The organism is Paenibacillus sp. 7516 (assembly GCF_002272715.1).
GTDB classification, from domain to species: Bacteria; Bacillota; Bacilli; order Paenibacillales; family Paenibacillaceae; genus Paenibacillus; species Paenibacillus illinoisensis_A.
In genome coordinates this window covers 346,030-403,700 of record NZ_NPBI01000006.1, presented here as the reverse complement: position 1 = coordinate 403,700, position 57,671 = coordinate 346,030, and the positions used below count along the sequence as shown (strand labels likewise).

Annotated in this window: 52 protein-coding genes; 38 read left to right on the top strand and 14 right to left on the bottom strand. The window is 45.2% G+C overall.

What is annotated here, in order from left to right; translation table 11 throughout:
• Positions 1-54 precede the first annotated feature (54 nt).
• The 8 genes from CHI14_RS05190 to CHI14_RS05155 all read left to right on the top strand — a co-directional run bounded on the left by CHI14_RS05190 (position 55) and on the right by CHI14_RS05155 (position 8,445).
• Positions 55-396, top strand: coding sequence for a DMT family transporter (locus CHI14_RS05190; protein ID WP_095287345.1), 342 nt, complete (start codon positions 55-57; stop codon positions 394-396).
• Positions 393-707 (top strand): DMT family transporter, encoded by a 315-nt coding sequence (locus tag CHI14_RS05185; protein WP_095287344.1) that lies wholly within the window; start codon positions 393-395, stop codon positions 705-707. Before CHI14_RS05190 ends, CHI14_RS05185 begins: the two co-directional genes overlap by 4 nt.
• 109 nt (positions 708-816) lie before the next feature.
• Entirely contained in the window at positions 817-2,154 is a 1,338-nt protein-coding gene (locus CHI14_RS05180; RefSeq protein ID WP_095287343.1) for a DEAD/DEAH box helicase, read from the top strand.
• A gap of 239 nt (positions 2,155-2,393) precedes the next feature.
• Complete coding sequence (locus tag CHI14_RS05175) at positions 2,394-3,335, top strand: ArsR/SmtB family transcription factor (protein ID WP_095287342.1); 942 nt, start codon at positions 2,394-2,396, stop codon at positions 3,333-3,335.
• A 188-nt stretch (positions 3,336-3,523) separates the two neighbouring features.
• Complete coding sequence (locus CHI14_RS05170) at positions 3,524-4,816, top strand: ABC transporter substrate-binding protein (protein WP_095287341.1); 1,293 nt, start codon at positions 3,524-3,526, stop codon at positions 4,814-4,816.
• A 77-nt stretch (positions 4,817-4,893) separates the two neighbouring features.
• Positions 4,894-5,784 (top strand): carbohydrate ABC transporter permease, encoded by an 891-nt coding sequence (locus CHI14_RS05165; RefSeq protein WP_095287340.1) that lies wholly within the window; start codon positions 4,894-4,896, stop codon positions 5,782-5,784.
• Positions 5,784-6,590 (top strand): carbohydrate ABC transporter permease, encoded by an 807-nt coding sequence (locus tag CHI14_RS05160; protein WP_095287339.1) that lies wholly within the window; start codon positions 5,784-5,786, stop codon positions 6,588-6,590. Before CHI14_RS05165 ends, CHI14_RS05160 begins: the two co-directional genes overlap by 1 nt.
• A gap of 88 nt (positions 6,591-6,678) precedes the next feature.
• Positions 6,679-8,445 carry a glycoside hydrolase family 2 protein gene (locus CHI14_RS05155; RefSeq protein ID WP_095287338.1) on the top strand — a complete coding sequence of 589 codons (1,767 nt, stop codon included), beginning with the start codon at positions 6,679-6,681 and terminating at the stop codon, positions 8,443-8,445.
• Between the two features lie 339 nt (positions 8,446-8,784).
• On the opposite strand, the gene CHI14_RS05150 is transcribed toward CHI14_RS05155, so the two are convergent.
• Together CHI14_RS05150 and CHI14_RS05145 are read right to left on the bottom strand one after the other, a co-directional pair.
• On the bottom strand, positions 8,785-9,210 hold the full coding sequence (locus tag CHI14_RS05150) for a MaoC family dehydratase (RefSeq protein WP_095287337.1): 426 nt from the start codon (positions 9,208-9,210) through the stop codon (positions 8,785-8,787).
• Positions 9,211-9,241: 31 nt separating this feature from the next.
• On the bottom strand, positions 9,242-10,111 hold the full coding sequence (locus CHI14_RS05145) for a MurR/RpiR family transcriptional regulator (RefSeq protein WP_095287336.1): 870 nt from the start codon (positions 10,109-10,111) through the stop codon (positions 9,242-9,244).
• Between the two features lie 183 nt (positions 10,112-10,294).
• Here CHI14_RS05145 and CHI14_RS05140 point away from each other — a divergent pair, with 183 nt between their 5' ends.
• The 11 genes from CHI14_RS05140 to CHI14_RS05090 all read left to right on the top strand — a co-directional run bounded on the left by CHI14_RS05140 (position 10,295) and on the right by CHI14_RS05090 (position 22,553).
• Positions 10,295-11,314, top strand: a complete 1,020-nt coding sequence (locus CHI14_RS05140) for a Gfo/Idh/MocA family oxidoreductase (RefSeq protein ID WP_095287335.1) — start codon at positions 10,295-10,297, stop codon at positions 11,312-11,314.
• A 169-nt stretch (positions 11,315-11,483) separates the two neighbouring features.
• Complete coding sequence (locus CHI14_RS05135; protein WP_095287334.1) at positions 11,484-12,479, top strand: LacI family DNA-binding transcriptional regulator; 996 nt, start codon at positions 11,484-11,486, stop codon at positions 12,477-12,479.
• Between the two features lie 171 nt (positions 12,480-12,650).
• A complete protein-coding gene (locus tag CHI14_RS05130) occupies positions 12,651-13,496 on the top strand; it encodes an AraC family transcriptional regulator (RefSeq protein ID WP_170948020.1) in 846 nt (281 codons plus the stop codon).
• A gap of 87 nt (positions 13,497-13,583) precedes the next feature.
• On the top strand, positions 13,584-14,858 hold the full coding sequence (locus CHI14_RS05125; protein WP_227780144.1) for an ABC transporter substrate-binding protein: 1,275 nt from the start codon (positions 13,584-13,586) through the stop codon (positions 14,856-14,858).
• Between the two features lie 49 nt (positions 14,859-14,907).
• On the top strand, positions 14,908-15,798 hold the full coding sequence (locus CHI14_RS05120) for a carbohydrate ABC transporter permease (RefSeq protein ID WP_095287332.1): 891 nt from the start codon (positions 14,908-14,910) through the stop codon (positions 15,796-15,798).
• A gap of 15 nt (positions 15,799-15,813) precedes the next feature.
• A complete protein-coding gene (locus CHI14_RS05115; protein ID WP_095287331.1) occupies positions 15,814-16,695 on the top strand; it encodes a carbohydrate ABC transporter permease in 882 nt (293 codons plus the stop codon).
• 285 nt (positions 16,696-16,980) lie between these two features.
• Positions 16,981-17,904, top strand: a complete 924-nt coding sequence (gene murB / locus CHI14_RS05110; RefSeq protein ID WP_095287330.1) for a UDP-N-acetylmuramate dehydrogenase — start codon at positions 16,981-16,983, stop codon at positions 17,902-17,904.
• A 206-nt stretch (positions 17,905-18,110) separates the two neighbouring features.
• Positions 18,111-19,271 (top strand): type III polyketide synthase, encoded by a 1,161-nt coding sequence (locus tag CHI14_RS05105; RefSeq protein WP_095287329.1) that lies wholly within the window; start codon positions 18,111-18,113, stop codon positions 19,269-19,271.
• Positions 19,258-19,980, top strand: a complete 723-nt coding sequence (locus tag CHI14_RS05100; RefSeq protein WP_095287328.1) for a methyltransferase domain-containing protein — start codon at positions 19,258-19,260, stop codon at positions 19,978-19,980. The genes CHI14_RS05105 and CHI14_RS05100 overlap by 14 nt, the downstream gene beginning before the upstream one ends.
• A gap of 60 nt (positions 19,981-20,040) precedes the next feature.
• The gene (locus tag CHI14_RS05095) at positions 20,041-21,186 is read left to right on the top strand and encodes an NAD(P)/FAD-dependent oxidoreductase (RefSeq protein WP_095287327.1); all 1,146 of its coding nucleotides are present in this window, start codon (positions 20,041-20,043) and stop codon (positions 21,184-21,186) included.
• A gap of 179 nt (positions 21,187-21,365) precedes the next feature.
• The gene (locus tag CHI14_RS05090; RefSeq protein WP_095287326.1) at positions 21,366-22,553 is read left to right on the top strand and encodes an aminotransferase-like domain-containing protein; all 1,188 of its coding nucleotides are present in this window, start codon (positions 21,366-21,368) and stop codon (positions 22,551-22,553) included.
• A 136-nt stretch (positions 22,554-22,689) separates the two neighbouring features.
• On the opposite strand, the gene CHI14_RS05085 is transcribed toward CHI14_RS05090, so the two are convergent.
• Positions 22,690-23,115: a hypothetical protein gene (locus CHI14_RS05085; protein WP_095287325.1), complete on the bottom strand. Its 426-nt coding sequence runs from the start codon at positions 23,113-23,115 to the stop codon at positions 22,690-22,692.
• 121 nt (positions 23,116-23,236) lie between these two features.
• Positions 23,237-24,511 carry a stalk domain-containing protein gene (locus CHI14_RS05080; RefSeq protein WP_095287324.1) on the bottom strand — a complete coding sequence of 425 codons (1,275 nt, stop codon included), beginning with the start codon at positions 24,509-24,511 and terminating at the stop codon, positions 23,237-23,239.
• Positions 24,512-24,736: 225 nt separating this feature from the next.
• Between CHI14_RS05080 and CHI14_RS05075 the strand changes: the two genes are divergently transcribed.
• The 4 genes from CHI14_RS05075 (at position 24,737) to CHI14_RS05060 (ending at position 29,031) form a co-directional block, all read left to right on the top strand.
• Entirely contained in the window at positions 24,737-25,069 is a 333-nt protein-coding gene (locus tag CHI14_RS05075; protein ID WP_095287323.1) for an antibiotic biosynthesis monooxygenase, read from the top strand.
• Positions 25,070-25,262: 193 nt separating this feature from the next.
• Entirely contained in the window at positions 25,263-25,571 is a 309-nt protein-coding gene (locus tag CHI14_RS05070) for a hypothetical protein (protein ID WP_095287322.1), read from the top strand.
• A 251-nt stretch (positions 25,572-25,822) separates the two neighbouring features.
• Complete coding sequence (locus CHI14_RS05065; protein WP_249281003.1) at positions 25,823-27,793, top strand: 5'-nucleotidase C-terminal domain-containing protein; 1,971 nt, start codon at positions 25,823-25,825, stop codon at positions 27,791-27,793.
• A gap of 209 nt (positions 27,794-28,002) precedes the next feature.
• Positions 28,003-29,031, top strand: coding sequence for a helix-turn-helix transcriptional regulator (locus CHI14_RS05060; protein ID WP_095287321.1), 1,029 nt, complete (start codon positions 28,003-28,005; stop codon positions 29,029-29,031).
• 82 nt (positions 29,032-29,113) lie between these two features.
• Here the strand turns inward: CHI14_RS05060 and CHI14_RS05055 are convergent, their stop codons facing one another.
• The gene (locus CHI14_RS05055; RefSeq protein ID WP_095287320.1) at positions 29,114-30,175 is read right to left on the bottom strand and encodes an S-layer homology domain-containing protein; all 1,062 of its coding nucleotides are present in this window, start codon (positions 30,173-30,175) and stop codon (positions 29,114-29,116) included.
• Positions 30,176-30,388: 213 nt separating this feature from the next.
• Here CHI14_RS05055 and CHI14_RS05050 point away from each other — a divergent pair, with 213 nt between their 5' ends.
• The 5 genes from CHI14_RS05050 (at position 30,389) to CHI14_RS05030 (ending at position 35,414) form a co-directional block, all read left to right on the top strand.
• The gene (locus CHI14_RS05050) at positions 30,389-30,967 is read left to right on the top strand and encodes an esterase/lipase family protein (protein ID WP_095287754.1); all 579 of its coding nucleotides are present in this window, start codon (positions 30,389-30,391) and stop codon (positions 30,965-30,967) included.
• 169 nt (positions 30,968-31,136) lie between these two features.
• Positions 31,137-31,724: a sugar O-acetyltransferase gene (locus CHI14_RS05045; protein WP_095287753.1), complete on the top strand. Its 588-nt coding sequence runs from the start codon at positions 31,137-31,139 to the stop codon at positions 31,722-31,724.
• Positions 31,725-31,932: 208 nt separating this feature from the next.
• On the top strand, positions 31,933-32,832 hold the full coding sequence (locus CHI14_RS05040) for a helix-turn-helix domain-containing protein (RefSeq protein WP_095287319.1): 900 nt from the start codon (positions 31,933-31,935) through the stop codon (positions 32,830-32,832).
• 16 nt (positions 32,833-32,848) lie between these two features.
• Positions 32,849-33,838, top strand: coding sequence for an aldo/keto reductase (locus CHI14_RS05035; RefSeq protein ID WP_095287318.1), 990 nt, complete (start codon positions 32,849-32,851; stop codon positions 33,836-33,838).
• 139 nt (positions 33,839-33,977) lie between these two features.
• The gene (locus tag CHI14_RS05030; RefSeq protein ID WP_095287317.1) at positions 33,978-35,414 is read left to right on the top strand and encodes an amino acid permease; all 1,437 of its coding nucleotides are present in this window, start codon (positions 33,978-33,980) and stop codon (positions 35,412-35,414) included.
• Here the strand turns inward: CHI14_RS05030 and CHI14_RS05025 are convergent.
• Positions 35,407-36,033 carry a LysE family transporter gene (locus CHI14_RS05025; protein ID WP_095287316.1) on the bottom strand — a complete coding sequence of 209 codons (627 nt, stop codon included), beginning with the start codon at positions 36,031-36,033 and terminating at the stop codon, positions 35,407-35,409. The genes CHI14_RS05030 and CHI14_RS05025 overlap by 8 nt on opposite strands.
• 131 nt (positions 36,034-36,164) lie before the next feature.
• On the opposite strand from CHI14_RS05025, the gene CHI14_RS05020 reads away from it, so the two are divergent.
• Genes CHI14_RS05020 through CHI14_RS05010 form a run of 3 tightly spaced genes read left to right on the top strand, consistent with a single transcriptional unit; the run spans position 36,165 to position 40,141 of the window.
• Complete coding sequence (locus tag CHI14_RS05020; protein WP_095287315.1) at positions 36,165-37,778, top strand: spore germination protein; 1,614 nt, start codon at positions 36,165-36,167, stop codon at positions 37,776-37,778.
• A 13-nt stretch (positions 37,779-37,791) separates the two neighbouring features.
• Positions 37,792-39,000 carry a Ger(x)C family spore germination protein gene (locus tag CHI14_RS05015; protein ID WP_249281002.1) on the top strand — a complete coding sequence of 403 codons (1,209 nt, stop codon included), beginning with the start codon at positions 37,792-37,794 and terminating at the stop codon, positions 38,998-39,000.
• 37 nt (positions 39,001-39,037) lie between these two features.
• Positions 39,038-40,141, top strand: coding sequence for a GerAB/ArcD/ProY family transporter (locus CHI14_RS05010; protein ID WP_095287314.1), 1,104 nt, complete (start codon positions 39,038-39,040; stop codon positions 40,139-40,141).
• Positions 40,142-40,177: 36 nt separating this feature from the next.
• On the opposite strand, the gene CHI14_RS05005 is transcribed toward CHI14_RS05010, so the two are convergent.
• The 4 genes from CHI14_RS05005 to CHI14_RS04990 all read right to left on the bottom strand — a co-directional run bounded on the left by CHI14_RS05005 (position 40,178) and on the right by CHI14_RS04990 (position 42,318).
• Positions 40,178-40,489 (bottom strand): spore coat protein, encoded by a 312-nt coding sequence (locus CHI14_RS05005; RefSeq protein WP_095287313.1) that lies wholly within the window; start codon positions 40,487-40,489, stop codon positions 40,178-40,180.
• A 14-nt stretch (positions 40,490-40,503) separates the two neighbouring features.
• A complete protein-coding gene (locus CHI14_RS05000) occupies positions 40,504-40,695 on the bottom strand; it encodes a spore coat protein (RefSeq protein ID WP_095287312.1) in 192 nt (63 codons plus the stop codon).
• A 105-nt stretch (positions 40,696-40,800) separates the two neighbouring features.
• Positions 40,801-41,640 (bottom strand): manganese catalase, encoded by an 840-nt coding sequence (locus CHI14_RS04995; RefSeq protein ID WP_095287311.1) that lies wholly within the window; start codon positions 41,638-41,640, stop codon positions 40,801-40,803.
• Positions 41,641-41,799: 159 nt separating this feature from the next.
• Complete coding sequence (locus tag CHI14_RS04990; protein ID WP_095287310.1) at positions 41,800-42,318, bottom strand: DUF3231 family protein; 519 nt, start codon at positions 42,316-42,318, stop codon at positions 41,800-41,802.
• A gap of 165 nt (positions 42,319-42,483) precedes the next feature.
• Here CHI14_RS04990 and CHI14_RS04985 point away from each other — a divergent pair, with 165 nt between their 5' ends.
• Entirely contained in the window at positions 42,484-43,338 is an 855-nt protein-coding gene (locus tag CHI14_RS04985; protein ID WP_095287309.1) for a manganese catalase family protein, read from the top strand.
• 74 nt (positions 43,339-43,412) lie between these two features.
• Here the strand turns inward: CHI14_RS04985 and CHI14_RS04980 are convergent, their stop codons facing one another.
• Positions 43,413-43,760 carry an AMP-dependent synthetase and ligase gene (locus CHI14_RS04980; RefSeq protein ID WP_095287308.1) on the bottom strand — a complete coding sequence of 116 codons (348 nt, stop codon included), beginning with the start codon at positions 43,758-43,760 and terminating at the stop codon, positions 43,413-43,415.
• Between the two features lie 264 nt (positions 43,761-44,024).
• On the opposite strand from CHI14_RS04980, the gene CHI14_RS04975 reads away from it, so the two are divergent.
• From CHI14_RS04975 to CHI14_RS04960, 4 genes are all read left to right on the top strand, one after another.
• On the top strand, positions 44,025-45,431 hold the full coding sequence (locus CHI14_RS04975) for an outer membrane protein assembly factor BamB family protein (RefSeq protein ID WP_095287307.1): 1,407 nt from the start codon (positions 44,025-44,027) through the stop codon (positions 45,429-45,431).
• Between the two features lie 189 nt (positions 45,432-45,620).
• Positions 45,621-46,004, top strand: a complete 384-nt coding sequence (locus CHI14_RS04970) for a GntR family transcriptional regulator (RefSeq protein ID WP_095287751.1) — start codon at positions 45,621-45,623, stop codon at positions 46,002-46,004.
• Positions 46,001-46,867, top strand: a complete 867-nt coding sequence (locus tag CHI14_RS04965) for an ABC transporter ATP-binding protein (protein ID WP_095287306.1) — start codon at positions 46,001-46,003, stop codon at positions 46,865-46,867. Before CHI14_RS04970 ends, CHI14_RS04965 begins: the two co-directional genes overlap by 4 nt.
• The gene (locus tag CHI14_RS04960) at positions 46,860-47,483 is read left to right on the top strand and encodes an ABC-2 transporter permease (protein WP_095287305.1); all 624 of its coding nucleotides are present in this window, start codon (positions 46,860-46,862) and stop codon (positions 47,481-47,483) included. The genes CHI14_RS04965 and CHI14_RS04960 overlap by 8 nt, the downstream gene beginning before the upstream one ends.
• A gap of 64 nt (positions 47,484-47,547) precedes the next feature.
• On the opposite strand, the gene CHI14_RS04955 is transcribed toward CHI14_RS04960, so the two are convergent.
• The 3 genes from CHI14_RS04955 to CHI14_RS30280 all read right to left on the bottom strand — a co-directional run bounded on the left by CHI14_RS04955 (position 47,548) and on the right by CHI14_RS30280 (position 50,351).
• Positions 47,548-49,314, bottom strand: a complete 1,767-nt coding sequence (locus CHI14_RS04955) for a methyl-accepting chemotaxis protein (protein ID WP_095287304.1) — start codon at positions 49,312-49,314, stop codon at positions 47,548-47,550.
• A gap of 265 nt (positions 49,315-49,579) precedes the next feature.
• Complete coding sequence (locus CHI14_RS04950; protein WP_095287303.1) at positions 49,580-50,215, bottom strand: TetR/AcrR family transcriptional regulator; 636 nt, start codon at positions 50,213-50,215, stop codon at positions 49,580-49,582.
• On the bottom strand, positions 50,208-50,351 hold the full coding sequence (locus tag CHI14_RS30280) for a hypothetical protein (protein ID WP_212676976.1): 144 nt from the start codon (positions 50,349-50,351) through the stop codon (positions 50,208-50,210). Before CHI14_RS30280 ends, CHI14_RS04950 begins: the two co-directional genes overlap by 8 nt.
• A gap of 225 nt (positions 50,352-50,576) precedes the next feature.
• Here CHI14_RS30280 and CHI14_RS04945 point away from each other — a divergent pair, with 225 nt between their 5' ends.
• Complete coding sequence (locus CHI14_RS04945; RefSeq protein ID WP_095287302.1) at positions 50,577-54,617, top strand: S-layer homology domain-containing protein; 4,041 nt, start codon at positions 50,577-50,579, stop codon at positions 54,615-54,617.
• A 162-nt stretch (positions 54,618-54,779) separates the two neighbouring features.
• Entirely contained in the window at positions 54,780-57,614 is a 2,835-nt protein-coding gene (locus CHI14_RS04940) for a glycoside hydrolase family 2 TIM barrel-domain containing protein (protein ID WP_095287301.1), read from the top strand.
• Positions 57,615-57,671 lie beyond the last annotated feature (57 nt).

Genomic DNA, 57,671 nt, shown 5'->3' with positions numbered 1-57,671 from the left:
GACAAAACCTAAACGTTGTTGTATGAAATTGGATACCAAAAGGAGTAGGTCAAAATGAACAAAACCTGGTGGTCTGTTGTGATTGCAGCCCTTTTTGAAGTGAGCTGGGTGATTGGTTTAAAGCATGCGAGTGGTCTGTTGGAATGGGGAGCAACGGTGATCGCCATTGGTGTTAGCTTTTCCCTGATGATTGCGGCTTCCCGTACACTAGATGTCGGAACGGTATACGCCGTATTTGTTGGATTGGGAACGGCTGGCGCGGTACTGGCTGAGATTCTGTTATTCGGGGCTGCTGTCCAGGCTGGAAAAATGATACTCATTGGTGTGTTATTGCTCGGAGTAATCGGACTGAAAATGGTAAGCAAGCAGAAAACGAAGGAGGCGCATCATTCATGAACTGGGTATTTCTTATTATGGCAGGCCTATTCGAGATGCTGGGTGTATTGATGATTAATAAATGGAACAAAGAACGTAATGTTCTATCCATCCTGCTCTTAGTTACAGGTTTTGGATTAAGCTTCTGGCTGCTGTCTCTGTCTATGAAAACACTGCCCATGGGGACGGCGTATGCCGTGTGGACAGGAATAGGTGCTTCCGGAGGAGCGATTCTTGGCATGATTTTCTATGGGGAATCCCGAAACGCACTTCGAATATTGTTTATTGCGATGGTGCTTGGATCTGCGGTTGGGTTGAAACTGGTGAGCTGACATTGGGATTAAAAGATAATATACAGATCGTCTTTTTAATGGTATCCTTATTCGTTACGTGTGATAACAAGACACATCAAATAGATATGGACGTCATGAAGGAGACTCAATGAACTTTAAAGACTTGAATATTATACCCCCAATCTTAGAAGGATTGAACAAAGCGAACTATACGAACCCTACACCTATTCAGGAACAAGCAATCCCAGCCGTATTGGCAGGCAGAGACTTGCTTGGGTGCGCGCAAACAGGAACAGGGAAGACGGCAGCATTTTCGGTGCCGATCATTCAATTATTAAGCGAAAAGTCAGGTGGTCCAAGACAAGGACGCCGTATTCGCTCCTTGATTTTAAGTCCAACCCGAGAGCTGGCTATCCAGATTGCGGATAACATTAAGATTTATAGCCGATACACGGATATTCGCTGCGCTGCTATCGTTGGTGGTGTTTCACAGAAGGCGCAGGAGCGAGCGCTGAGCCAGGGTGCAGATATTATTATCGCCACGCCAGGCAGATTGATGGATCTGGTTAACCAAAAACGGATTGATTTGAAATCCATTGAGATTTTGGTATTAGATGAAGCTGACCGGATGCTGGATATGGGCTTTATTCATGATGTGAAGCGAATCATCTCCAAGATGCCGAGCAAGAAACAAACCCTTTTCTTCTCAGCTACGATGCCTCCGGAAATTACAAAAATGGTTAAAACGTTACTCGTTGATCCCGTGAAAGTTGAAATTACACCGGTGTCTTCTACGGTAGACCGAATTGAACAGTCTGTGTATTTATTGGAGAATGGCAAGAAACAACATCTGTTGAATCATATTCTGCAGGATAAATCCATTGTTTCGGCACTGGTGTTCACCCGCACGAAGCGCGGCGCTGACCGTGTTACACGTGAGTTGACCAAAGTAAATGTGACTGCTCAAGCCATTCATGGTGACAAGTCTCAGAATGATCGACAAAAAGCGCTGAACAATTTCAAAAGCGGAGTCACAAGGGTGCTGGTAGCGACAGATATTGCGGCAAGAGGAATTGACGTGGAAGAGCTCTCGCATGTCATCAACTTTAACCTGCCTAATATTCCAGAGACCTATGTACATCGAATCGGCCGCACAGGCAGAGCAGGGCATAGCGGTATGGCAATCTCTTTTTGCGATAAGGAAGAAATGCCGTTCCTCAAGGATATTGAGAAGGTAATCAAGAAGAGCATTCCCGAAGTCAAAGATCATCCTTATCCGATGACGAGTGCTCCTGTGTTTGTAAAAAACAGTAAGGGATCGAAGGCTGCAACCGACAATTCCATGACCAATAAACCGGCCAAGGCTAAGAAGAACCCCGCGCGCAAACCCAAGTCTGAATGGTTTACCAAGCAGGGGAAAGCACAAAACAGTAATTTCAAACCCCAAAAATCCAAAAGCAGTAAAGTCAATAAAAAAACGATCTAACAAACGGGCAGAATTACTTAAGTGAACTGTCCCCGAATCGTTCGGCAAGTCAAACACCTCAAAAAACCTTCCGTATTGTATGAGATGGAGGACCGTTTTTGAGGTGTTTTTGCGTTGCGTGGGTTATCAGAGTGAATCATTTAATACAAAATAAAAGGTTTAATACAGCAAGTTTGACTCTTTGGTAACATACAAGTAAAATTATTGAAATACAATCTTAGAATGAGGTGGATTACGCAATGCTTGAGCTTAGTTTTGATGACCCGGACAAGCTGGTAACGGTTACCCATGCCTTATCTACACGTTCCCGGGTAGATATCCTCCGCCTCCTTAATTCCAAAAACCTAAATATCGTGGAGATTGCTGAAGCTCTTAAACTTCCAGTATCCACCGTAGCCAACAATATCAAGATTTTGGAGGCTGCAAGATTAATTAATACAGAGCTGCTGCCGGCTTCTCGCGGCGCGATGAAAGTATGCAGTCGTAATTATGATGATATACACATTGCACTGAATTTGGAGAAGGCGGGTCCCAGAGGAGGTGTTCAAGTCTATGAGGTGGACATGCCCATAGGTCATTATAGCGATTGCGAGGTATCCCCAACCTGCGGCCTGGCCAATGCGGATGGAATGATTATACGTGAGGATGAACCTGCGAGTTTCTTTCACCCAAAGCATATTGGAGCTCAGATCATGTGGTTTCGAAAAGGATATGTTGAATATTTGATGCCACTGGAATTACCGCCCGGAGCAAGGATTGAATCGCTTGAAGTATCTATGGAAATGTGTTCTGAGGCACCTAACTACGATCACAATTGGCCTTCCGATATTTCGGTATGGATTAATGGCGTGGAGATTGGCATGTGGACATGTCCTGGGGACTTTGGTGACAGAAGGGGAAATCTTAATCCAGCCTGGTGGTATGAGTGGTCAACCCAATATGGTTTGCTAAAGACCTGGCGAGTAGACAAAGAGAAGACTTCGCTTGATATGGAGAAGGTTTCCTCTGTTACATTAAATCAACTAAACCTCCTGGATAGTCACAAATTGCGCTTGCGGGTGGGCATCAAACCAGATGCTGTTCACCAAGGTGGGATGAACCTGTTTGGCAGAGAATTTGGAGATCACGATCAAAACATCAAAATGACCATAAATTACGTAATGAATCCTGATGTGGATTGAAGAGAAAGCTTTAGTTGCGGATAAATTGTAACTAAGGCTTTTTTTGATTGAATAATTACAATAAATATAATTGAAAGCGTTGACATCAAGAGGTTGGGTGGCTATAATCCCACTATAGATACAATAATAATGTAATAAATCAAGTATATCGTTTGTATCTATAATATTAGAATAAAGGGGATGCTCGCATGAAAAGAAGAGTGGGCTTGTTGGCACTAACATTACTTCTCTCTGTGTCTATGATTTTAAGTGCATGCAGTGGAAACAGTGGTGGTGCCGACGGTGATGCCGCAAGTGAAGGGAAAGTGAGCTTGTCCTTCTGGACATTGTTCGATGGTGGCGATGGGGCAAACATGCAAGCATTAGTTGATGAATTCAACAAAACCCATCCGGACATCGAAGTGAAAAATACCAAGCTTGCCTGGGGCGAGTATTATACCAAACTTGTCACCGCGGTTGGTAACGGCAACGGACCGGACATCGGCATATCCCATTCCTCTAGGCTGCCCGATTTGATTGATCAGGGGGTAGTCACTGAACTCGATACACCCGCTGCAGATGCAGGCGTAGATTGGAATTCCTACAATCAAAATCTTTTGAGTGCGGTTACAGTAGACGATCAGCATTATGCAGTACCTATTGATACACATGCTTTTATCATGTTTTACAACAAAAAGCTGCTGAAAGAAGCTGGTCTGCTCGGCGAAGACGGAAAGCCCGTACTGGAACAATCGGCTGATGGTTTTGTAAGTTTCCTTAAAACATTAAAAGAAAAGTTGCCAGCCAAGGTTACTCCATTTGCATTATCCAATAACAATGATGATCCTTTCCGTCTATGGTGGTCATTGTATTCGCAATTGGGTGGAAATGATGTCATATCGGACGATCTGAAATCTGCGGCGATTGATAAAGAAAAGGGGATCCAAGCAGCCGACTATATCCAGAAGTTGTATACCGAAGGCTACATCAAAAAAAATGATCCGGATTTTTATAAAAATTTCCAAAGCGGGACAGCCGCAATGACCATGACGGGTGTCTGGACGACAGGAACATGGGAATCCACCAAAGATTTTGAGTTTGGTGCGATGCCGATACCTAAATTTTATGATCAGGAAGCAACATGGGGAGACTCTCACACGATTATTCTGCCTTTGACTCAGGATGAAGACGAAGCAAAACGTAAAGCGGCGATGATTTTCGCCGATTGGGTTGCAGATAATGGTCAGGTATGGGCCAAAGCCGGCCATATTCCTTCCAAACCGTCCGTATTGGAAAAACAGGAATTTAAGGATATGCCTTACCGCAGCGATTATTCTGAGGTAGCTAGTGTCGTTAAGTTCAGCAAAAAATCAACCAAAACTGCCCAAATCCGTGAAGAGGTCGCCTTTAAATTTTTGAATGAAGTATGGGTCAATAAAATGACTCCGGCTGATGCCATGAACAATATGGAGGCAGGCATTCAGAAAATACTGAGTGAATAGAAGGAAGACGGGTCACGCAAGCTTGCGCATGTGTAAGCATTACGTTGGCTTGCGTGTTAATCAAAGGGGAGACGGGTATGAAGTTCAAAAAAATGAGGACGGAGATGCAGGCGCTTGTCTTTCTGCTTCCCTTCCTAATTGTGTATGTATTGTTTACCATCTGGCCGATGATTAAAGGCATTGAAATGACCTTTTACAAATGGACACTCATTAAGAAAATGGACTTTGTTGGCCTGGATAACTTCCGCAAGGTACTTCAGGACAGGGAAGTCTGGGAAGCGATATGGCACTCGACCTTCTTTGTTTTTCTAAGTACTCCGACCATGATCATACTTGCCATTGTGCTGGCTCTGATTGCGAATCGAAAATCGGTATTGCAGAAGTTTTACCGGATTATCTTTTTTATCCCAAGTGTACTCTCGGTTGCTGTCGCAGCTTATCTGGGGTTATTCGTATTCCAGCCTTATACCGGGTTTGTCAATTCCGTACTGCATCTCATTGGTCTGTTACCCCAAAACGCCGAAATTTTCTGGCTGACCGAAACAAACCTGGCCTGGATCGTCATTACCGTTGTAACGTTGTGGTGGACAGTAGGTTTTAACTTTATTCTGTATTTGTCGGCGCTTCAGGAAATACCGGATGAGATCTATGAAGCTGCACGATTGGATGGAGCGAGTGACTCGCAAATATTTTGGAGAATTACCCTTCCATATCTATCCCCACTCACCAAAACCATTACGATGCTGCAAATTATCGCTTCATACAAGGTCTTCATGCAGATTTATGTTATTACAGGCGGAGGCCCACTGGATCAGACACGTCCGATTATCCAGTTAATCTATCAAACCGGATTTAGAAATAACAACCTCGGTTATGCCGCGACGATGTCCTATATTTTATTTTTCATACTCCTGGTGTTATCCGTGCTGCAATACTGGATGAACAACCGGAAGGGAGTGGATAGCTGATGAAGTGGCTGTTTCGTATAAGTTCTGCATTGATGGCTGTAATGTTTGCGGCTCCGTTGCTTTGGATGCTTGTTGTATCGATCAAGGAAGAAGGCATGAAGATCATTACAGTCCTGGATTGGTTTAAGCCTCCGTATTCTTTGGCTGTGTACGAAGAGATTCTAACGACGACCAAATTGTCTCAATGGATTGCCAACAGTTTGTTCGTGGCCGTGATTGTAACGGTGCTTACGGTCATTTTTGCAGCAATGGCGGGGTTTGCGCTATCCAAGGTCCCATTTCGCTATCGTACCATTGTTTTCTTTTTCATCCTTGGAGGCCTGTTAATTCCGGGGGAGGCTACCATTATTCCACTCTATCAGGTGGCAAAAGATCTTCATTTGCTGAATTCGTACAGCGGACTCATCATTCCGGCTCTTGCCTCGCCCGTAGCTGTTATTGTACTCAAAAGTTTCTTTGACGGAGTTCCCAATGATCTGCTCGAAAGTGTACAGATTGATGGGGGTGGCTTCTGGAGAATATTCACCAGCATCATGTTACCTCTCACTCGTCCGGCAATGGCTTCCATGGCCATTCTGACGTTTATCGGTTCCTGGAACAACTTCCTGTGGCCGTTCCTTTCGATCACCGACGATAATCTATTTACACTGCCAATGGGTATTCCTACGCTGATGGGTCAATATTCTGAGGATTATGTCAAACCAATGGTTATTAATGCGGTGGCTTCGGTACCTATCATTATTTTGTTTATCATTTTCGAGAAGCAGATTGTCAAGGGAATCAGCATGTCCGGAATTAAGGGGTAAGGTGAGCAAGTCTGAATTTCATAAAACAATAAAACGGCTATGTCAGGCCAGCGAGCCCAATGTAGCTCAAGGAGAATGGAGAAAAGATATGACAACCCAATTTTACAATAAGGATTATCCAAGACCGCAGTTTGTACGTAAAGACTGGCTGAATTTGAATGGCGAATGGGATTTTAGTTTTGATGACCATCAGGTAGGTGAAAGTGAACATTGGTATGATCAAGCTGAATTTCCGGAAGGACTCAAGATTAAAGTTCCCTTTACCTATGAAACTCAGGCAAGCGGGATCGGGATCGAGACATTTCATCCACTGGTTTGGTACCGCAAACTGGTAACCATTCCTCAAGAGGTTAAGGGCAAGAGAACTATTCTTCATTTCCAAGGGGTGGATTATCGCGCCAAATGCTGGGTGAATGGAAGGGTTGCGGGTGAGCATGAGGGGGGATATGCAGCATTTTTCTTCGACATTACACCTTATCTCACTTACGGTTCGGAGAACAATATTGTTCTTGAAGTAGCGGATAGTCAAAGTGCAATGCAGCCTCGGGGGAAACAGCGCTGGGTCGATGAAAATTTTGAATGCTTTTATGTGCAAAGCACCGGAATTTGGAAGAGTGTCTGGATGGAGCATGTGAGTGAAGCAAGGGTTGAAACGGTCAAGATGACGCCCGATATCGACCGTCATATGATTCGTTTGGACTTTCAATTGAATGGGATTGAAGGCAGGAACAACTTGCGTCTGGAAACGAAGATTGAGCTGAAGGGTCAGCATGTGCAAACCATCAGCCTGTCTCCGGATAGAGCTTGGATGACCGTGGAGGCCAGTGTCAAACATGAGGCGGGCGGCCCGTGGAAACAGTCGTTGTGGTCTCCGGATTCACCAAACCTGTACGATATTGATTTTGTTTTGTACGAAAATGAGAAGGAAATCGATCGGGTGCATTCCTATTTCGGCATGCGAAAAATATCGATTGAAAATGGGCAGGTTCTGCTGAATAATGCTCCGCTCTATCAACGACTTATTCTGGATCAGGGTTATTGGCCTGAAAGCCATTTGACTCCTCCATCGGTGGAAGCGCTGATCGAAGATATTGATAAAATTGCCGAGATGGGATATAACGGCATTCGCAAACATATGAAACTGGAAGATCCCCGCTTTTTATATTGGTGTGATGTAAAAGGGATGCTGGTCTGGTCGGAAATGGCGGCGACCTTTGAATTCAATGATGAAGCGGTTAGCCGTTTCACCAAGGAGTGGCTCGAGATTGTACCACAACAATACAATCATCCAAGCGTGATCACCTGGGTTCCGTTTAATGAATCATGGGGAATACCGACAATCGCTCACGAGGTGGCACAGCAGCAGTTTACGCAATCCATCTATCATCTGACCAAAGCCATCGATCCTTATCGTCCGGTCATTACCAATGACGGATGGGAGCATACAGTATCGGATATTTTGACCATTCATGATTATGTGGAGTCAGGAGATGCCTTTTTGGAACGTTACCAGGATAAGGACATGATTGTAACCAACAAGATCTCCTCTAACCGATGGAAGTTTGCTTTTGCCGAAGGTTACGAGTATAAAGGACAGCCCATTATCATCAGTGAATTCGGGGGCATTGCCTTTCAATCGGATAAAGGCTGGGGCTATGGCAATCAGGTGGACTCCGTTGAAGCCTTTGTTGAACGTTTTCGTTCAATTACAGGAGCGATCAAGGCCATTCCTTATATTTCGGGCTACTGTTATACACAGGTCACGGATGTGCAGCAGGAGATTAATGGCCTGCTAACTGAAGACCGTCAGCCGAAAGTACCGCTGGAAGTCATCCGCAAAATCAATCTGGCCTAAAGGCTCAAGTATACATTACCGATTCATGGGGATCAGGAGTGTAGATCACAATGTTACGTGAAGATTACCCAAGGCCGCAATTTGTGCGACAGAACTGGATGAGTTTGAATGGGGAATGGGAATTTGAATTTACAAGCTGCTGAAGTTGGATTATTCAGTCTGGAACCAGGAGATAGGTACGGGGCGATGAGCAGGCTTTATGTGCACTAAGCTGTTGCATAAAAATGGTGAAGAAGAACCGACTCGTACGGAGTCGGTTCTTCTTCTGAAACCAAAAGTAGACCATTATAATTTGGATGCCACTCCCCAACATTTTGAATATTCCTTTTGCAAATAAGCTTAATTATCAATCAATGCGCTTAATTCGGCCTGAAATACTTTTTGATGATTTTGATTATAGGTTGTGAGCAGTACGGTAACAATGCCATTGCCTCTTCGTCTGGGGAGCAGTTCAATCACTTCCGCAACTACGCTCAGCACATCATCGGGAAATACAGGCTTGATAAACTGAATGTGATTCATCCCCGTACCTGCGACAACATTCTCTCCGTATACGCCTACTTCAATCCACAGCTTGAAGGAGATGTTCATCGTTTGCATGCCGGAAGCAATCAGGCTGCCGAAACGTCCTTTTTTAGCCTTTTCCTCATCCAAATGCATGTACTGAGGATCATAGATTTTCGCAAACTCCATAATATCGCTCTTGGACAGTTTAATCGATTTGGTTTCGTAGCGCTGACCTACGACATATTCACTAAATTTCAATGCGGGCACCTCGTTCTTTTCGAATGTTTATTTAGATATCATTCATCATGTCGCCGATGGCAAATTTTTGGAGAGACTCTTTGGCCGTTTGTTTATTTTTGGCATAGTCCATATTGTAAATGCAGGAGAACAACACGTTTAAGACATATTCCAGGGCAATCTGCGAAGAGAAGGTACCAATCTTGGCGAACTTTTCCTCGTCGTTGGCAACCTGTAAACATAAAGTACTCCATTTAGCCAACTCACTCTGTGGCGTTGCTGTTATTGTAACAAACGGAATACCTTCACGTTTGAAGTGACGTGCTGCCTTGATGTAGCTTAATGACTTCCCGTGATACGTCAGGAACAGGGCACAGTCTTTTGAAGTGACATTGATGGTATGATGCGCCCACTCGGAAAGTTCCGTTGCAATGATCGCATATTTGTTGAGTTTAAACAATTTATTTTGGAAGCTTTTGGCCCGGATCTGCGAATCACCCAAAGCATAGATGAAGATTCGATCTGCCTGGTTCAGCAGCAGTGCCGTTTGGGAGAGCAGGCCATCGTCCAGAATGGCAGCGTTTTTTGAGATCGTTTCTTTCATCAAATCGGCAATCTCCGCAGCCACCTGAAGAGTGGATTCACCGACACCGAATGGATAATTGGCATCAACAGGGTTGGAACCATTCTGGGTACTTTGCTGGAATTCACGGGCTAGGGTGATGATAAATTCCTTGTAACCCGTCATCCCGAGTTTGCGGGTTAGACGGTTAATGGCAGAATGCGATGTATATGTAACTTGAGCAAGCTCCTGAATATTGCAGTGAAGCATGCGTTCCCGCTGTCTCAAAATATAAGAAGCAATGCTCTGTTCGTTAGGTGTAAAATGCTGCATTTCTGACAATTGCATCAGCAGTTTCAATCGGTTCACCCCGGATTCTATCATTCTTTTGAGTCAAAATGATGTTTAATTGAACATTTTGCCCAATATTAATGTGCCATAGTAACCGAACTTTGGTCAAATGTACCATAATGCATGGATAACCTTTACGCACTGCACTCTTCTTCTATAATTAAAGAAAAAGAGCAGCAGGGGGGAACAACCATGTTAACGATTGGATATATTGGCAATGGCAAAAGTACAAACCGTTATCATCTTCCGTTTTCATTGAATAGGGAACACTTAAACGTAAAAACGATCTATGCCCGGAACCCGGACAAAACGGATTGGGACAAGGTGCCAGGGATCCACTACACGAACGAAATTTCGAGCCTGATGAATGACGAGGAGATTCAGTTAGTTGTAATCTGTACGCATACAGAATCACATTATAGTTATGCCAAGATGGCACTCGACCATGGTAAACATGTGCTTGTTGAGAAACCGTTCATGTTAACCAAAGAGGAAGCGGAATCCATATTTCAATACGCCAAAGAGAAGAACCTGATCATTCAATGTTATCAGAATAGAAGATATGATTCGGATTTTCTGACAACTCAAAAAGTCATTGAATCCGGGAAGCTTGGGGATCTGCTTGAAGTGGAAATGCACTATGATTATTATCGCCCGGAAATTCCGAACGGCACGACGCAGTTCTCTCCTTACAACAGTTACCTATATGGACACGGAGTGCACACGATTGATCAAGTGATATCCTATTTTGGTCAACCGGACACGATTCATGCTGATGTACGTCAATTACTTGGTGCTGGCAGAATGAACGATTACTTTGATCTGGACTTTTATTATTCAACCTTGAAGGTATCCGTTAAATCGAGCTTTTTCCGTTTGAAACAACGCCCGAGCCTGGTTGTATATGGTAAAAACGGAGTGTTTGTCAAACAAACGGAAGACCGTCAGGAGGAACATCTGAAATTGTTTTACCTGCCGAAAGGACATGCTGATTTTGGTGTGGATTTGCCCCAGCATTATGGCACGCTAACCTATATAGATGAAGAAGGAGTGTACCATGAAGAGAAGGTGATCTCTGAAAAGGGAGATTACGCCCGTGTTTACGATGATATCTATGAGGCCATCATTCACGGCAAGGATAAAGTCATCAAGGATGAAGAAACATTAACAGTGATGGGTATTCTGGAAGAGGGCATAAAAGGATTAATCTAATAACATACAGGTACTGGTCAGGTAGAACTTACGGATCGGTACCTTTTTTCGATGAACAAAGGATTGCCCAGAAGACATACCAGCAGATCGCGTGATAAAATGCAGTGAATGATTCATACGGTATTGTTTGTAATAACTGAAGAGATTGGTGTTTTGAGGGAGCATTATAATGATAACCATTAAAGATGTAGCAAAGAGAGCTGGTGTGGCCAGTTCTACCGTATCCTGTGTGCTTAATGCGAAAGACAATGTTAGTGAATTGACAAGACAGAAGGTGCTCGGTGCAGCCAGCGAACTCAATTACGTTAAACATGGACCAGCGTCGGAGTTAAAACGTAAAAATACCCAAACCATCGGCGTGATGGTACACGACATGTCCAGTCCCTATTTCTCGGATTTGGTACCCGGCATCGAATCAGCGATTAAGAGTCATGGTTACGATCTGATTGTATGCAGTTCAATGGGCGGGGAGAAATCTACGGCGAACCGATATATTCGGGAAAAGCGAATCGATGGCGCTATAGTAATTGCGCAGGATATTCCGGATGAATTGCTGACGGAAGCTGCAGCCAGGGAGTTTCCAATCGTGGTGATGGATCGGCAACTTGCGAATGAACATATCGTAAATGTTCTAATGGATGATGATCAAGGCGGATATTTGGCAACAAAATATCTGATTGATCAAGGTCATCGTACTATCGCTTACATTAATGGACCGTTCAATTCGGATTGTAATCTTCTTCGTTATCAAGGATTTTTGAGAGCGCTGAGTGAAGCCGATATCGAAGAAAAAAGCGAATGGAGACTGAGTGGACAATTCTGCAAAGAGAGCGGTTATCATGCGGCCAAGATGCTGATCGAGAAGGGTCTCCCCTCGGCTGTGTTTTTTGCTAATGATGACATGGCAATCGGAGGCCTGGAAGCATTCCGGGAGCATCACATTTCAGTGCCGGAGCAAATATCGGTCGTTGGATTCGACAATATCCATGTCTCACAATATGTATCTCCGCCGCTAACGACGTTTCGACAACCGAAAACAGACGCCGGATTGCTTGCCGGACATTTACTCATTCAGATGTTAAACGGGGAGCAGGTTAAGTCTGTATTTACCTTGGATATTCAATGTGTGGAACGTCAGTCCGTTCGTGCAGTGACGAATGAGTAATCTTTTTTAGCCGCCCTATAGGGCGGCTCTTTTCATATGAGAAATTATTTTCCTGATCCATTCGAAAGGAATCCTGCTCTTCATGCATAATATGATTACTAGGGCTTGGAAATTGGAAAATATGGAAAGGGTGATCTGATGGGAGTGCCAACGTTTCTTGAAACAGGTCATATGACAGAAGGGTTTCCGATCCGGGTAATCCATACGGGTGAACAGTTTAATTTTGCTGCACATTGGCATGAAGAGGTTGAATTGGTCGTTGTGAATGGAGAACGCGCGAGAATTGGAGTGAACAACGAGGTCTATGAGCTTGTACAAGGAGACGTTCTGCTGATTAAGCCGGGGGATGTGCACTGCTTTTTGCCAGGTACCGGGTATTTAACCATTATCCTGTTTCGGCTGGAGTGGGTAACGGGAAATGTGGCAGCAGATCCTGAATCCCATGACCTTCGCGAACTTTTTCATAAGACCACAATGATTCCGTCACTTATCTGTAATGAGAAGAATCTGGACCGATATATCAAGGCCATTTCCGAAGAGGAGAAGAGGCAGCAGCCGGGATACCGCTGGTTAATGGTAGCGAGATTGTACGATCTGATCGTCCACCTGCTGCGTACCAAGGAACCGACTACAGAGCCATGCGCTTCCAAAGAGACCTGTAACGGAGCCAAAAGATTCGAATTCCTTGAATCGGTCTGCGAATATCTGGAGGAACATTACGCTGAACCCGTCAAGCTGGATCATGTGGCTGAGCATATTAAATTCAGCAAATTTCATGTATGCAAGCTGTTTAAGGAGACTAAGGGAGTCACGTTGATGGAGTACCTGAACCACTTTCGTATTATCAAATCGGAATGGGCATTATTGTTCAGTCAGACCTCCATTTTGGATATCGCCATCGGACATGGATTTAACAATGTGAATTCCTATAACCGACTGTTCAAAAAATATAATGGCTGTACTCCTTCTGAATTCAGGAAGAAACATCAGACCCATATCACAAAATATGAAGGATGATTCACAATATTTGAGGAGAAAGCCCTCTCCAAAATCACTATACTCGAATAAAATGTAAGCGTTTCCTTTTATCGAAGGAGGGGGCCCATGAAGACATTTAAGTTGAAGTATCTCTCCATCATTGCACTTGTAAGTGCAGTGATGATCGTATCCGGTTGTCAGTCCAAGGGAGAGCAGGCATCCAAGCAGGAAGAAATTACGGTGTGGAGTTTTACGGATGAAGCCGGTTATGCCATTGAGAAGTTCGAAGAAAAGTATCCAGACATCAAGGTGAATTTCGTCAATATCCCCGGAAACTTTTACATTACCAAATTAAAATCCGCCCTGCAGACCACGTCGAAAGCACCTGATGTATTTATGATTGAAAATGCAAACATACGAGAGCTGATTGATGTACCTTATCTGGAGAATCTGTCTTCATCCCCGTATAACGCGAATGAGCTGATTCCAGAACAATATCCATTTGTACAGGCGAATGAAAAGGACAGTGAAGGCCATATTCGTGCCATTGGGTATCAGGGGACACCTGGAGGCATCTATTATCGCAGGGACCTGGCCAAGGAATATTTGGGAACGGACGACCCCGTGAAAGTGGGCGAGCAGATTGGTACTTGGGAAGACATATTTGAGATTGGAGAGAGAGTGCAGCAGGAGAGCGGAAATAAAGTACATGCACTGGCAAACTGGAATGCCATATCCAACTCCTATGATGGAATCCCCTGGGTAAAGGATGGCAAGCTTGTCATTGATCCAACGTATATGGAGGTTCTGGACCTGGTGCGGGAAGCTCGTCAGCGCAAGGTGCTTGCGGAATATGAAGAAGGAAGTGCGGGGCACGCCGCTTCAATGCAAAAGGGGGAAGTGATGTTCTACCCTGGTGCTACATGGGCTTTGCAATATACCTTCAAGGCGAATGCGCCGGACACCGAAGGGTTGTGGGGGCTAGCACCTGGTCCGTCTTCATTTAGCGCAGGAGGCACGTATATCGCGATGTACAGTCAGAGTGAAAAAAAGGATGCAGCTTGGAAGTTTATTGAGTTTTATAACTTTGACCATGATTTCCTGTCTGAGCTGGCGAAGGAACAGGATTATTTTACAAGCAACATGGTCGTGAATGACCAGCTGGCGCCATCCGTAACTTCAGCTTATTTGGGAGGGCAAAAGCATTTCGAGTTTTTCTCCGAGGCAGCCAAACAGGTACCGGTCTACGAGCGAACCAAGTATGACTCCATTATTAATAATGACATTTATAAAAATGTCCTTCAGTTGTATCTCAATAATGACATCCAGACCAAAGAAGAAGCGGTGAAGCGAATCAAACGTGATGTGAAATTGAGATTTCCTGAGCTGGAAGTGGATTAGCCGAGGAGAACGAAACCTTTTAATCATCCGATGACTGGAGGAACACATCATGTTTGCCAAATCGATCCGCAAAGACCACTATGGCTATTATTTTATCGCTCCATTCTTTATCATTTTTGCTATATTTGGACTCTATCCTATTCTTTATTCCCTATATATCAGTTTTACCAACTTTGATGGCATTACGACCCCTGAATTCGTTGGGATCGGAAACTATATTGCTGTTCTGCAGGATCCGCTGTTCTATAAGACGCTGTTCAACACCTTATTCATCTGGGGGGTATCTGTCGTCCCGCAGCTTACCGTCTCTCTTGTTCTAGCTTTTATCCTGAACGACAAGCTGCTTAAGGGAAGAGACTTCTTCAGAGCCGTCTATTTTTTCCCGAATATCGTTACGGCAGCATCACTTGGATTGCTTGTCAGCCTGATCTTTGATTGGCAGTCCGGCGGTCTGAATCACTTCCTGGTGCAGATTGGACTGATTGATGATCCGATCAACTGGAAAAATGATCCGTGGTTCATGAGACTCATTGTGTCAGCCATTCTGTTCTTTCAATATTTCGGATATTCCATGGTCATTTACCTTGCAGGGCTTCAGGGAATAGACCCGGCACTACAGGAAGCAGCTCAGATGGATGGGGCGAAGAAGAAGCACATTTTCATTCATATTATCGTTCCGATGCTGCGACCGATCATTCTGTTTCAGATGATTACCTCCATTATTGGAGGCATTCAGATTTTCGACCAGCCGTTCACGCTCACGAATGGAAGTGGTGGACCGGACCGTGCTGCCATGACCAGTATTATGTATCTCTATAATGTAGCATTCCAAAGCACACGCTTCGGTTACGGCGCAGCTATCGCCTTCTGTCTGTTCGTTATCATCATTCTCTTATCCGTTGTATCCTTCATCATGACCAGTCGGAAGAGTCGTTCATAGGGAGGGGGAAGTACCATGCAAACCGCAAAATCGATTGAACAACCGAATGCAGCCATCCAGCAATATGCCAGTACGAAGCAGCTTACCATCGGCAAAGTGCTCATCTACTTGCTCTTAACAGGTCTGGCTGTGATCTGCATCGTTCCGTTTTATCTGATGATTATCTATTCCACGCATAATAATGCGACCATTGCATCCACCTTTACTTTCCTTCCCGGACCATTCGTTGCGGATAATTACTTGAATATGGCCTCCAAAATCAACATTTGGCGCGGATTTGCGAACAGTCTTTTTATTGCCGGCACTTCAACTGTACTATCGCTGTATATCGGTTCATTAACCGCATATGGATTTGCCAAGTTCAAGTTTAAGGGACGTACCTGGCTGTTCATGTTTTTGCTGGCCACGATGATGGTGCCCGGGCAGCTGGCTCTGATCGGGATGTACCGGCTGTTCAGTACACTGGGGCTGTTGGACAGCTATGCGGCCATTATTTTACCAGCGGCAGCGAATGCTTTTAACGTATTTTTTATCAAACAATTTATGGAGAGCAGTATCCCCGACGAAATCATTGAATCGGCACGTGTGGACAGCGCAGGAGAGTTTCGGACATTCAATCAAATTGTGCTGCCCATTCTGGGACCTGCCATTTCGGCACTTGGCATATTCACGTTCATCGGCTCATGGAACAACTTCCTCACACCGCTTGTTTTGTTCTTCTCATTGGATAAATACCCGCTTCCGGTCCTCGTTGCTCTGGTTCAGGGCTATTATGGTATGGATTATGGGTTGTTATATCTGGGAGTTGCGATTTCCATCCTGCCGATCATCATCGTCTTTGCAATCTTCTCCAGGCAGATTATAGGCAGCGTGGCGTTGGGAGCTGTGAAGGGATAGGTATCTTATACAGAAGGATTAACCTCTGGGCCAAGTGCCCTTTTTTTGTGCTTTTATTTCGAATGAAAAAAGGAAGACAGCAAGCATTATGCTCACTTACTTGAAATGAGTTATAATGAGTAAGGCCAAAGCAACGAATTCCCAAGTCGCCATATGGCGGCTTTTTCCGGTCCTGCACCATTATTTTAAATAATTAATGATTAATTCGAATTAATTGCGACAAAATGGAGCTATTCAGAGTAAAATAACCTATACGATGCAATCAAGACAAGGTGGTAGAAAATCATGAATTCATATCAGTTATTAAGCAAAACCCTGTTTGACAACTTTCACGAAGACCGCATTCGATATTCCGAACCGATCCGAAATTATACGTACACGCGACTCGGCGGGGAAGCAGATATTCTGATATTCCCCGAGACCATAGATGAAGTAGCCACTATTGTAAAGCTGGCGGTTCAGCATGATATCCCGTTGACTACACTGGGATACGGCTCCAATATGATTGTCAGAGATGGCGGCATTCGGGGGATTACCATGTCGCTACAGAATCTTAATCAGGTCAACGTGAATGGTCATACGATGACTGCACAGAGCGGTGCAGCCATTATTGATGTATCCCGCCAGGCGTTAGACGCAAGTCTTACCGGACTCGAATTTGCCTGCGGCATTCCGGGCTCGGTAGGTGGCGCACTCTATATGAATGCAGGAGCATACGGAGGACAGATGTCCGATGTGGTCGAGTCTGCCATTGTCGTGACTGAGGCAGGCGAAATTATCACCATGCAGAGCGAGGAGCTGCTGCTGGCTTATCGTAAGAGTGTATTTATGGGCAAACGCGATATCATCATCGAGGTGAAGTTCAAGCTTCAGCCGGGAGATCCGGTAGAGATCAAGGCGAAGATGGATGAACTTACTTATGCCAGAGAGTCCAAGCAACCACTGGAATATGCCTCCTGCGGAAGTGTCTTTAAACGTCCTGAAGGCCACTTTGCAGGCAAATTAATTCAGGATTGCGGTCTTCAGGGGACTCGCATTGGCGGTGCCGAAGTATCTCGCAAACATTCGGGCTTCATCGTGAATGTGGATAATGCCACGGCGCAGGACTACATCGATATGATTGCGCTCATTCAGGAGAAGGTGCGTAGCCAGTTCAATGTGAATTTGGAAACGGAAGTCGTCATCATAGGCGATGAATTGAATAAATAATTGGACGTAAGTCCACACTTTTTCGATAAGTCGCCTTCGGGCGGCTTCTTTTTTTACACTTTTCGAAGAAGAGCACCTGAATGGAGAATGTGGGTCAGCATAGACCATATACATAAATATAAAGGATACGACAGATTACAACGACGCTCTTAAGGGTAAGTGTTGTTAATTAAAGGATATCTCTCATCCACCATAGGAGGTTTAAAATGAATCAACCCTTGCATAACCATACCGATATCGCCATCCTGGGCATGGGAACTGCACTACCTGTTCACGAAGTTGCCCAGTCCGATATTGCAGAACTCATTGCCTCATCGCTTGAGGATCAACAGGATTTGGCCCGGTTTGCCAAAAGAGTGTTCCGGTCATGCGGTGTAGAAACGCGTTATACGGTTGAACCCAGCTATCTTGGATCACTCGAAGAATGTCGTTACCTGCCTTCGGGGGACCATTCTCAGATTCCGTCCACGCAGGAACGAATGGATACATACAAACGGGAGGCTCTCCCGCTTGGGATGGAGGCTGCCCAGAAGGCAATGAAGGATGCGGGCATGTCACCTGAACAGATAACACATATCATAACGGTCAGCTGCACAGGACAATATCTGCCTGGTCTGGATGTCATGCTAGTTCGCGATTTGGGATTGTCACCCCGCGTAAACCGGTTGCCGCTCATTTTTCAGGGCTGTGCGGCGGGATTAAAAGCCATTCAGATGGCTCGTGATGTCGTCCAGGGAATGCCTGATGCACAAGTGCTGGTCGTATGCGTTGAACTCTGTACCCTGCATTTTCAACCGGTAAAGGAGAGGGGGGCGCTATTTGCAGCCTCATTCTTCGGGGACGGAGCTTCTGCTTGTATCGTTGGTGCTCCGGAATCCAAGCAGCAGCATTATCTCGATCTTGGAACCGGATATTCCGTACTGCTTCCTGATTCAACGGAGGATATGACATGGGAGGTAGGCAATCAAGGTTACGATCTGTACTTATCGCCTCGCATCCCCAAACTGTTGGGTGAGCACTTGGAGAACGAGCTTTATCAATTGCTCGGGAGCGACAGTTTACCCGAACTATGGGCTATTCATCCAGGTGGACGGGGGATCGTTGACTCCGTTCAGGAAGTCATGAATTTAAGAGCAGAACAGACGATGTACAGCAGGGAAATCCTTAGAACCGTAGGCAACTTATCATCCAATACCATTTTATTTGTACTTCATGCCATGCGTGAGGATATGAAAGCCCGTAATCAATCTTCAACGGAGGGTGTGGCAATGGCTTTTGGACCTGGGCTGACCGCTGAGCTCATGAAATTTACTTACGTACCGTCCTATACGCCAGCGCTGAAGGAGAAGGATCATGTCCTTCTTTAGAAACTTGTCGATCCGTGCGAAGGAAGATGAATTGATGGATGATTTCTCAATGGGCGGGGAAGAATTGCGTGAAGCACTGCAGCACCTGCGTCGGCTCAATAAAATATTTGCCGCTCCAGGTCCTACTCTTGATGGTGTTGAGAAATTATGGATATCCGTCGGTAGACCTCTTAAGCTGAGCATTATGGATGTAGGGGCAGGCTCAGGGGACGTGAACCAGAAGCTGCTGCATTGGGCGAAGCAGAAGGGGATTGACCTCACGATCACATTGGTCGATCTGACTGAGGAAGCTTGCGAAGAGGCAAGACTGCTCTTTCAAAATGAACCAAGGGTCAATGTACAGCGTGCCGATGTCATGAAACTGCCGGATGCATCGGCAGATATCGTTACAGGATCACAGTTTGTACATCATTTTGACGGACAGCTGCTGCTTGATATCGTTTCACATATGCTGCGTATTTCCAGATATGGTGTTGTAATTAACGATATCCACCGCCACCCGGTATCCTATACTGCGGTCTGGCTTACAACCCGGATGATCTCGCGTAATCGTTATATCCGTCATGACGGTCCGCTGTCTGTTGCCAAGGGCTTCACGGCAAAGGATTGGCAGGAGTTAAAACAGCAATTGAACCATGACACCATGACCTATGAATGGAAGCCGCTGTTTCGCTACTCTGTCGTAATACCGAATCACCGGGCAGGTTAATGAGGGTGGCATTTATAGTCACGGCTGCTCAAAATTCAACTTAAAGGCAGGTGATAGTAGGTGTCCGAATCAATAGATGTCATTGTTATTGGTGCTGGAATCGCTGGCAGTTCTTGCGCCCTGCAGCTGGCCAGACAGGGTCATCGTACGCTTCTATTGGATCGACAGTCATTTCCCAGGCACAAAACCTGCGGTGAATTCATGTCACCAGAGACCAAAGAAATGCTGGAGTATCTAAATATTCAGCTTCAGGAAGTGAAGCCCAGCACGATGGATCATGCACAGATCATTATGCCTCAGGGCGGTCACATTGAAGCTCCTCTTCCAGGACCCGCTTATGGCATCAGTCGACATGAACTGGATCGCATTCTACACAAGCAAGCTGAAGCTGCGGGAGCCGAAATTATAACAAAAGCAACGATCGTTGGTATTCAGCTGCTTGAAGATGATCATTACGAGGTGCAGGTCAAACAAGGGAATGAACGATTAAGCTATAGAACGAAGGCTGTCATCGGAGCATATGGGACCAAAAAGCCACGTGGAATGATGTCTCCGCCTGAAACTCGGGATGAAACCGTATATGTTGGGATAAAATCTCACTACAGCGGACTCGACATGCCTGCTAGGGTAGAACTCTATTTCTGTGAGGGAGGATACGTCGGCATTTCACCGATCGAGAATGGCTATGCGAATGTTGCAGCCTTGTTAACGCTGGATACGGTGCAGGGAAGCGGCAAGTCTGTAACCGATATCCTGAATGCAGCCTCCGAAACCAATGGCAGGCTCGCAGCAAGACTGGCAGATGGAGAGCCTGTTCAGGGAACTCAGGTTTCTATCGCTCCGCTTCACTTGTCGAACGTGCCTGAGCCTTGGTCCCAGTTCCCGCATATAGGAGATGCGATGCTGATGATTCCTCCCCTGTGCGGTGATGGCATGTCCATTGCGCTGCGTTCGTCCATCCTGTGTGCAGAGTGGACCAACCGTTACTTGCAAAAGGAAATCGTATTTACGCAGTGGAAGGAAGGATATACGAAAGACGCGAGCGATGAATTTACAGAACTGCTTCGGCGTGCACGGAGAATCCAGAAGCTGGCTTTTGCCAAAACCAACAAATATTATCCTGCGCTAGCTCGCTTATTTCCTGGTTTGGCAGCATATCTGGTCAAGGCTACAAGGTTATCAGAGATGAATGCAGCTCGCGGGTGATGTGGGAAAACATGCATAATGATGGATCTGAAAGAGGCGGCGTATGTCGACCTCTTTTTTATTGTTTTTGATGAATTTGAAGCAGACCATTTTGAAAACAGAGAAGTACTCGTATAATAGAAAAGAATGTAGAACTAGAATTGAGCGTCAGATTTGAAGCAGGGAGGCATTATATTAAGATGAACTATTCATTTTCTAACCGGATTGCTGCGCTGCAGCCATCCATTATTCGAGAGATCCTGAAGGCATCCTCGGGTCAGAACGTTATTCCATTCTCTGCGGGTAATCCCGCTCCGGAGACGTTTCCCATTGAAGCCATTCGGACATTCACACAGTCCATTCTGGAGCAGGATCCGGTAACGGCTCTGCAATACGGGATAACCGAAGGTTACGGCCCGCTGCGCGATACACTGACCCATCACCTGAAGACGAACTATAACACGGGCACAGCATCGGACGAGCTATTTATTGTCTCGGGTGCACAGCAAGGCATTGAGCTTGCCTGCAAAGTATTCTGCAACGAGGGAGATACGATCATCTGTGAAAGCCCAAGCTTCATAGGATCGTTGAACTCCTTCCGGGCTTCAGGTGCGAGACTGGTTGGCGTTCCAATGGAAAGCGACGGTATGGATATCGGCAAGCTGGAACAGGCACTGCAGACAGAGCAGAATGTGAAATTGATCTACCTGATTCCGAGTTTCCAAAATCCGACGGGAGTAACGACAAGTCTGGAGAAACGCAAAGCCATTTATGCTCTTGCCAAACAGTATGGTGTGATGATTTTGGAAGATAATCCATACGGTGAGCTACGGTTCAGTGGCGAAGATGTGCCTACGATCAAATCCATGGACGAAGAGGGACTAGTGATCTATGTGGGCTCCTTCTCCAAAATCCTGTCTGCTGGCTTGCGTGTTGGCTATGTGCTGGCACCGAACGAAGTTGTGCAGAAAATGGTGGTTGCCAAACAGGGAGAGGACGTACATACAGCGATGCTTCCTCAGATCTTGGCCTACAAGTTCATGGCAGAATACCAGTATGCAGAACATATCAGCAGTATTCGCGAAATATATCGCAGAAAATCTGCCTTAATGATGGACAAACTAAAGGAACACATGGGGAATTCCATTACGTTTACCCAACCGGATGGTGGTCTTTTCCTCTGGTGTGATCTGCCGGCTCATATTCCGATGCTGGATTATGCCAAGGCAGCTGCAGCCAGCGGCGTAGCCGTTGTTCCAGGCACGGCTTTCCTCGTTGATGAGAGTGAACCTTGCAATGCGATCCGATTGAATTTCTCCACACCTTCCGATGAACAGATTGTGAAGGGAATTGAAATTCTGGGGCAGGTATTGAAGCAGTATTCTTAATAACGTCTGATTAAAGTAGCTCCCTGTACAGCTGAAGTGGCCTCCAGCCCTTTTAACTGTGAGGGGGCTTTTCTTCATTCAAAAAACCCTACCGGATTTGCAGCGGTAGGGTTTTTGAATGTAAATCGATTAATGATCAATCTGATACGAGGAAGCCGTCAAAATTTTCGGGTCCGACTCGAACCGTTCCGAGCAAGTTCGTACTGATAAACGCTGAATACGTCAGTTGTGGTGTAATGGGCGGGTTGAAGTCATTCGCTGAAAAAGTAATGATTTCAGGTGCGAGTATACCGCTCAATCCATAGGTGCTATTTGCCGAATAGATGATAGGATCTGTCGCCAGCGTACCTCTCACAATGGTAATTCTCACTACGAAAAGTGCCAGAGGTAACTGAACTGTAATCGTCCCTTTGAGTTGAACTCTGGGGTTAGCCCCTGTACCCGCAGTAATAAGACCAATCTGGGCAAATAACGTAGGCGTATTGATTACCGGTATGGGTACAGAGATGGAGTTGGTCGACGTTGCATTGATCGAGACTCTTGCGTCCAGTAACTGAGTCATTCTGCATACCTCCTATCCGATAAGATAGAATAGTATATTCATAGAAGACAAGTTTGCGTGGACATACTCCTGTAGGGCTGGAGAACCTTCATCACACCCTGCACATCAAAATGAATATTCATTACTCTTTGATCACTGACGAATTCACCGCATCTACCATTTGATTGTTGAATTCACGGAATAAGCCAAGGCGCCAGAATGCTGCTCCTTTGAGATCATATCTCTTGGCCAATCCAAGCTTGTCATCAACGGAGGTTCCCGTTTCGCTGTTTAAGTTAATCCCAAGCAGCAGCTTGTCTTTTGGAACGCCTGCGTTAAGTGCAAGCTGGATCGCTTGGTCAACGAGACTGTTGGGTTCAGGAACCTGAGCCTTGGTACCCGCAGGGTTATATTGATAAGCCATAATAATAAGATCGTCCGCCAAGGAAGCGAGCGTTTTGTAATCATAGCCTTTATATGCACTGTTCAGAGGCGGTACAGCCAGTGATATCGAAATCTCACGAGGCAGAGAAGCTTTTAACTGTTTGACATAGTCGTTAAGCAGCTTCTGCTGCTGCTTGGCATCCAGTTTGAAACCCAAGCCTTCAAAATCAAGAACAACGCCACCAAATCCATTCTCAGTCACAGCATCGTTAATGCCCTGAATCGATTTCTCGCGCAGACTGCTGTCACTCAAAACTTTGGTTAGCTCGCCTTGACCATCCAGTGCGTATACCATAAGGTACGGTTTGATATTCTGATCTGCAGCATCCGCCACAATGGTCTGCGGGGTCACTTCGCCTGCTGCCTCAGGCAGATAATATTCATCTCCTTGAAGCGTAAATTGACCATTCCGGTCGATTCGACTCCAGCCAAAAGCTATAGAGTTCATGGATGGGACCAGATCGATTTCATGAAATGCCCGCACGGCATAAAAGGCTCTCAAATGCATTTCACGCTGTGGGGATACGAGAGAAACTGTACGTGTGGCCTGATCCCATTTCACAACTACGCCGAATTGGCTGCTGAACGAACTCAGCGGGATGAGTACGCGTCCTTCTCGTTGTACCGGGGCTGCGGCAAGCTTCACTTTGGTGCCGTTAACGGTAGCGGTGGTATTCCCCACTTGAAGGAGGACCTCTGTAGCCTGACCTTTAACACTGCCTACGGCTTTGACGGTTTGTGTTTTGCTGTTCCACGTAATCCGGATTCCCAATGCTTCACCTACGGTACGGAAGGGAACATAAGTAACGCCTTTATCAACTCGCGGGGCAGCATCAAATTGGAGTGCTACATTATCCAACTTGACCGATATGGCAGGTGCTGCATGCACATCACCGATGTTTACCGTCGTTCCAAGCAAGGACAAGCTGATCAGGGTGGCAGCAATGGTTTTACCTATGTGTTTACGAACCATTTTTTATATTCCTCCACATTCATAAAATAGTAGAAAAAGGACGTATGGACAGTAATCTAGCATAGTGTAGTATAGCAAAATTTTCATAGAGTTCCAATTACAAGATGAACTAAACTAGGCTTTATTGATAATCATTTTCAATTAGACTACAATAGTGGAAAGAGTAAACCAAAATGCTGTTAGGCTGGTGGGTATCCAGTGTAACTGTAATCAGGAGGAATAATGATGTTGATTCAAACGCGCAGTATGGTTATCGAAAAAGGGCATAGTGACAAGGTGCTGGAACGTTTCAATGGTCCAACTCCAGTGGTGGACATGCCTGGTCTGATTGATTTTAGTGTGATGGTCAACAAGAAGAGCAAGGAACATGAAGAGGTCATGATTATGATTCGTTGGGAATCGGAGGACGCGTGGAAAAACTGGGAGAAAAGCGATGCACATATCCAGGGCCACCGCAACAAAAGAGGGCAGGAAAAACCTGCATATCTGATCAGCACAACCGTAAATATGTATGAAGTACAGACGGTGAAAACAGGAAAAGGTACGGTTCAACAATAGAATTTATATGAAGATCATCAGGACCTCCACGGGAGGTTCTTTTCATTCAAACCAGCAACGAATAGAGCGCACGCCTATATAGAGAAATTAACATCCCTGGCGGCTGCCGAGCGCCTTTCTTGCCGAAACGATGCGTAAATTGCTATTATGAATGATAATATATACTTGAATTAATCAATCTGGAGGCATAACAATGAATCAGCGTTTCCGTATCACTCGAACCATGCAAGAACAAAATGGGGAGCCATCCATCACTCTGGAAGAGTGCAAGGCATACTTTGCAACCCAGCCTGACTTTACGTATTCACAGGTTTACACTGTTCAGGGAACCGAAAGTACGATGTCCATTGATGGAGACTTCTTTATGTGGAAGCAGGATAACGTGGACATTCCTTTTCGGCTATATTCAGGGGATTTGTACGTGGCCATTTCCAGTGAAGCTGTGGTTCCCAAGATGATTGAAGTTGCGACTGCTCTGCAAGCAGATATCGTGGAGGGATAGTTCATTTGAAGCCTGGTCCTTAATTGGATCAGGTTTTTTTTATGACAATACAATGATTGTTATCCCCCTAAATGTTGGATCATTATCAATAAAATATGTAATGGACCTGTTGTAACGACAAGAATGTGTTGCAAAATGTAATAATTTAGTTCGAAACGTAAATTTAATCTCCAATTATTTCATTTATCTTGTTATGATCGAGAGGATAGACCTGGTAACACACATCATAAGACAAGAGGTGAAAGGGATTTATGAAGCATCGTAGTAAGCTCAGCTGGATTGTCATCATGGTTTTGGTGTTCTCTACTCTTTTTGGTGGAATTGCGGCTGCCGAGACGTACACTGTTAAAAAAGGAGATACGTTGTGGACCATTGCCAAAACAAATGGGACAACCGTAGCAGAGATGCAAAAGCTCAATCGATTGAAAAACGTGAATGTCCTTCAAATTGGCCAAAAGTTAAAGCTTCCTGAGAAGCCGTCCACAGGGACTGAGGTTCCTCAAAAAGAAGAGGAAGCCGAATCCACTACAATTACCATTTTGGGCACCTCTGACGTGCACGGGAATCTGTGGGGCTATACTTATGAAGATAGTGCGGAAACAACGAATAACGGGCTCGCACGGATATCTACATATGTCAATGAAGTGAAGAAGACCTCCCCTAACGTGCTGTTGATTGACAATGGGGACACATATCAAGGCAATATTTTAACAGATGATATTTATCGTAAAAACACAGATGTTATTCATCCTGTTTCCAAAGCCATGAATGCCATGAAGTACGATGCCATGGTTTTTGGTAATCATGAATTCAATTTTGGACTCGATCATGTGGATCGGATTATGAAAGAACTGAACTTCCCCGTACTTGGAGCCAACATCGAGACAGAAGATGGCGGGACACTTGGCGAACCGTACACGATTATCAATGTGGATGGCATAAAAGTAGGGATTATCGGTGTAACGACACCCAATGTACCTCGTTGGGACGGCGATAAGGTAGACGGCCTTACGTTTGAGCATATGGGTGAAACGGTGAAGAAGTATGCACAATACCTCAAAAATGAGAAAAAAGTGGATGTACTTATCGCTAGCGCTCATGCGGGCATGTTTGCTGAGTTCGACGAAGACGGAGCTTCAGACTCGGCTGAACGAATTGTAAACATGGTGCCTGAACTTGATGCCATGCTGGTTGGGCACATGCACATCGTGGTTAACGAAAAAATTGGACAAACCGTGATCGGTGGCCCTCGCAACCTTGGCCGTGACATTGTGCGTTTTGATATCGAAGTGAAAAAAGATCAAGGTAAAAATAAAGTGACGGACCGTCAGGTTCAAGTGGTTGACATGGCTTCCTACACCCCTGATCCGGCGATTCGTGACCTGGTGAAGGAAGAGCATGAAGCTACGATCCAATTCATTACGGGTGGTGGTTCTGCTGGAGCGGAAGGCTCGTCTGGTGGTATCTTCGGTCAGGCAACGGAGGACTTCCAGCCTGTGAATGAAATTAATGGGATTCCTGAAGGCAAGCTTCAAGATACAGCCGTGGTTGATCTGATCAACAAGGTTCAGATGGAAGTGAGCGGAGCGGATGTTTCGGCTGCTGCACTCTTCAAAGACACCTCCAATCTGAAAAAAGGCAATATCACATATGCGAATATTTTCGATATTTACAAATTCGATAATGTGCTCTATACCGTTAAGGTTACGGGTAAAGAACTGAAGGCGTATATGGAATGGTCTGCTTCACACTACAACCAGTGGAAAGAGGGAGACGTTTCGATCAGCTTCGATCCTGAGGTTCCAGGTTATTTGTATGATATGTTTGCTGGTGTAGACTACAAAATCGACTTGTCCAAGCCTGCAGGGCAGCGTATCATCGATGTAATGTACAAAGGCAAGCCTCTGGCTGATACGCAAGAACTGAAGCTTGCTGTAAACAACTATCGATACAGCAGCGCACTGAAAGCTTACAAATTGGTAGAAGCAAACCGCGATTGGGAATCACCACGCAGCATTCGGGATTACCTGGTTGAATATATTCAAGAACATCAGGAGATTTCTCCAGAAGTGGACAATAACTGGGAGATCGTTGGAATCGATCTCGCAAGCCCTTATCGGGATGAGATCATTCAACTGGTGAATGAAGGCAAGATCGATGTTCCTTATGACCAATCGCTCAATGTGAACGAGCTGCTCAAACAAGGAATTATTAAGAAATAATAGGAAGTAAACCTGCTTCCATATTGCAAGAACAAGAAGTCGCCATCATGGCGGCTTTTTTTTGTATTGAAGGCAAATGCGTTAGGTCAGTTTGTGGGCTAATGTGGTTTTTGGTTATTCTTCTAGTAGACATGATCAAGAGATTAGACATCTGGTGGACGAAGGAGTATTCTTGTTTATACTTATGATCCATTGAAGGAGACCGAAAGATGAAGCCGCATTCCATAGAACGTATTAAGATTCCAGCCGGATTCTGGGCAGGCTTGGAGCAATTGGGGATCGACACCCATGTCGCAGCCCGTAGAGCACAACTGCCACTCACCAAGATTACGAATACAATGATCAATACAGACGAATATTTTGGAATCTGGCAGGCTTATTCCGACCTCATGGGTGACACGGCTGAAGCAATTATCAAACTGGCAACCGCTTTTGAAACAGCCCACTATCCACCAAGTGTACTAGCCACTTACCATGCTCGTGACTACCGTGATGCGCTATTTCGGATGGCTCGGTACAAACGGATGTGTCCTCCCGAAAGCTTGCATATTACCGAAGAGCATGATCGATGCATTATTGAACTGGAGTGGATAAATGGTAGACCGTCCGGACCTCCCGTCTTGGTTGGAATCACGCTGGCGTTTCTTCTGGAGTTAGGACGGCGCGGAACAGGGCAGCCTTTGAATGCGCTGCAGGTTGAATTTTCACAGCCCATGGGGGATGTGAAGGCTCTGGAGGCTTTCTTCGGCTGCGATATCCGTATAGGTGCATCAAACAATCGATTGATTTTGCATCAAAAAGATCTGGATCTGCCCTTCATCTCGTATAACGAAGAGCTGCTTGAGATGCTGACGCCCATACTTGATCGCTCGCTGGATGAACAGAAACAGGCTCAATCCATGACAGAAGCGGTCGTATGGATTCTCAAACGGAGCCTCACAGGTGGACGTCCCGATATCCAAATCGTAGCACAGGAGTTAGGCGTAAGTGATCGTACATTACAGCGCAGACTCACCGATGAGAACACCAGCTTCAAGCAGTTGCTGAACCAAGCCAGACATGAGCAGGCTCGAGTATACTTGGCTGATCCGTCACTTGATATCAAAGAAGTGGCCTTTCTTGTAGGGTATGAAGACCAGAATTCATTTTATCGGGCATTCCGGCTATGGGAAGGGGAGACGCCTACGAATTGGCGCTCAAAGCAAGTAAGCTGGAGTAACAGGCTGGTTAGGAATTGATGGATAATCTATTAGATACAAAAACCACTGAATTAGGATTCAGTGGTTTTTAGTGTTTATGAAATAAATGATAGATTAGTGCCTATTCTTCATAAGGAAGGATGGCATAGATTTTCCAGCTGTTATCATTCATTTTTTTGAGTTTATACAATCCGTCCATGGAAACCGTTTCTTCCTGTTGTTCTTTACCCGCATGGATCGTTACTTTCATCTTGCCGCCTTCTGCTTCTAATACAGCCAAACGGTTAGAGGTTTCGATGACAGTAAAATTCGGTTGGGAGAGCATTTCAATATCCATTGTGGTTTCCTCATCTACTGTAGAAGTGATATTCTCCAGAGACGTAAAATTGGATGAAAGCTGATATCCTGTGTAATAGGTTGCATAGGTTACGGACAACTGATCATATTTATGCTCCGTCATGGCTTGAATCTCCGACGCCGTAGCAGTGGAAGCAAGTGCCGTCAGTTCAGATGTCTCCGGCAGCTCGGTTTGCTCCAATTGTAAAGCACGTTCAAGCATGACTACAGCTTGAGCACGTGTAGCTTTTGCGAAAGGTTGAAACGTAGTTGTTGTCATTCCTGAAACAATACCAGCCTGGCTCGCTTTGGTAATGGCGGTAGCTGCATAGTAGTTTGGAACGTCCTTAAAGGTTTTGGATGCACCTTTAAACTCCACCGTATCGGAGAACGCACGTACGACCATTACCGCGATATCGCCGCGTGTAATCGGGAGGTCAGGTCCAAATTCAGTGCTGCTTACACCTCCAACGACGCCAAGTGAACTGGCAATCCGAATAGACTCAGCATACCATTTGCCTGCTTTTACATCACTGAAGGATTTTCCTTGAGCTGTACTATGTAGTCCTGTAGCCTGAACAAGAATAGCTACGAATTCTGCACGAGTGATGGGATGATTGGGCTTAAGAGCGACCTCGCCATTGCCCAGGATGTAACCGTTAAGAAGGTCAGCGTTAACGAAATTGTCAAGCGTATCGTACGCCCAGTGGCCATCAATATCTGTCGGGAAATACAAATCTAGCGATTTGTACGAACCGGCAGCATGGGCTGTACTCCACGAAAAAGGGAATACCACTAGGATCATGGCGAAGAAGAAAAGAGTGATGCGGTTAATCGTTTGTCTCATCTAGGAAGTTCCTCCTGTAAATTGAAATTTGCCGTCATTCAGCATAACAGAGAAGGGGATGGATGGCTAAAGGAAATCATTACTAACCATTTAATCTATTAAATTTGAGACTAAAGATCCATTTAAATACCATTTATTCACTTATATTATATATAGTGTAAATAATATTTTAGGAGAGTGAATGATGTGAAAAAAAGTAAATTGTTTTTTGCCATGGTCATGAGCATACTGATAGCCATTTCGATACCTGGTATCGGTCATAGCTCAAAGACATTCGCTGCGACAGAACGGACACCTGTTGTCTTTGTTCATGGATTAACAGGTTCCGATAGCAATTTCACTTTTATTGAAAGTTATCTGCGTGGTCAAGGTTGGTCCAGAGATGAGCTGTTTGCGATTGATCTGCCTAGCAAGCAGGGGAATCAGCTGTTGAATTCGGCAGCTATCAGTCAATTCGTAGACAATGTACTTCGGGAAACAGGCCATAGCAAAGTCAACATTGTGGCTCATAGTATGGGCGGGGCTAATAGTTTATATTACATATTAAACCGTGGGGGTTCTACCAAAGTAGACAAGCTGGTCACCTTGGGGGGAGCCAATCGTTTGACTACAACTTCAGCCCCTGAGGGAGTTGAGGTAACTTCCATCTACTCTACTAGTGACACGATCGTATCTCCTGCACTTTCCCGTTTGAGCGGAGCGAATAACATACAGGTTTCGCTGGTGTCCCATATCGGTCTGCTCTTCAATTCACGGGTTAATGCCTTAATTAAGACAGCATTGAATGAATAGAGAGACAGCGGCAGCTGAATGAAACATGAGTGATCCAAGAGGTCACTCGTGTTTTTTTGTATTTTGCTAACGGCTGAATTTATAATAGATTGTATTGTACATTGCTGCATCCATACATAGAATTTTGGCTACTTAAAAAGACACAACGAAGGAGCTTACACGAATGACAATGACCGAGAAAGAAAAAGCACAACAAGGACTCTTATATGACAATAACAACGATCCGCAATTGGTAAACGAACGCCTTGAAGCAAAAGAGCTGTGCTACGACTACAACCATCTTCGTCCGCGCATGATATCCGAAAGAGAAGCCATTATGAGAAAACTTTTGGCGAAAACAGGAGAGAAGTTTTGGATAGAACAACCTTTCTATTGTGATCAAGGATATAACATTGAGATTGGAGAAAACTTTTATTGTAATCATAATGCGGTACTGTTGGATGCAGCGAAGATTACCTTTGGCACCAATGTGTTCATTGCACCGAATTGCGGATTTTACACTGCTGGTCATCCACTGGATGCTGAACAGCGCAATCAAGGGTTGGAGATTGCCCTCCCGATTACAGTAGGGGACAATGTATGGATTGGCGGAGGCGTATCTGTGCTGCCAGGTGTAACGATTGGAGACAATACGGTGATCGGCGCGGGAAGCGTAGTGACGAAGGATATACCGGCAGGAGCCATGGCTGCAGGCAACCCATGCAGAGTCATTCGCGCGATTACGGAAGCGGATAAGAATAAATACCCTAGAGGGTAAATTGGTTATAGCCCAATCGAATAGAAGAGAGAACGGGAGCCAGGTTACTGGAACCCGTTTTTGGTTTCATTGACTTGGCGTTGACGGATGCATTTCCTTCAGAAGAATGGACGAAATGATCACATGACTTGAGCTTCAGAGCAAAGTATTTCTTGAAGAAAAGCGTTATTGTTATTTATGCAGGAGATGACAGAAGGTAGGCAGAAGAATGGTTGTACGACGAACCGAAAAATTAATTCATGCTCCAAAAGGAATGGAACAGGCACCAGACAAAGAGGGAAGCTTGAAATGGAATGGGCTGACAGTCATCCGGTTTTGTTTGCATACGCAGGGAACCAGAGGAAGCTTTTTCCTGAAAGATCATCTGATGCTGTTCGTTAAATCAGGTGTATACACGGTTAAATACAGGAACGAAAAGCATACGGTGCGGAGCAATGAAATGATATTCTTGCACAAAGCAATCAAGGTAGACTACGAAAAGTCGGGTGAGCACGGTACTGAATATTTGCTGGATTATATGATGTTTTATCTGAACGGGGATATACTTCATAAGTTCGCAGAATTTGCAGATCGGAAGAGCATTCATTCCACCAATGATATCGCCCCGGTATCTGTCATTTCAGTTAACGCCCCAATGAGAGCATATATTGACTCACTAAAATCATATTTTCACCAATCTGATTCGATCAGCGACGGATTGGTTGGCGTCAAGTTCATGGAGCTGCTGTTTCATCTTGCTGAAGCAAACACGAACTTGCTGCAACAGCTGCTGTATCCCCATCCTCCTGAACGGAGTCAGATTGAACAAGTCGTAGAAGAGAATGTGACCAATCCCGTTTCCATTGAAGATCTGGCCTATTTGTCTGGCAGAAGCCTGTCAACGTTCAAGCGGGAATTTCGGTCATTGTATAACTCTTCTCCGTTAAAATGGATACGTAATCGCAGACTGGATCTGGCCAGTCAGCTCCTGCTCGAGTCGACACAATCGGTAACGGATATCTGTTACGCCTGCGGCTTCGAAAATACGACTCACTTTTCCAAGGTGTTTAAAATGCGCTTTGATCTATCGCCAACGGAATATAGACGACGGAACATAAGAAAAGATTAAAAAGGAGGACGAGAAAATGGAATATGTGAAGCTGGGGAAGACAGGGTTGGACGTGTCTAGAATTTGCCTGGGATGCATGGGATTTGGCGATGCCAACCGCTGGATTCATCAATGGGTACTGAACGAGGAGAATAGCCGACCTGTCATTAAGAAGGCTCTGGAGCTCGGTATAAACTTTTTTGATACAGCGAATGTCTATTCTCTAGGGGCAAGTGAAGAGATCCTTGGGCGGGCCTTGAAGGATTATGCCAAACGAGACGAGGTCGTAATTGCCACCAAGGTGCACGGACGAATGCATGAAGGACCGAACGGCGCCGGTTTGTCCCGCAAAGCGATCATGAGCGAAATTGACAAGAGTCTAATGCGACTTGGGACCGACTATGTGGATCTGTACCAAATTCATCGCTGGGACTACCATACTCCAATCGAAGAAACGATGGAGGCATTACATGATGTAGTCAAAGCTGGAAAAGTTAGATATCTCGGTGCTTCTGCGATGTACGCCTGGCAGTTCCAAAAGGCCTTGTTTGTCGCTGAGCGCAATGGCTGGACCAAATTCGTTTCCATGCAAAATCATCTGAACTTACTGTACCGTGAAGAGGAAAGAGAGATGCTCCCCCTATGCAAGGAGGAAGGGATCGGAGTCATTCCTTACAGTCCGCTTGCGTCAGGAAGACTGACTCGTGACTGGTCGGAAACAACGCATCGCTCGGAGACGGATCAAGTCCAGAAATCCAAATACGACTCTACTGCCGATACGGATCGCTTCATTGTAGAGCGGGTTGCAGAGATCGCAAGCAAGCACGGTGTACCACGGGTTCACATTGCTCTGGCATGGCTGATGCAGAAGCAGTCTGTCACAGCTCCCATTATCGGTGCGACGAAAATATCACATCTGGAGGAAGCCGTTGCTGCCCTGGACGTGAAGCTGACAGCAGAAGAAATTGCGTTGTTGGAAGAACCCTATGTGCCACATCCGGTTGTAGGTTTAATTCCAATCCAATAACCAATGTGAATATATTAGCGGATGAAGGGCTTGCCCTATCGTTCGCTTTTTTTTGTTTTCCCGTCTTCAACATGAAAAAGAGTCAATTGGGAAAGGATACCTTAAGCGGTCCAAAATATTACAGAAGAGGAATGAAGAAATGAGTAAAGCATCAGAGGCCTCAACGGAGGAAAAGAAACTAAAGTGGTGGCAGCTCAGCTTGCTTGGTGTAGCAGGCACAATTGGTACAGGCTACTTTCTGGGCTCCAGCCTCGCGATTTCGATCGGTGGCCCGGCAGTATTACTGGCTTACATTTTGGCTGCCCTCGGTACATATGTTGTTTTTGATGCCTTGGCAAGAATGACATCGGATCATCCGGAGCAGGGATCTTTTCGTTCCTATGCCAAGAAGGCATTCGGAAGCTGGGCAGGCTTTGCCAGTGGATGGGTGTATTGGTTTTCGGAGCTGCTTATTATGGGAAGTCAGTTGACGGCCTTGTCCATTTTCTCGCGTTTTTGGTTTCCGAATGTTCCTCTCTGGATATTTGCTGCCGGATTTGGAATTGTCGGTCTTTGCATCGTGTTCTTCGGGAATAAAGGGTTTGACCGGGTTGAAAATGTACTTGCCATTATTAAGATCGCAGCAATTCTTATGTTTTTGGTACTTGCCATCGCCCTTCTCGCAGGATGGATTGGGGGAACGAAGTACGAGCATAACGTACCGCTAAGCATGAGTGAGATTTTCCCGAAAGGCGGGATCGGTCTGTGGTCTGCGTTTCTATTTGCCTTTTATGCGTATGGGGGAATTGAGGTGCTCGGAATCATGTCCTACCGCCTTCAAAAGCCGGAAGAGGCTCCCAAGGCAGGTAAAGTGATGCTGATCTCGCTTTCAACAGTATACGTTGTGTCGATTGGACTGGCTCTGACCATGGTCCCGCTGGGGGCCTTTAATCCCAAAGAGAGTCCCTTTGTACTGGCACTGAGCAGTGATCATTTGGCATTTGTTCCGCATTTGTTCAATGGAGTGTTGATTGTAGCGGGTTTCTCTACCATGACGGCGTCACTCTACGCGGTGACCTCCATGATGCTGACCTTGGCCCAGGAAGGAGATGCTCCGCGGTTATTCTCGAGAAAATGGAAGAAGAAGTATCCATTATTCGCGCTGTCACTGATCGGATGCGGGCTTATCGCAACCATCGTCATGTCTTTGCTGCTTCCTGGCAAGGTGTATGAATATGTAACAACTGCAGCAGGATTGATGCTCATGTACAATTGGTTGTTTATTTTGTTATCTTCTGGCCGACTTCTGAAAGCAGGGAGGTTCAGCGTTGTCAAACGCTGGATTGGGCTGGTACTGATTGCCCTCGCTATAACAGGTACGCTTTTCCATCCGCTGAGTCGACCCGGCTTCTTTATCAGCCTACTGCTTGTCTTACTTATTGGAATTAGCGATATGATTGTGCAAAGGGTTCGCAAGAAAAAGAAAAATGAAGAGTCTTCCACCACAGATCAGGAACAAAAAGAATCACACAACACCCTGGAAAGTCCCAGCTTTCACATTACCGGGATTCGGCTTCGCAAAAATAAGATCAAATGAAAAATAGAAACTGAACAGCTTTCGCTCCAAAATAACATCCGAAACCGACAAGAGAGAGGCCGGAAATGATGGATATGCCCTTAAGGACGCCTAAAGTAAGATACTTGCGAAATAGACTCGCAGCGGCGGCCATGAATATATCCCAGATCAGGATACCCAGAATAACGGCTCCGCTGTTGATTAGCGTCTGTTCCACAGTTGAATCATTCACGGCCTTGGCCAGAATGGATCCGTAAATGCCAAGCCAGAACATAATGGATAGGGGATTGAACAGTGACATCAGGAATCCATTCATGAACGATTTGGATAGCGCTGCTTCGTCCCCTCTCATATTCGACTGCGTAAGGGTTCCTGCATTTTTGATGCTTTCCACACCGGTATACACAAGCACAAAAAAACCAAATAGCCATAAGAAAGCCTTTACAAAGGGCAGATCCAGCAAATGAATGATGCCGAAATAGACGAGCAGCATGTAAATGATATCAGCAGCGATCGCGCCGAGTCCAACAAACCAGGCAGGCATGAATCCACCCCGTACACCCTTGTCCAACTGAGCGGCATTGATGGGACCGATTGGGGCTGATAATGAAATCCCCAGTAAGATATAACCTAGTATCATGGAACGTTGTCCTCTCCTTTCATGTACTTTATCAGCTTATTCACGGAAGCTTGGAGATAGGACAATTTTAACTTGCTGCATATTTTTGATGGTAGAAGCCATATTAAACGGAAAATAAAGGAGGTGAAATGATGTTGTTTCGGTGGATACGTAGAGTATTTCAACCTCAGCCGCAGAACAAAGGGGAAGAACAACAGAGACAAACAAAACAACCAGTAAAATTGGGCCCATCTCTTCAAAATAAACTTGAATTGATAAAAAAGGCGTTTGAGAATAGTCCCGATTTTGTCGCTCGTGATTTTCCTAATCCTGTGCCAAGTCATACTTCGCTGGCTGTCTGTTATCTTGAAGGATTGACAGACCCATCGCTTGTAGGAGAACTCATGGAGAAAGTTATTCAAATGGTCAACACTACTCCACCATGTGAAGAAGAAGTTCCCGATCTGCCCCTCGAATTAGTCCTGCCTTCAGGAAATATCGAAAGAATAGAATCTCTCGAGGAAGTTTATCAAGCCGTATTAACCGGACATCTGATCATTCTTGTTGAAGGGATTGAACATGTCATAGCTGTATCTGTTTCCGGAGGGGAACGAAGAGCTGTAGTGGAGCCTACTTCCCAGACGGTGGTTAGGGGACCAAAAGAGGGCTTTACAGAAGAGCTTGCTACGAATATTACTTTGATTCGACGAAAGATACGGTCGCCGGATCTGAAGTTTCTTAAACACAATATTGGTGAATATACCCAAACCTCGGTAGCCGTGGCCTATATCCAGGGGATTGCCAAACCGGAAGTGGTAGATGAAGTCAATAAAAGACTCCGTTCAATTCATACAGACAGTATATTGGAGAGTGGATACATCGAAGAATTCATTCAGGATGCGCCTCTAACACCTTTCCCAACCATGCTTAACACGGAACGACCGGATACCGTTGCTGGTAGTTTGCTGGACGGACAAGTTGCCATTCTAGTTGATGGAACCCCCTTTGCCCTGATTGCTCCAGTCACCTTTTTCAACTTTTTTCAAACCACAGAAGATTACTACCAGCGTTATGATATCTCCACTTTTTTGAGAACTATTCGGTTTTTGTCTTTTTTGGTCTCTTTATTGCTGCCATCTACGTTCATTGCTTTAACTACGTTCCAGCAAGAAATGATACCCACCACATTATTAATCACTCTGGCAGCTCAGCGGGAAGGCGTCCCTTTTCCTGCGTTACTTGAAGCCTTGCTTATGGAAATTACATTTGAGGTTATTCGTGAGGCGGGTGTTCGGATGCCGCGAGCGATTGGACCGGCAATCTCCATTGTCGGTGCATTGGTTATTGGTCAAGCTGCAGTAGAAGCTGGGTTGGTTTCGGGAGCGATGGTTATTGTGGTATCCTTCACGGCCATATCGAACTTTGTTATTCCATATTTCAGCATGGCGACAGCAGTCCGGTTAATGCGTTTTCCATTTATGTTATTGGCGGGTACCCTTGGTTTGTTCGGCATATTGGCAGGTGCAGTGCCTCTGTTGGCTCATTTGGTGTCACTAAAGTCATTCGGAGTGGATTACTTCATGCCATTCGGTCCATTTTACAAGTCGAACATGAAAGATCTCGTCTTGCGGGTTCCATGGTGGGCGATGAAGACTAGACCGGGTGAAAAAGCGGATTCAAACAAAACAAGGCAAGCTCCGCATCAATACCCGGCAGGTTCAGACAATGCCATAAGCAGTATAAACGAATCTGATGCTAGCGAGTAAAGGAGTAGTTTATGTGATTCCTGTGAATAGACGACACATGTTTATAGTGCTTATGTGGGTAACTTTACTTGGAGGTTGTGGTAACCGGACTGAAATGAACGATCTAGGGATTACATCAGCAACGGGGTTTGACAAACATAACGGAAAATGGAGCATCACCTATCAGGTTATCGTACCACCTGCGAGCAGTACAAGCGGGTCCTCAGGGGGAGGCTCTCAGTCTACCGTGACCACCTTTACTTCTCAAGGAAAAACGATCAGAGAAGCTGTTGCAAAAAGCAGTGTAGAAAATCCGAAAAAGTTGTATTTTGCACATACCAACGTGTTAGTAATCGGGGAAGCGGCAGCAGAACAGGGAATTGCGGAAATTCTAGATAATTACTATCGTAATATCGAACCCCGCGAAACCGTAAGGATGCTTATCGCAGATGGAGAAGCAAGGGATTACCTGAATAAAATGGTTCCACCGGAGAAGAACCCAGGTCGTGCCCTTTCCGATATCTTACAACGAAATCATGAACGGGGATCCTACTATCCTCTAGTTAACCTACACGAATTTGCTATGAAAATCTCTTCTGACAGCGGAGCGGCCGGGATACCCATCGTAACGGTCAAAGGTCAGGATCATAAAAAAATTGAAAATATAGATGTTTTTAAAGAGACTTCATCACCAGCCAAATTAAGACTGGAGGGGTTGGGCGTTTTCTCTAAGGACAAGAAAATTGGAAAGCTAAGCCAAAGTGAAAGCTTGGGGGTAGCTTGGCTAACGGATCAGGTGAAAAGGACAAATCTTAGATATGTAGGTGAAAATGGGGAAATTAACTCATTTCTTGTTCGAAAAGCCACTGTAAAGACAAAGCCGATCAAGACTGGCTTCCATTATACCATTCGTGTAGATGCGAAAGTGAGCGGAGAGCTTGAAGAGAGCACTTCCCCGAAAAAAATCTCGTCTACAGAAAGTCTCAATGAGTTACAGCATCAGGCTGAACAGTTGATCAAAGCACAGATGATGGAAGGGTGGAAGGCAACTCAGCAACTAAAAGTGGACCTATTGGGAATTGGGAACAAAATTCATCAGCAACAACCCAAAGAATGGAAGTCCCTAAAAGAATCCTGGCCAGAAGACATCAGAAACATGGACATTCATATCAATGTGGATGTTAACATCAGAAGAACAGGATTACTTCAGGATTCTTTTAGCAAATTGCTTGGATCCGAATAAGGAAAAGATGTAAACTCACTCAAGGAGATGAAGAATAATGACCACAGCTAATTCTCTTCGCATATCGGAACTGGCTGTTTGTCTTTCCCTATTTGAAGTTGGAAGTACAACTTTGTTTCTAATGGGTGGGGAAGCCAAACAGGATGCGTGGTTAGCCATGCTAGCAGGGGCTCTAGCCGGGTTGTTATTGTTACTTATTCATTTGGGAATTCATCATCAGGAACCTGAATTGGATTTGTTTCTATTGTTTCGTCGTTATATGGGTAAAATCATGGGAACCATACTTAACTTGATGTTTGTGGGGTATTTTGCTTATGAGGCTTCCCGAAACTTACGTGATTTAAGTGAAGTCACCGTATTGACTCTGCTAAACAGAACACCCATGTGGCTTATCACCGTGATCACGATCCTGGTCGTCTCCAATACAGTACGATACGGATACCGTGTACTGTTTCTAATGTGTATGATTTTGTTTCCTATGATGCTGCTGGGATATACCTTGATCAGCATATTGATTCCTTCAACAGGCATTTTTCACGCGGAACTGATATTACCTGTTTTGGAGAATGGGTGGAAGCCGATTATCAATGCAGCATTTCCTGAAATCATTTCCTTTCCGTTCGGACAGGTTGTTTTATTTCTGGTTTTTTATCCATATGCTCGTAAAGGCAGAAATTTTAATAAAGTCGTGATCACTGCTTATATCGTAACTGCGCTTGCTCTAACTTTTATTAATCAACTTATTATTTTTGTCCTAGGCCCTCAGATTGCCGCGTATAGTACTCTTCCGCTCCTCGAAACGGTTCAACTGATTGAATTGACTGAGGTGTTCGAGCGGATGGATGCACTGTTTACTTTGCTTCTATTTTTAGGGTTAGGCATTAAAATTGCCGCCTTCTTTCATGGTGCTGTTATAGGTCTTGAAAGAGTAACAGGAGTCAATTACAAGAAGTGGGTATTTGCGGTAGGGATCCTTCTATGTGGTTTGTCATTCTTGTCACCGACTTATACTGAACATATAGAAGTCGGTCGGGGGGTTACGTTGAATTATTCTTCTCCTGTATTCCAAATCTTCCTTCCGATATTGTTATTTGTAGTGATCTTGCTAAAAAAAAGAATGAACAAAAAAACGACTCCGTGAAATACAGAGTCGTTTTTTTGATGGGAAAAGTAACATTTATTTGGAATCCGCTAATTTCAACGCCGTATCCGACTTTTTCAAATCATGCTCGACTTGTTCTTCGATATTATAAGGATGATACATTTCATTTTTAATCATATAATCGGCGATTTTTTGATGCGTATCAATTGCGGTGTCCAGTTGGGCCTTAAGCACTTTTCGAACTCGCGGTGTTGCTGTTTCGGTAAGAGCAATCGCGTAAGTGCGTACGGCGGACTTGGCGGACAGAAGCATATCGGTAGCAATCGCAAGATCATCCATTGGTTTAATGGCCTTTACCAGCATTTCCTTGGTCATCGTGGTAGACATAATAAGAATCCTCCTTATTTCAATAGGGATTTCAATTCTTCAATCGCTTGGGAAGAATTGTTCAGATCGTCTTCGATCAAGGATTTTAGTTTCTCGTCTTGGACCAGCTCCAGCATGGTCACCGCTTTAGTAGCACATGATGTTTTGAGCGTTAGCAGTTCATGAATTTCAAGTTTCTCGTGTACTGCAAGTTCCTTCGTCGCCATCGTGAAACACCTCCAGATATCGTTGTCTATTGATTTAGTACCCAAAATAATAGAGCAGAAACGTAAAAGAAATGAATTATAGTGAATGTTTCAAAGGGTTAACGATTACTTATCGCTCGCTTTTCCATCCAGGTCATGATGAAGTTCAGTGGCCGGGATGACTGGCTCGTAGACTTGTCCTTTTGGAACCGGGTTGGAAACGTAAACGAAATCCCCAGTGCCGTCTGGAGCACTTCCTTTCGCCCATAAACCTTCACTGGATTCTGTACCTTCGGAAAGATTCCAGAACTCATAGGCTTCAGGTTGAGATTCCTGCTCGGCCTCGGGTGGGAAGGAAGCAGGAACAACGACGCCGTTCTTTTCTTCTAATTCCTGAATGGCTGCCATCCACTGATACTGATGGTAACGGTCACGTGCCAACATTTTGCGGAACGTCGCTCGAACGCCTTCATCGGTAGTCATGTGATAGAGTCTTGCAACCTGGAGACGGCCCTGACTTTCGGCATGCAGGTTAGAACGCATATCTGCAAGAAGGTTGCCGCTTGCCACAATATACGAACCGTTCCAAGGTACGCCGGTAGAGTTCGTAGGTAAGCCGCCCAGTCCGCTTACCAGCAGATGTTGAGGGTTGATTCCTCCCATAATGGCAGCAGTAACAGGGTCCTCAGCTGCTTTTTGCTGTTCGGCAGGTGTGGCGCCATCCAGCAGCTGGCTAATCAAAGCGCAGAGCATTTCAACGTGGCCGATTTCCTCTGTCCCGATATCCATAAGCATATCTTTATATTTTTCTTCGCCACGACAATTAAATCCTTGAAAGAGGTACTGCATCATTACGGTCATTTCGCCGAATTGTCCACCCAATACTTCCTGGACCTGACGGGCGAATACGGGATCCGGGCGATCTACTTTTACTTCGAATTGTAATTCCTTTTGGTGTCTGAACATGTGAATCCCTCCATTGGTATGGTTGATTAATTCTAAATCTATATAACCTGTCCAACTAATTCTAAACAAAAGGAAACACAAAAAAGACAAAGAAGAAGCAGCATGACTGCTCCTTTTTTGTCTTCATTGGGCATTGAATGTTACTCAAAATAGGGCTGCTTAGGCTTTGTCCGAATCTGGTCTTTTAATTTGAAGAGGAGGAGGGACAAGCCAGCCTTTTTCTTTGATCAATTGCAAAATGCGCACGCCTAGTGCCGCCTTGGTTACGTGGTATTTGGCGAATAATGCACCGATATCTTCTCGGATGGATTGTCCCATGACCTGGCTCGCTGCAACCAGACCAAGTGAGGTGTCTGCTGCGATTTTGGCTGCGATTTCAGGATCCGTGAATCTCGCACCAGCAGGGATATCTTCCAATTTGACAGGAGGTCTTTCGGGCAACATTGGGGCCGGAGCAATGCCATTCTCGGTCAACAAAGCATCGCACTCTTTGATTTCCAGTTTGGCCTGATCCAGCAGGTCATCAAGGATTTTTTTCAGATCCTTGTCTCCGGCATGGTTCATGTACGCCTGGTAACAGGAAATGGACCCTTTTGCCATCATGGAGCATTGCCACACGCTAAAAATTTCTCCGTAGTGCATCGGTTCATCTTTGGGATTGCCACTCAATATACCCATTGTCTTATTTCCCTCCAAGTATTCAGTCGTTTTACCGGGTTAGGTTCTCCTTAATAAAAGAATTATATTCTTCTTCGAATCCAAACTTTGGTTGAGCTTACTTTCACATAAATCCAGGAAGAAGGCAGAAACTAAGGCTGTAATTTACTTGAATGGAGGACGACCATGTTTTTTTATAGAGAAGATCTGATTAATATGATTGTTCCGGATAAGCCGGATCCGGCCGCAGCCAAAGTATTACAGGAAACATTAGGCGGACAATTTGGAGAAATGCGTACAATGATGCAGTTTTTCTTTCAGAGCAGCAACTTCCGCGGAAAAGCAACACAATACAGAGACCTGCTTCGTGGTGTGTTTCTGGAGGAATTAAGTCACATCGAATTGGTACAGCAAACGATAAATCAATTGTTGACCGGAGCAGGAGCGGAGGGCGCAGGCGATGCCGGCCTGGACGGAGCTCCACTCGACGAAGCCATCAAGCATGCGAACCCGCATCATTATATTATGGGTGCTCAGAGTTCTCTGCCTGTAGATGCTGCAGGTAACCCATGGCTTGGAAATTATGTGTATGATCATGGCAATCTGGTCAGCAATTTGCTTGATAACGTTGTATTGGAATCGACGGGAGTATTACAAAAAACAAGAATCTATGAAATGAGTACAAACAAAGCGTTTCGTGAAACGTTGGGTTTCCTGATTGTTCGTGATAATGCGCATCAAAATGCATTTGCCAAGGCCCTTGAAACGTTGGGTGTGAATTGGGGAAAAGTGTTTCCAGTGCCCAACTACGATATCAATAAATACCCGGAATGCCAGAAATACGTTGACCTTGGCTTCCATAATGCCCAGTTTAACTTCCGGTTGGACAATACCCGGATTGCTGAAATATATAGCGGCCAATCACCTAGTCGTAATGGCGGCGAACTGAAAGTTACTGACCCTCCACAGGGATTCCCGCTCCCATATATGCCGGAACTTCCTAATGAGCATAGCCCGGGCCTGCATGACTTGAATGCCTGAGCACTTACTTACATGAAATAATAGCTGCAAAAAAGGAACCCATATCATTGGGTTCCTTTTTTTTTATACATATGTTATTGACGATGCAGGCCTGGAAACTGTCCGAACGTTTGCCCAGGAATACCGACATTCGGGTTGTTGTATGGTTGATCCACGAAGGATACATGTTGAGTTGTGTTCGCCAGTTGTTGAGCAAGGCTCGCGATTTGCTGCAATTGTTGGATAGCTGTTTGGTGTCCTTGAAGTGCTGTTTGAATCATATGAGCCGCTTGCTGCTCGCGTTGAGCCAGTTGTTCGAGCTGCTGTGCATTGCTTTGCTCCTGTCTTAACAGTTGTTGATACTGCATGGAAGCTTGCTGTGTTTGCTGCGTGAGCTGCTGAGCCAGTTGGCTAATTTGTTGGGACTGTGAAAATTGATTCAAGTGAGTAGCCTCCTAAATGTCATTTGGATTACTTGAAGTAGTATGCAAATCAGTTTGGTGAAATATTCATGATTTACTAAGAAAAAGGGAGCTTAAACCTTACTTGAGGATGATCTAAGTTGAACAAATTACAGACAAGATATAATTTGTTAATTGCTCCCAGATTAATCCTCTTGTATACTAGATTCGTTCCAAATGTTACTTTTTACGCAATCAAGATTTAGTAGATTTAAGAGCTTTACACTAACAAGAAGGAGGATTTCCATGCTGAACAAGCAGACTAAATCACAAACGGAGAAACGTAAATATCATCCCTACGTTCGCACCCTTACAGGGCTGACTGCAGCCATCATCGCTGTTAGCGGAGGGTACACCGCGATGCCTTCTCAGGCACTGGCGGAGAAAGCGGATATCTCCATCTACAATTGGAATTCATATTCCAAATTAACGGTACCTGAACTTAAACCTTCCTGGACAGTGAAGGTAGACTCTTATACGGATCAGAATGAAAGCTATCAAGGACAACAGGCTGTTGCAGAAGACGGTAAAGTATTTGCCTTTTCTAATCGCAAGCTGGTCGCCTTGGATGCAGCAACGGGCAAACAGCTCTGGACATTTGGTAAAGATCTGACCCCGAGCATGGTTTATGACAATGGCGTTCTGTATGGCCTAACCTCCAACCATAAGCCATATGCGGTAAATGCCAAGACTGGAAAGGCTGTATGGCAATCGGGCACATCCACATGGATGGATACTCATGAGCGGACAGAAGCATTAATTCCTACTGCAGATACACTATATGTCATCAAGGGAAGCACCACGTATGCTTTTGATCGGAAGACAGGCAAGCTGCGGTGGAAGGCTGATGAAGCATCAGCCGAAGGCAATGGTACCGCCTATCTGCAGGAATCGGATGGAGTGGTGCTGCGAACCTTCTTCGTACAGGGGGCACTGACTTCTGTGCAATTGAATGCTTATGACAAGAAAACCGGGAAAAAGCTATGGAGTGAGTTCGGACAGGGAGAGGCAATTCAAATTAAAAATGGATTGGTGTATTCTGTCGATTACTACACTCCGCTGCTTAGTGATTATGAATCTGTCCCGGACCGGAAAGTACAGGTGAATGCCTTTAATCTCAAGACAGGGACACGTAAAGGAAGCATGGACTTTACCTGGAAAATGTCTGGCGACCCGCCGTATGAGCGCGGCCAAGGGAGTGTATTGGCTAATGATGGGAAGATATATATTGAACAGGCAGGCAAGATTGCTGAATATGATCTGAATACTTACAAGAATGGTGATGCTCCAACGAGGACATTTCAGCCTCCTGGCGGGGTGGGTGGAGAACTGGTAGGGGTTGTTCAGGAACGTCTGCTCTACAGGGACTCTGTTACAGATAGCGAATTAAAGGGTGTCAAGCTGGTAAACGGCAGTGCGGTTCAATGGAATGGCGATGCTCCTGTGTCTCAGGTTAGCATATATGGCAAAGGAATCTATCGTGCGCAGCTTAACGGGACACTGCTTGGAATCAACATGCTGACAAGCCAGCCTGTATTTCGCGTGAAAACCGGTGCTGACTTGCACGAGGCAACGTTAAAGACCGGCAGCATGATTGTTATACAGGCCGATGGCAAACTGATTGGCGTCAAGCTGCCAGCATCGCTGAAATAGTGGGGGATTAAAGAGTGGTACCATGAGGGAAAATAAATAGAACTTAGAGGGACGGACATTTTCCGTCCTTTTTTTGCTGTACAGAAACCTCCTATAAGATGGCCAAATATGGATTGACGAATGAGTACATAGTGTATATATTATATATATACACTATGTACTCAATAAACACGAATGAGGTGAATGGCCATTAAAATTCTGATATCCAACGCTTCGAGCGATCCCATCTATATGCAGATATTAACCCAGATCAGGCAGAGTATTTTGAGCGGGGAGTTGGTAGCCGGGGATAGTCTTCCCTCCATCAGGCAGCTCGCCAAGGATCTGCAAGTCAGCGTAATTACGACCAAACGTGTCTATGAAGAGCTGGAAAAAGAGAAATTGATTGATTCCGTCGTAGGCAAGGGCTGTTTCGTCTCAGGAGCCAATCAGGATTTTATTCGGGAGCAGCGGATGAAACGACTGGAAGAGAAAATGCTGGAGATTATTCGGGAGAGCAAGGAATTAAGCATGACGGAGCAAGATGTGATTCAACTTTTTACTATGTTGTCTGAGGAGGAAACTTCATCATGAATGCAATTGAACTGCGTAATTTAACCAAGGTGTATCCCTTATTTAAGGTGGACAATGTATCTCTGGATGTAAAACAGGGGTATATTACCGGGCTCATTGGACCGAATGGGGCGGGAAAAAGCACGCTGATCAAAATGATCATTGGCTTGATCCATCCAGACTCGGGTACGATCAGGACACTGGGACATGAGATGCCCGCGCAGGAAGTAAACATTAAGCAGCGTATTGGTGTCGTATCCGATGAGTGCTTTTATTATGAACATCTGACGATCCGGGAAATGAAAAAAATGATTGCACCCTTCTATACGAAGTGGGATGAGCAGAAATTCAACGACTATCTGGAGCAATTCGAATTGTCTCCCAAGAAGAAAATCGCTGATTTGTCCAAGGGGATGAAAATCAAGTTCTCTCTGGCCATCGCTCTATCACACAATGCTGATCTTCTCATTATGGATGAGCCGACGTCCGGTCTTGACCCTGTATTTAGAAGAGAGCTTCTGGATCTGCTCTCAGATCTGATACAGGATGAGACAAGATCCATTATTTTCTCAACACATATCACGACGGATCTGGAGCGTATTGCGGACTATATTGCATTCGTCAATCAGGGTAAACTCGTTTTTAACGAAACGAAAGATGATGTGCTTGAGAGATATACGATCGTTAAAGGAGATATGGAGCTTCTAGATCGGGATACACGGGATCAATTTATTGGAATTCGCGAGACAGCCGTTGGTTTTGAAGCATTGACAGACAATAGGGAAGAGGCCGCACGGTTGTTTGGAAGCTTTGCCCTTTTGCAAAGACCAACCTTGGAGGATCTGATCTACTTTACGGCAAAAGGGGGACGAAAACATGCTTAACCTGCTTCGCAAAGACTTCATAGCACTAAGAAGTTCACTGTGGACGATAGGATTATATCTCGCTGTGTTTAGCCTGGCATTCATACCCAGCCATGAAATGTCGATGTATTTTGTGGGGATCTACACCGCATTTGGATCCGTGATTCTGGCAACCATGATTGATATCAAAAACCATAATCATAATTTCCTGGTTACTCTTCCGGTCAGCCGCAAAAATATCGTGCAAGCCAAGTATGTATCTGCGATCCTATATACCTTATTTGGCGTGCTCGCCTCATTGGGAATTCACTGGCTGGTTAACTTGATTTTCCCTGAGCTGAACAAGCCAAGCTATACCCTCATGGACATTATGGTTTCCATAGGCATGGTATTGGTGCTGGTATCCATCTATATGCCTCTCTTTTATGCACTTAGTAAAAAAGGAGCCGGAATAATCAATGCCATATTTATGGTTGCACTCATTCTTCTCGCGCAGCCTTTTGCTATGCTTATGAATAGGGTCAGTGAGAAGGGTGTAGATGGGCAACTTATAGCCATGATATCAGTTGGAATAATATTCATCTTCGGTGCATCATATGTGTTAACTACTCGTTTGTTTGCGAGAAAGGATTTATAGGATATTGGCAAATAATATTAAGAAAACCCCGCCACCTGATTGGATCAGGTAACGGGGTTCTTTATTATTTTGGATCGGATTTCGTGACTTCAATCTGAAATTGATCGGAATAGGACTTGAGGTTGCCCGCAAGGCCAGCGAGCTGCCCGGAAATGTTCGACAGTTCGTTCGCGGATCGCTGCTGCTCCTCGGCACTGGCCGTGACTTCTTCAGCCATGGCCGAAGTTTCCTCTGTTGCAGAAGCGATATAGCTTAGATGCTGTTCCACTTCCTGACGAATGGAATGCATATTCATTGTGCGGTTCTCCAAACGCTGAGCAAGCTCGTGTACTTCAGTTGATAATTGGCTAACCTGTCTGAATGCCTGAAGGCAATCAGCGATCTGTTCTTCCTGCTCTTTGACCGCTACCATATTCGCTTCAAAATGACTGCCCATCCGGTGGATTTCTTGTACAAATGAACTCAGAATCCCATCAATCTCCTGGATGGAACGTTCAGATTGCTGAGCGAGCTGGCCCATTTCACCAGCAACGACGGCAAATCCTTTACCAGCCTCACCAGCACGGGCTGCCTCGATGGAAGCATTCAGCGATAAAATCTGGGTTTGTTTCAGGATATTATGAATTTGTCCACTAATGGAAGCAGCGAGCTCTGATTGAGTGGTTAAAGACTTGGAAATTTCCTGCTGATGCTCAACCCGCTTGGCATTCTCCCGACCCTTTTTAAGCAGAACTTCATGTTCGCGTGTAACTTGCACTTGTACGGCAGATAGCTGCTCAGAAGTATGAGTGAACTGCTGCACGTATGAACCAACTTCGTCCATAATCTTGCCGAGGTTCTCCGAATGTTGGACGGAGTGTTCTGTTTCTTCCGCCTGTTTCATGGAGCCTATGGCAATTTCCTCGATTGCTCTGGAAAGTTCTTCGGTCTGGCGCTGGTTTGTCTGTGCGGTTTCCGCAATATTTGCCGAGGACTGCTGCAGCGTATCAGACCCTTGCTGTATTCCCTTCAGTATGTTCTTCAATTGCGAAGCCATGACATTAATCAGGTCACTGATGTCACCGAGCTGATCGTTGGACAGATGTTTGGATACCACTGTTAGATTCCCATCCGCGACCTGTTCGAGGCTTGACTTGATATCGCGGACTTGTCTGAGAATGCCTCTTACCACCAATAGCATCATGACCAGCGATAGAATCAATACAACCACAAAAATCGGAATAATGGTCCGATACGCATTATTCACCGAAACAGAAGATACTTGATTCACTGCTGCAGCAGAAATATCAATGCCCAGATAACCAACAATTTCACCTTGTGAATCCTTGATTGGTGTAAAGGAGGAGAGAAGCTGTCCCCAGGTTGGATCGTCAACAATACCTGTAGTAACGACTTCACCGTTTAGCAAGCGTTCCTGAATCTGGGGATTGAATTCCATTGCCGTTCCGTAAGGGCTATATTCCGTATCGTCCCAATCAGCTCCATCTACCGTGTATATCCACCCGTCTGGCGTTTTGTTATACATATATACATAGAGTGCTCCCGATTGAAGCCGGACTTTAGCGAGTTCGTCTCTAAGACTTTTGTATTCATCGCTTTCCTCCGAAGCCGTAGAGTATAATGTCCTGATTGATTCCGCATCTTGGCCCAGCAGGGAGGCGGTGTTTACTGCTAACTGCTGATTCTTATGCTGTATGGTCATTACAGATGCGTTTTCACTGGAGTGGATGGTCGTCCACACGATGAGACCGCCCATGGCCAGCAATGGCACCAGAATGATTAAATACAGTTTGAGTCTTAGATCCATCTTTATCTTGCGAGTCTGTCTCACGTTCTGTTCCCCCTTGGAAGTAGTTAAAACAAAATGGTTATTCGTATAACCCCATACTATTTATCGTAAATTGAAAGGAAGAAATGAAGACTAGTCCTAGATTCATATTGACATATGTGCATGGGATTGCCCACACACAGCGCGAAGACCCTGATATAAACCGGTTTCAACTGAACGACTGAATCTCTGAAGTAAGATGGATGCTGTACACAACAAAAAGGACCTAATCCGGTTGGATAGGTCATAACCGTGTTCATGGCATTTTTCAAATACTCAAATGCTGTACCAGCATATCAACGAATCGTTTGGCGAATTTCAGATCGCTTTGAACGGTAACGTGATCTTCTTCTGAAGCCAGACTCATTTTCTGCAGCATACTCATCATGGATACAAAGATAAAATGGGCTGTGTTAAGGGGATCTGGATCAGGCTTCAACGTACCATCATTATATCCGGTCTCTAGAGCATCTAACAGGAAATGTTGTTCCTTTTTACGTTTGATGAACAGATTGTATTGTTCTTTCAATTCTTGGCCTGAATCATAGGCTTCATAATGCAGGTCGAATAATAATACGAATTTGATATAACCGAGATGAGTGGAGGCGTAATTTACCCAGGCTTCAAGCATGGAAGCAAGCATCTCTTTGCCGCTCATTCCTGGTAAAGCAGCATTCTTCACGTATCCGGTCATATTCTCCAGAATCTCGACTTGGACCGCCAGAATCAGTTCGTTCATGGATTGAAAGTGCTTGTAAAAGGTAACCCGGCTTATTCCGGCTTCGCTGCATACATCTTTGATATTCACATTAAGGAAGCTCTGCTTCATGCATAATTCTTTGGCTGCTGTAATTAGAGCTTCCCGGTTTTTGTTTTTAAAATTTTGGTGCCAGTTCTCAGTCATAGGAGATAACCTGTTCCTTCACATGGTTTTTTTGCATCGTCCGGAAAAGGGCGAGCCCAAGGATAAGTGCACCAACAATATAAGGAATATGAAGGTGTTTGTCAAACAGCAATCCAGCAAACAGTGGTCCAATCATGTTCCCTATACTGGAATAGGTTGTATTAATCCTGCAGCATATCCCTGACGGTCTCCGGCAAAACTGGCGATCGTATTTCTCAATAAATATGAATATATTTACATGTGATTTACATAAACATGCAAAAATCAACATATTCCTCTCGTATGATATAACTGGCTAATCTAGTAATTATTAATGAAATTGCGCTAGATGCACATTAATGCCAAATGAGAGGAGAACACGATGATTAACCCATTGTACAAAAAGGTTCTTGCCATCCTGCTATCAACCGCACTGGTTATTGGATGGTTTGGGGGACTGGGCTCAGCACCAGTAGTTAAAGCAGCGGAGACCGTTGACCCTCAAGCAGACATCTTGCTTAGCAAAAATTCAACGTGGAAGTATTTTGATCAAGGTCAGGATTTAAAATCGGTATGGCAGGCTGTCTATGAAGACAATACTTGGGCAGTAGACAATGCTCCTTTTGGTTACAAAGACAATGGTAGCGGCATATCGACGACATATTTTGGACCGCTTCAGACAGAAGTGGACTATGGTGGAAACCAAGATCTCAAACACCGCACTACATATTTTCGGACAACGCTGACAGTTAACCAGGAGCAAATCCAAAATTATGGTCAAATTCTGGGTACCTTCGGCATTGACGACGGTGCTGTTTTATATGTAAATGGCACAGAAGTTCGCAGATTCGGTATGCCTGATGGTGAGATTAACTATTCTACCAAAGCCACATCTTCTATGGATCTGCCGGTCATGTATACCGATGTGGATCTGACCGAACCGCTTCAAACGCTCCTCCGTGAAGGGGAGAATATCATTGCAGTGGAGGTACATCAGCAAAGCGATGGAAGCTCGGATCTGTACTTTGATATGGAGCTGAGAGCGTTAGCTGACGCACCGGCAATCGAAATTAGCAAAGTCACAGCGACGTTCTATGGTGACGCCAAATCGAGTAAAGGTTTTACTTGGTATACTCCGCTTGGTTCAGAAGAAAGCCATGTACAAGTGGTCCGTAAACAGGACGGAGCTCCTGACTTCAACACAGCACAATCCTTCAGTGGTGAAGCAATCATCTCCAGAAATTCTCCGGGAGAAAGGGTTCATAAAGCAGAAGCTACAGGACTTGAAGCAAACACTTCATACTATTATCGCGTAGGTGACGAGAGGCTTGGCCTCTGGAGTGAAACTGGGGAGTTCAAAACAGCTCCGATTGACGGAGCATTTACCTTTGTTGACTTAACGGATACCCAAGCGAAGGATGAGGAAGAGGCCCGTTTATCCGCGGAAACGCTGTCGAAGGCACTAGCAACCGTCCCGGATGCAGAGTTCGTCGTTCACAACGGTGATGTTGTCGAGAATGGGACCTCGGAACAAGAATGGAACTGGCTGCTTGGTTATTCACAAGAGGATTTAATGAGAACAACGATTGTACCTTCTGCGGGTAATCACGAGAACAAAAACTATGCATTTTATGATCATTTTAATGTAAAACAGCCAGAGAATGCGGCGACAGTCACAGGTGCTTATTATTCCTATGATTACAGCAACGCGCATTTTATCGTTCTGAACTCCAATGAAAATTCGACGGATTATGCGAACTTCTCGAACGATCAAGTGGAGTGGATGAAGCAGGATGTGGAGCAGGCCAAATCTGCTGGAGCTGAGTGGATCATCGTCAACATTCATAAAGGACCGTATACGACGTCCAATCATGCTACCGACAAGGATATTATTGGCGAGAACGGGGTTAGACATAAAATTGCTCCGCTCATGAATGAGCTTGGCATCGATCTTGTGCTTCAAGGACATGATCACATCTATGCTCGGACCAAACCGATCAAGCAGGATGGAACAGCAGAAGAAGCCTCCACAATAGAGGAAACTTTCAAAGGGCAAAGCATTGAATACACGGTTAATCCGGATGGAACCATCTATATGATTCCAGGTACGGCAGGTGCCAAAGTATACTTCAAAAATACGAAACCCGAACTGGGCGAAGCTTACTTTAGCCTGTTTGATCGAGCAGAAGAGAATCATGCCCGCGTGTATGGAGATACAACGAGTGCAGCAAGAGGTCAGGTGCAGAATTTCACCTCACTGACTGTTGATGGCGGCAAACTTACAGCGATCGTTTATGAAATCGATCAACATCAAAATAATGCAGCACCATTTATTGTCGATAAATTTGGGATTACCAAGGACACAGAATCGAATGATGAGCAAGTGAGCAAGGTTACGGTTACATTTAATGGAGATCCAACCACTAGCAAAGGATTTGCCTGGTACACATCCGAACAGGTTCCAGGAAGTGATCTTCAGGTTGTTGAAAAAACAGCTAATATGGCTGACTTTTCTAAAGCCATTTCTTTTGAAGGGCGTTCCAGCCAGTCCGTAAATTCGCCTACGGAACTTGTACACAAAGCGGAAGCAACGAATCTGAAGCCAGATACGCTTTATTCCTTCAGAGTGGGGGAAGCTTCCAGCAATACATGGAGCAATACGGGCACGTTCCGTACAGCGCCGAAGACAGGAGCCTTTACATTTATTGATCTGGCCGATACGCAGGCGAAGGAAGAGGATGAAGCGATCCTTTCCTCCGAGACACTGGACAAGGCACTTGCTACCATTCCGAATGCACAATTTGTAGTGCACAATGGAGATATTGTTGATAAGGGTGTTAAAGAAGAGCAATGGGATTGGCTGCTCGGTCATTCTCAATCAAGCCTTCTGAATACCACAATCGTTCCTTCAGCGGGTAACCATGAAGATGAGAACTTCGCTTTTATCGATCATTTCAACCTGGATGTACCGGTGAACTCGGCAACAGAGACAGGGGCTTATTATTCGTACGATTACAGTAATGCACACTTTGTGGTGTTGAATTCAAACGAGGATTCAGAAGAGTATAACAATTTCTCGGCAGAACAGGTCCAGTGGCTGGAGGACGATGTAAAAGAAGCTCGCAAAAACGGAGCAGATTGGATCATCGTTAATATTCATAAAGGTCCTTATACAACGTCCAATCATGCGACAGATTCGGATATTATCGGACCAAACGGAGTTCGTAACAAAATCGCTCCGCTGATGGCAGAACTGGATATCGACTTTGTGTTACAGGGACATGATCATATTTACGCCCGTACCAAACCGATCGATAAGACCGGGAAAGCGAAAGATGCTGTCAAGATTACGGAAACATTGAACGGTAAGAAGATTGAATACGCGGTGAACCCGGATGGTACCATTTATCTGATTCCAGCAACAGCCGGACCGAAAGTATACTACAAAAATCAGGATCCTGTTCTTGGGGATGCGTATTACAGCTTGTTTGAGTTGGCAGAAGAAAATCATGCTGCAAAGTATGGACCAGATCCGAATGACAACCGTCGCCCGAAACGTGGTCAAGTTCAAAACTTTGTGGGCATCACCATCGACGGGAACAAGCTTACAGCCGTAACGTATGAAATTGATCAGAATATTAATGATGCAAAACCGTTTATCATTGATCAATTTGGCATGATCAAGAAGTCGAATACGGAAACGCCGAACCCTGGACCGGGTACATCGAACCCTGGATCAGGTGGCGGTTCTGGAAGCAGTGGAGGGTCTGGAACCACTACCCCAACACCTGGAACAGGTTCTGAGACGACGCAGCCCGGAACAGAACAGGGAGGCAAACCGGATACCAGCAATCCAGGTCAATCTGGCGGTGGCAACAATGAGAATCTACCACAGCTGAAAGATACGGAAGGACACTGGGCGAAATCGCTCATTGATCAAGCTTTAACTGCAGGATTTGTTCAAGGCTATGGCGATGGAACCTTCCGTCCGAATCAAAAAGTAACCCGTGCGGAGTTCATTACCATGCTGGGCAGAGCCATGAAACTGAATACAAGCAGCACGGTAACAACGTATACAGATGCAAAACAGATTCCTATCTGGTCTGCTTCATACATTGTTGAAGCAGCCTCAGCAGGCATTATTAGTGGGTACACGGATGGCACATTTAAGCCAAATAAACCACTGAACCGTGCTGAAATGGTGACCATGATTGCTCGTGCAAGCAGCACACCGGAAGGCTCCACGGCTTCGCTTTCTTTTGAAGACCGGGAGCAGATTCCTGCATGGGCAGCGCCTTACGTGGCCTCCATGGTAGAGGCTGGATGGATTGACGGTGTAGGCGGTAATCGATTTGCCCCATTGCAAACGGCAACGCGGGCTGAATCTGTCAAATTAATCCTGAGTCTTCTGGAACAAAACTAGTTTATTCGTTGATAGTCAGCCTGACCCTGCAAGGTTATTTACCTGGGGTCAGGTTTTTTTTGTAAACAGACGATCCTTATATTTAAATTTCACAGATAGCTATTCCATTCTCTGATACAATGATAGACAAGTACGGTTAACCCAAAATTAGGAGTTGAAATCATGTTGCCCATCATTAACTTGCAAGGAGTCTGGAGAATGCAGCTTGACGAGAACAAGCTGGGAATCAATACTCCATATGACGACACGATTACCATGCCAAATACAACGTCCCATGCCAGGAAGGGAAAGAAAAACGAGCTGACTGAGGTTGGAGCGCTCACGGACGAATACGCTTTCGAGGGATGGCTCTGGCTGGAGCGGGAGTTTGAGGTCCCGGAGGAATGGGCAGGAAAGTACTGCTGTCTACATCTGGAGCGTACACGGGTTACAACAGTCTGGGTTGATGATATTCCACTAGGTACACGAAACAGTCTCAATACGCCCCATGAGTATGTGCTTAAGGAAGGGCTCTCTGCCGGTACACATACCGTTAGAATCAAGGTAGACAACACGAGCTACCCAACCAAAGGCGGGCATATGACCTCCAAGGATACACAGACGAACTGGAACGGCATTACGGGCAAGCTGGAATTGAAATTCAGCAATGAAGCACGTATGAGTGATGTGCAAATTTACACCGATGCGATGCATAAATCGATAACGCTTTCGGTGAAATTGGATGGAGTGCTACAGGACACCCAAATTGCAGTGTCTGCCAAGAGTTTCGCCATTGATGAGCAAACTTCCGACGTAGAAGAAGCTGTACATGAAGTTGCCGAGCTGATGTATCCAGTTGATCATAACGAAATGAGTATCTCGTATTCATTGGGAGATGAAGCGCTCTTATGGAGCGACGATGCACCTCATTTATATAAGATTGCCATCACGCTGCGCGAAGAGAGCGGGAGAATCATCGATGATCGGGACATCGTAATTGGACTGCGGGATTTCAAGGCGAGTGGAGACAAGTTTACAATTAATAATCGACCAACCTTTTTACGAGGCAAGCATGATGGATTGATCTTCCCGTTAACTGGCTATGCACCAACGGACGTGAACGAATGGGTAAGAATCCTCGGCATTTCGAAATCCTACGGTATTAATCATTATCGTTTCCATACTTGTTGTCCACCTGAAGCAGCATTTGTTGCAGCCGATATGCTGGGAATCTACATGGAACCCGAGCTGCCATTTTGGGGAACGATTACGGATGAGAGCGATGCGAACCATAACCAGGCAGAGCAGGATTATTTGATTGAGGAAGGCTTCGCCATTCTGCGCAGCTTCGGGAATCATCCTTCGTTTATCATGATGTCACTGGGGAATGAGTTGTGGGGGAGCAAGGAAAAGCTAAGTGCCATTCTGAAAGACTATAAGGCATATGATCAGCGTCATCTGTACACGCAAGGCTCCAACAATTTTCAGTTTACCCCGGTTATTCTGGAGGAAGAAGATTTCTTCAGTGGTGTGCGGTTCTCCCGCGACCGCTTGATCAGAGGTTCCTATGCGATGTGTGACGCTCCGCTGGGTCATGTTCAAACCGATCTGCCTGGTACAATGAAGGATTATGATGAGCACATCCACCCTCAGCAGCACACTGGACTAGAGGATTCCCATTCGCAGGAACAGGAAATTCAGATCCAATACGGGACAGTCTCCAAAACCGTGAAAGCGGCTGCAACGGACAAGGATCTCATTCCGCATCTTCCTGTAGTATCTCACGAGATTGGGCAGTATGCCATGTATCCGGATTTTGCGGAGATTGAGAAGTATACAGGCTCGATCAAAGCACATAACTTTGAAATCTTTCGAGAACGTTTGCAGGCCAAGGGCATGGGGCATCTCGCTGAATCGTTCTTCCGTGCCTCAGGTCAACTGGCTGTAGATTGTTACAAGGAAGAGCTTGAGGCTGCTTTCCGATCCGAGCGACTTGCAGGCTTTCAACTGCTTGATTTGCAGGACTTTAGCGGACAAGGGACGGCCCTTGTTGGCATATTGGACGCATTTATGGACTCCAAAGGTTTAATCAGTGCTGAAAAATGGCGAACCTTCTGCTCGGATGCTGTCCTTTTGGCTCGCTTTGAGAAGTATAACTATGCTACTCAAGAGACATTCAACGCATCGGTAGAGTTGAGTTATTATCGTCAGGTCCCTCTGAAAGGGGAAACGTTGCGATGGGAATGTACTCAAGGAAACCGCGTTATATCCGAAGGAGAACAGCTCATTACAGAGGATCTTATCAAACCTTACCAGAAGCTTGGGAACATTCATGTAATTCTGCCTAGTGTAGAGAATATGACTCAAGTAATGTTAAAGTTGTCCATATCGAATACGGACATTTCTAAATCCTATAACATCTGGGTCTACCCTGCGCAAGCGGATCGTCAGTTTGCTCTCGCGCCTGTGTACAAGGAACTGACAGAAACCGCGCTGCAGAGTTTGGAAGAGGGCGGTTCAGTTCTTCTTCTGGCTTCTCCCGGACAGGTTACTAACGCTATTGAGGGCTTATATAGTACTGATTTCTGGTGTTATCCCATGTTCCGGTCCATCTCGGAAAGCATGAATAAACCCGTTCCGGTAGGTACCCTGGGATTGCTGATTCAGAATGATCATCCGGCTCTTCAGCATTTCCCGAGCGAGCTGCACTCCACTTACCCATGGTGGAATATTGTTACCCATTCGAGATCCATCATTTTGGACGATCTCCCGGCAGATTTGCAGCCAATTGTGCAGACGATCGATAACTTTGAGCGTAATCATAAGCTTGGACTGTTATTTGAGTGCAAAGTAGGCAAAGGCAAAGTGTTAGTTGGGGCACTGGATTATGACCAGCTGCTTGCTCAGATCGAAGGGCGACAATTTATTCACAGTCTGCTGCAATATATGGAAAGTGATGATTTTAAACCGACTCACGAGATGACTTCTAGTGAATTGAATCAACTGCTGTTTAAATAAACGTTAAAAGGTGTAGAGGCCGTCCTTATTTAGGACGGTTTTTATTTTTTTGTACAT

Excerpts from the sequence above, each read along its gene's own strand:
- CHI14_RS05005 (WP_095287313.1), bottom strand. The coding sequence starts at position 40,489 with ATGTCTACCACGATGACCAAGGAAATGCTGGTAAAGGCCATTAAACCA.
- CHI14_RS05140 (WP_095287335.1), top strand. The coding sequence starts at position 10,295 with ATGTTAACGATTGGATATATTGGCAATGGCAAAAGTACAAACCGTTAT.
- CHI14_RS05135 (WP_095287334.1), top strand. The coding sequence starts at position 11,484 with ATGATAACCATTAAAGATGTAGCAAAGAGAGCTGGTGTGGCCAGTTCT.
- CHI14_RS05045 (WP_095287753.1), top strand. The coding sequence starts at position 31,137 with ATGACCGAGAAAGAAAAAGCACAACAAGGACTCTTATATGACAATAAC.
- CHI14_RS04975 (WP_095287307.1), top strand. The coding sequence starts at position 44,025 with ATGCTGAACAAGCAGACTAAATCACAAACGGAGAAACGTAAATATCAT.
- CHI14_RS05050 (WP_095287754.1), top strand. The coding sequence starts at position 30,389 with ATGGTCATGAGCATACTGATAGCCATTTCGATACCTGGTATCGGTCAT.
- CHI14_RS05055 (WP_095287320.1), bottom strand. The coding sequence starts at position 30,175 with ATGAGACAAACGATTAACCGCATCACTCTTTTCTTCTTCGCCATGATC.
- CHI14_RS04965 (WP_095287306.1), top strand. The coding sequence starts at position 46,001 with ATGAATGCAATTGAACTGCGTAATTTAACCAAGGTGTATCCCTTATTT.
- CHI14_RS05125 (WP_227780144.1), top strand. The coding sequence starts at position 13,584 with ATGAAGACATTTAAGTTGAAGTATCTCTCCATCATTGCACTTGTAAGT.
- CHI14_RS05130 (WP_170948020.1), top strand. The coding sequence starts at position 12,651 with ATGACAGAAGGGTTTCCGATCCGGGTAATCCATACGGGTGAACAGTTT.
- CHI14_RS05065 (WP_249281003.1), top strand. The coding sequence starts at position 25,823 with ATGAAGCATCGTAGTAAGCTCAGCTGGATTGTCATCATGGTTTTGGTG.
- CHI14_RS05080 (WP_095287324.1), bottom strand. The coding sequence starts at position 24,511 with ATGGTTCGTAAACACATAGGTAAAACCATTGCTGCCACCCTGATCAGC.
- CHI14_RS05180 (WP_095287343.1), top strand. The coding sequence starts at position 817 with ATGAACTTTAAAGACTTGAATATTATACCCCCAATCTTAGAAGGATTG.
- CHI14_RS05115 (WP_095287331.1), top strand. The coding sequence starts at position 15,814 with ATGCAAACCGCAAAATCGATTGAACAACCGAATGCAGCCATCCAGCAA.
- CHI14_RS04985 (WP_095287309.1), top strand. The coding sequence starts at position 42,484 with ATGTTTTTTTATAGAGAAGATCTGATTAATATGATTGTTCCGGATAAG.
- CHI14_RS05070 (WP_095287322.1), top strand. The coding sequence starts at position 25,263 with ATGAATCAGCGTTTCCGTATCACTCGAACCATGCAAGAACAAAATGGG.
- CHI14_RS05040 (WP_095287319.1), top strand. The coding sequence starts at position 31,933 with ATGGTTGTACGACGAACCGAAAAATTAATTCATGCTCCAAAAGGAATG.
- CHI14_RS30280 (WP_212676976.1), bottom strand. The coding sequence starts at position 50,351 with ATGATTGGACCACTGTTTGCTGGATTGCTGTTTGACAAACACCTTCAT.
- CHI14_RS05000 (WP_095287312.1), bottom strand. The coding sequence starts at position 40,695 with ATGGCGACGAAGGAACTTGCAGTACACGAGAAACTTGAAATTCATGAA.
- CHI14_RS05165 (WP_095287340.1), top strand. The coding sequence starts at position 4,894 with ATGAAGTTCAAAAAAATGAGGACGGAGATGCAGGCGCTTGTCTTTCTG.
- murB (WP_095287330.1), top strand. The coding sequence starts at position 16,981 with ATGAATTCATATCAGTTATTAAGCAAAACCCTGTTTGACAACTTTCAC.
- CHI14_RS04990 (WP_095287310.1), bottom strand. The coding sequence starts at position 42,318 with ATGGGTATATTGAGTGGCAATCCCAAAGATGAACCGATGCACTACGGA.
- CHI14_RS05060 (WP_095287321.1), top strand. The coding sequence starts at position 28,003 with ATGAAGCCGCATTCCATAGAACGTATTAAGATTCCAGCCGGATTCTGG.
- CHI14_RS05155 (WP_095287338.1), top strand. The coding sequence starts at position 6,679 with ATGACAACCCAATTTTACAATAAGGATTATCCAAGACCGCAGTTTGTA.
- CHI14_RS05030 (WP_095287317.1), top strand. The coding sequence starts at position 33,978 with ATGAGTAAAGCATCAGAGGCCTCAACGGAGGAAAAGAAACTAAAGTGG.
- CHI14_RS05075 (WP_095287323.1), top strand. The coding sequence starts at position 24,737 with ATGTTGATTCAAACGCGCAGTATGGTTATCGAAAAAGGGCATAGTGAC.
- CHI14_RS05100 (WP_095287328.1), top strand. The coding sequence starts at position 19,258 with ATGTCCTTCTTTAGAAACTTGTCGATCCGTGCGAAGGAAGATGAATTG.
- CHI14_RS05025 (WP_095287316.1), bottom strand. The coding sequence starts at position 36,033 with ATGATACTAGGTTATATCTTACTGGGGATTTCATTATCAGCCCCAATC.
- CHI14_RS04940 (WP_095287301.1), top strand. The coding sequence starts at position 54,780 with ATGTTGCCCATCATTAACTTGCAAGGAGTCTGGAGAATGCAGCTTGAC.
- CHI14_RS04960 (WP_095287305.1), top strand. The coding sequence starts at position 46,860 with ATGCTTAACCTGCTTCGCAAAGACTTCATAGCACTAAGAAGTTCACTG.
- CHI14_RS05035 (WP_095287318.1), top strand. The coding sequence starts at position 32,849 with ATGGAATATGTGAAGCTGGGGAAGACAGGGTTGGACGTGTCTAGAATT.
- CHI14_RS04950 (WP_095287303.1), bottom strand. The coding sequence starts at position 50,215 with ATGACTGAGAACTGGCACCAAAATTTTAAAAACAAAAACCGGGAAGCT.
- CHI14_RS05090 (WP_095287326.1), top strand. The coding sequence starts at position 21,366 with ATGAACTATTCATTTTCTAACCGGATTGCTGCGCTGCAGCCATCCATT.
- CHI14_RS05105 (WP_095287329.1), top strand. The coding sequence starts at position 18,111 with ATGAATCAACCCTTGCATAACCATACCGATATCGCCATCCTGGGCATG.
- CHI14_RS05120 (WP_095287332.1), top strand. The coding sequence starts at position 14,908 with ATGTTTGCCAAATCGATCCGCAAAGACCACTATGGCTATTATTTTATC.
- CHI14_RS05190 (WP_095287345.1), top strand. The coding sequence starts at position 55 with ATGAACAAAACCTGGTGGTCTGTTGTGATTGCAGCCCTTTTTGAAGTG.
- CHI14_RS05010 (WP_095287314.1), top strand. The coding sequence starts at position 39,038 with ATGACCACAGCTAATTCTCTTCGCATATCGGAACTGGCTGTTTGTCTT.
- CHI14_RS04945 (WP_095287302.1), top strand. The coding sequence starts at position 50,577 with ATGATTAACCCATTGTACAAAAAGGTTCTTGCCATCCTGCTATCAACC.
- CHI14_RS05170 (WP_095287341.1), top strand. The coding sequence starts at position 3,524 with ATGAAAAGAAGAGTGGGCTTGTTGGCACTAACATTACTTCTCTCTGTG.
- CHI14_RS05160 (WP_095287339.1), top strand. The coding sequence starts at position 5,784 with ATGAAGTGGCTGTTTCGTATAAGTTCTGCATTGATGGCTGTAATGTTT.
- CHI14_RS04995 (WP_095287311.1), bottom strand. The coding sequence starts at position 41,640 with ATGTTCAGACACCAAAAGGAATTACAATTCGAAGTAAAAGTAGATCGC.
- CHI14_RS05175 (WP_095287342.1), top strand. The coding sequence starts at position 2,394 with ATGCTTGAGCTTAGTTTTGATGACCCGGACAAGCTGGTAACGGTTACC.
- CHI14_RS05185 (WP_095287344.1), top strand. The coding sequence starts at position 393 with ATGAACTGGGTATTTCTTATTATGGCAGGCCTATTCGAGATGCTGGGT.
- CHI14_RS05020 (WP_095287315.1), top strand. The coding sequence starts at position 36,165 with ATGTTGTTTCGGTGGATACGTAGAGTATTTCAACCTCAGCCGCAGAAC.
- CHI14_RS05085 (WP_095287325.1), bottom strand. The coding sequence starts at position 23,115 with ATGACTCAGTTACTGGACGCAAGAGTCTCGATCAATGCAACGTCGACC.